Here is a 57,671-nt window from a genome sequence, read left to right as displayed (position 1 = left end):
GTTCGTGCCGTTCCTCGGCGGTGAGGACGTCGATCCGGCTCAGCGGCCGGTCCGGTTCGGCGACCACCGACGCCAGCAGACGCAGCCATCGGGCGACCAGTGCCTCCACCATGGCGGGGTCGAAGAGGTCGGTGCTGTACTCGACCCGCCCGACGATGCCCTCGGCCGGCCCGCCGGTGCCGCCGCGCTCCAGCAGGTGGAAACCGAGGTCGAACATCGCCGTCGGCGTCCGCACCAGGACGATCTCAGCGGCCAGACCGTCCAGCGCGAACTCGGTGCGGGGCACGTTCTGCAGCGCGAGGAGCACCTGGAACAGCGGCTGACGGGCGAGCGACCGGGACGGGTTGAGGGCCTCGACGACGTGCTCGAACGGCAGGTCCTGGTGCGCGTACGCGGCCAGCGCGCCCTCGCGGACCCGGCCGAGGAGCTCGGCGAAGGTCGGGTCGCCACCGGTGTCCGTGCGGAGCACCAGGGTGTTGACGAAGAATCCGACGAGGTCGTCCAGGGCCTCGTCGGTCCGGCCCGCGATCAGGCTGCCGACCGGGATGTCCGTTCCCGCGCCGAGCTTGTCCAGCAGCGATGCCAGGGCGGCCTGCAGCACCATGTACACGCTGGCGCCGTGCTCCCGGCCCAGCCGGATCAGTCCGGCGTGCAGTTCGGCGTCCAGTTCGATCGCGAGGTGGCCGCCGGAGTGGGAGGGGGTCGCGGGGCGAGGGCGGTCTGCGGGGAGCCGGATCTGCTCCGGCAGGTTGGCCAACTGCTCGGTCCAGTAGGCCTGTTGGCGGGCGAACAGGCTGTCCTGGTCGGCCGGGTCGCCGAGCAGCTCCTGCTGCCACAGGGTGTAGTCGGCGTACTGCACCGGCAGCGGTGCCCACCCCGGTTCCTCGCCCTGGCGGCGTGCCGCGTACGCGGTGGCCAGGTCGGCGGCCAGCGGGCCCAGCGACCAGCCGTCACCGGCGATGTGGTGCATCACCAGGAGCAGCACGTGCTCGTCCGCCGAAACCTCGAACACCTCGGCGCGCAGCGGCGGTTCGGCCGCGAGGTCGAATCCGCGCGCCGCGGCCCCCGTCAGCAGTTCCGGCAGGTCCGTCTCGTCGGCCGTGGTGACCGACAGCCTCGGGCACGCCTCCGCGGTGGCCAGCACCTGCTGGTGGGGTACTCCGTCCACGGCCGGGAAGACCGTGCGCAGGGTTTCGTGACGGTCGACGACGTCGCCCAGCGCCGCCTCCAGGGCCGCCAGGTCCAGTGGCCCCGAGAGCCGCCACGCGAGCGGCATGTTGTAGACCGAGTCGGCGCCCTCCAGCTGGCGCAGGAACCACAGCCTCCGCTGAGCGGACGACAGCGGCACCATCCCCCACCCTTCGGCCGGGGGTGCCCCCACGGGCCGCTCCGCCCGCCCCAGGGCGAGCCGGGCCCGGTCCGCGCCGCCCAGCCCGGCGGCCAGCCCGGCCACCGTCGGGGTCTGGAACAGGGTGCGCAGCGCCAGTTCCACGCCCAGGGCCGCACGGACCCGGGCCACCAACCGGGTGGCCAGCAGGGAGTGCCCGCCCAGGTCGAAGAAGTCGTCGTCGACGCCGACTTGAGGCAGACCCAGTACCTCGGCGAACAGCTCGGCCAGTACCTGTTCCTGCGGAGTGTGCGGGGCCCGGCCGACCCGCGACGCCGCGTACTCGGGCTCGGGCAGGGCGCGCCGGTCGAGCTTGCCGTTGGCGTTCAGCGGCAGCACGTCGAGGGAGACGAACGCGGCGGGCACCATGTGGTCGGGCAGCCGCTCGCGCAGGCGCGCCCGCAGGTCTTCCGGCCGAAGCTCCGCCCCGGCGGCGGGCACCAGGTAGGCGACCAGGCGGGTGTCCCCCGCCCGGTCCTGCCGTACGGTCACGGCGGCCTGCGCGACCTGCGGGTGTTCCGCCAGCGCCGCCTCGATCTCGCCGAGCTCGATCCGGAATCCCCGGACCTTGACCTGGTCGTCGGTGCGGCCGAGGAACTCCAGGTTCCCGTCCGGTCCCCACCGCACCAGGTCACCGCTGCGGTACATCCGCGAACCGCCGGGACCGAACGGGTCCGCCACGAACCGTCCCGCGGTCAGGCCCGGCCGGTTCAGGTAGCCGCGCGCCAGCCCCGCACCGGCGATGTACAGCTCACCCGGCACACCCGCGGGAACCGGCTGCAACGCGGCGTCGAGCACGTGCAACCGGACACCGCCGAGCGGGCGGCCGATCACCTGGCGCGGGCTCGACTCCAGCGATGCGACGGTCGAGTCCACCGTGCACTCGGCCGGCCCGTAGTAGTTCAGGGCGAGCACCCCGTCGGCCGCCCGCAACCGTTCCCACAGTTGCTCCGGAACGGTCTCCCCGCCCAGCCCGACCAGCGACGGACGCCACCGCGGGTTGTCCAACAGGCCGTGGTCGACAAGGACTTGCAGGTAGGACGGGGTACCGCCGACCGTGTCCAGCCCGGCCCGCGCCGCGTACTCGAGGTAGGCGTCCGGGTCGGTCCAGGTCGCCTCGTCCAGGACGTGCAGCTCGTGGCCGGCGTACAGGGCGAACATCTGGTCGCAGGAGGCGTCGAACGACACCGACGTGGTCAGCCCCATCCGTACCCGCTCCCCCGTCCGGAAGACCAGCGGACACTGGTTGGCGAACAGGTTGGACAGGCCACCGTGCGTCGCCACCACGCCCTTGGGCCTGCCGGTGGAACCGGAGGTGTAGATGACGTAGGCCGGATAGCAGGGGTCGATGGCGACCGCAGGGTCCGTCGACGGGCACCCCACCACCAGCGCGGTCGTCTCCGGGTCGTCGGCCACCAGCCATCCGGCGGGACCGGTGTCCGGCAGCCGGCCCCGGGTGCGGGTGTCGGTCACCACCAGGACCGGTCGGGTGTCGTCGAGCATGTACGCGATCCGCGCGGCCGGGTACTCCGGATCGACCGGAACGTACGCGGCGCCGGTCTTCAGCACCGCGAGGATCGTCACCACCAGCTGGGCCGAGCGCGGCAGCGCCACCGCCACCAGCCGCTCCGGCCCCGCACCCCGCGCGATCAGGGCGTGCGCCAGCCGGTTCGCCCGCGCGTCCAACTCCGCGTAGGTCAGCGATGCTTCCGGCCCCACCAGCGCGACGGCGTCCGGAATCGCACGCACCTGAGCCCTGAAGAGCTCCGGCAGGCTCTCGGTGAAGGCCTGGGCCGCCGGGCCGGTGCCCAGCGCCGTCAACTCACCGTGCTCCCCGTCGGTGAGCAGGCCGAACCGGCTGAGCCGCCGCTGCGGGTCGGCGACCACGGCGCGGAGCAGCCGCTCCCACCGCTCGATCATCGTCTCGACGGTGGCCGGGTCGTACAGGTCGCCGGTGTACTCGACGGACCCGTCGATCCCCTCCGGGGAGCCGTCCTGCGCGTGTCGCTCGGACATGGTGAAGATCAGGTCGAGTTTGGCGGTGGTCGACGTCGACGGCATGTCGCCGACGCGCAGCCCGGACGGCGCGAAGTCGGCCCTGGGCGCGTTCTGCAGCACCAGCATGACCTGGAACAGCGGGTGGTGCGCCAGCGACCGGACCGGGTTGAGGGCCTCGACCAGGTACTCGAACGGAAGGTCCTGGTGCGCGTACCCGGCCAGCGCGGTCTCCCGGACCCGGCCCAGCAGTTCGGCGAACGTCGGATCGCCCGAGGTGTCGGTACGGAACACCAGGGTGTTGACGAAGTAGCCGACCAGCTCGTCCTGCGCCTGGTCGGTACGGCCCGCGACCGGGCTGCCGACCGGGATGTCGTCGCCCGCGCCGAGCTTGCTCAGCAGCACTGCAAGACCGGCCTGAAGCACCATGAACAGACTGGTGCCGTGGGCACGGGCGAGTTCGCGCAGCCCGCGGTGCAGCTCGGCGTCCAGCCCGGCACGCACGGAACCGCCCCGGTGCGAGGCGACCGCCGGGCGGGGCCGATCGCCGGGCAGCTGGAGCTGCTCGGGCAGATCGGCCAGCTGCCGGGTCCAGTAGGCCGCCTGGCGGGCGAACAGGCTGTCTCCGTCGGCCGCGTCGCCGAGCAGCTCGTGCTGCCACAGGGTGTAGTCGGTGTACTGGACCGGCAGCTCCTCCCACTGCGGCTCCTCGCCGCGGCAGCGCGCCGCGTAGGCGGTGGTCAGGCCCTGCGCGAGCGGGCCCAGCGACCAGCCGTCACCCGCGATGTGGTGGAGGACCACCTGGAACACGTGCTCGTCCGCCGCCAGCTCGAACAGCCCGGCACGCAGCGGCACATCGACCGCCAGGTCGAACCGCCGGGCCTTCGCTTCCGCCATGACGTTCGGCAGCTCGGACTCGGTGGTCCGGCTGACGAGCAGCCGCGGGCGGGATGCCCCGACGTCCAGCACCTGCTGGTACGGCACTCCGTCGACCGCCGGGAAGACGGTGCGCAGGCTCTCGTGCCGCTCGACCACATCCGCCACGGCGGACTCCAGGGCGCGCCGGTCCAGATCCCCGGACAGCCGCCAGGCCAGGGAGATGTGGTAGTTCGCGCCGGCGCCCTCCAGCTGGTGCAGGAACCACAGCCGCCGCTGCGCGAACGACAGCGGGATCGCCTCGGGGCGTTCGCGCCGTGCCAGGGCGGTCTGCGCCGGTCCGGCCGCCACCAGGGCGGCGGCCAGGCCGGCCGGGGTCGGCGCCTCGAACAGGGTGCGCAGCGGCATTTCCACCCCGAGCGTCGCGCGGATCCGGGCGGCCAGGCGGGTGGCCAGCAGCGAGTGGCCGCCCAGGTCGAAGAAGCCGTCCTCGACGCCGGCCGACGCCACGCCCAGGACCTCGGCGAACAGCTCGCAGAGGACCTGCTCCTGCGGGGTGCGCGGCGCGCGGGCGGTTGCCGTCGGGGCGAGGTCGGGGGCGGGCAGGGCCCGGTGGTCCAGCTTGCCGTTGGCGGTCAGCGGCAGCGTGTCCAGCACGACGAACGCCGACGGCACCATGTGTTCCGGCAACCGCTCGCACAGGTGCCCACGCAGGTCGGCCGGACTCGGTACGGCGCCCGCGGCCCGCACCAGGTACGCGACCAGCCGGGTGTCGTCGGCCCGGTCCTGCCGGGCCAGGACGGCGACCTGGGCGACGCCGGGGTGCTCGGCCAGCGCCGCCTCGATCTCGCCGAGCTCGATCCGGAAGCCGCGCACCTTCACCTGCTGGTCGGCCCGGCCGACGTAGTGCAGGCTGTGGTCCGCCGCGCGGCGGACCACGTCGCCGCTGCGGTACATCCGCGATCCCGGCGGTCCGAACGGGTCGGCCACGAAGCGCCCGGCGGTGAGGCCCGGCCGGTTCAGGTAACCGCGCGCCAGCCCTGGACCCGCGACGTACAGCTCGCCGGGCACACCCGGGGCCACCGGCCGCAGGTGGGCGTCCAGCACGTACGTCCGCAGGTCCGGAACGGCCGTGCCGATCCCGCCGACGGCGCCGCCGGACCGGTCGAGCGCCGCGTACGTGACGTGCACCGTGGTCTCCGTGATGCCGTACATGTTGACCAGCAGCGGCGCGTCGTCCGGGTGCCGCTCGTACCAGCTCGCCAGCCGGGCGTGCTCCAGCGCCTCACCGCCGAACACCACCGTGCGCAGCGCGAGCGGGCGGCCGGTCTCCGGGGATTCCGCGTCCGCCTGCATCAGCTGGTAGAACGCGGACGGCGTCTGGTTGAGCACGGTCACCCGCTCGCGGGCGAGGAGCTCCAGGAAGCGGCCGGGCGAGCGGCTGGTCTCGTGGTCCACGACCACCAGACGGCCGCCGTACAGCAGCGGGCCCCACAACTCCCATACCGAGAAGTCGAAGGCGTAGGAGTGGAAGAGCGTCCAGACGTCCTCTGCGGAGAAGCCGAACAGCTTCTCGGTCGTGCCGAACAGCCGCACCACGTTCCGGTGCGTGACCACCACGCCCTTGGGGTTGCCGGTGGACCCGGAGGTGTAGATGACGTAGGCGGGGTGGCCCGGGTCGAAGGAGACCTCCGGGTCGGTGTCCGGCAGCCCGTCCAGGTCGGCGGTGTCCAGCAGCAGCCGGTCCACCGGGTCCGCGCCCGGCAGGTCGCCGGTCCGGCTCGTGGTCACGAGGAGCGCGGGCCGGGCGTCCTGGAGCAGGTAGGCGATCCGGGCGGCCGGGTACTGCGGGTCCACCGGCAGGTAGGCGCCGCCCGCCTTCAGCACGGCGAGCACCGCCACGACCTGCTCCGCCGAGCGCGGCAGGGCCAGCGCCACGCGCTGCTCCGGCCCCACTCCCCGGTCGATCAGGGCGTGCGCGAGCCGGTTCGCGCGGGCGTTCAACTCGCCGTACGTCAGGGTGACTTCGCCGTCGGTGAGGGCGACGGCGGCCGGGTTCGCCCGTACCTGTCGCTCGAACAGCGCGGTCAGGCTGCTCTCCGACGGATCCTCGCTCCGGTCGGTGCGCGCCGGGAACAGCGCGCGGAGCTCGTCGGCGGACAGCACGTCCACCTGGCCGATCCGCCGGCCGGGGTCGGCGACGACGGCACACAGCAGCCGCAGCCACCGCTCGACGAACCCGGTCACGGTGGCCTCGTCGAACAGGTCGGTGCTGTACTCCACCACGCCCGACAGGCCGTCCTCACCCGGCTGTTCGGCCAGGATGAAGGTCAGGTCGCACTTGGCCGTCCCGGTGTGGACCAGGTCGGCCGCCACCCGCAATCCCGGCAGGTCGAACGTGCCGAGCGGCGCGTTCTGCAGGGCGAGCATGGTCTGGAACAGCGGGTGGTGCGCCAGCGTCCGGGTCGGGTTGAGCGCCTCCACCAGGTGCTCGAACGGCACGTCCTGGTGCGCGTACGCGGCCAGCGCGTCGGCCCGCACCCTGCCCAGCAGTTCGGTGAACGACGGGTCGCCGGAGAGGTCGGTGCGCAGCACCAGGGTGTTGACGAAGAAGCCGACCAGGTCGTCCGCGGCCTCGTCAGTGCGTCCGGCGATCGGCGTACCCACGGGTACGTCGGTGCCCGCGCCCAGCTTGCCCAGCAGGGCGGCCAGCCCGGCCTGGAGCACCATGAAGAGGCTGGCCCCGCCGTCCCTGGCGAGCACGCGCAGGCCCTGGTGCAGCTCGGCGTCGATCCGCACCGGCAGGTGGGCGCCCCGGTAGGACATCGCCGCCGGCCGGGGCCGGTCGAACGGCAGCTCGACCTGCTCGGGCAGATCCGCCAACTGATCCCGCCAGTAGGCGAGTTGACTGTTCAGCAGACTGCCCGGGTCCGCGCCGTCGCCCAGCAGTTCCCGCTGCCAGAGGGCGTAATCGGCGTACTGGACCGGCAGCGGCGACCACTCCGGCTTCGCCCCCTCGGCACGGGCCGCGTAGGCGCTCGTCAGATCCCGCAGGAGCGGCCCCGTCGACCAGCCGTCACCGGCGATGTGGTGCACCACCAGCAGCAGCACGTGCTCCTCGGCGCCGAGCCGGAACAGTTCGGCGCGCAGCGGCGACTCCTCGGAGAGCTCGAAGCCGTGCCGGGCCGCCTCCGCCAGCCGCTCCGGCAGGTCACGCTCGCCCAATTCGGTCACCCGCAGCCGCGGCCGTGCCGCGCCCGGGTCCAGCACCCGCTGGCAGGGCACGCCGTCGAGCACCGGGAAGACGGTGCGCAGGCTCTCGTGCCGTTCGACCACGTCCGCCAGGGCGGCTTCCAGGGCCCGCTGGTCCAGGTTCCCGGACAGCCGCAGCGCCAGCGGGATGTTGTACGTGGCGCTCGGGCCCTCCATGCGGTGCAGGAACCACAGCCGGCGCTGCGCGAAGGACAGCGGAACCTCCCCCTGGCCTTCGGCCGGGGGTGCCCCCACGGGCCGCTCGCACCGCCGCAGGGCCGGCCGCGCCCGGCCCGCGACGTCCACCGCCGCCGCCAGTTCCGCGACCGTCGGCGCGTCGAACAGGTCGCCGAGCCGCAGCTCCACGCCGAGGATCGAGCGGGCCCGGGCGACCAGTCGGGTGGCCAGCAGGGAGTGCCCGCCGAGGTCGAAGAAGCTGTCGTCCAGCCCGGGCTCGGACACCCCGAGCACCTCGGCGAACAGCCCGACGAGCAGGTGTTCGGTCGCGGTGCGCGGTGCCCGGCCCGGCGCGGCGGGCGCTCGCTCGGGCGCCGGGAGGGCCCGCCGGTCGAGCTTGCCGCTCGGGGTCAGCGGCAGTGCGTCCAGCAGCACGTACGCGGCCGGCACCAGCTGCCGGGGCAGCCGGTCCCGCAGGTGGTCGCGCAGGGCGGTGTCGGTCACGGTGGCGCCGGGCTCGAGCACCGCGTAGGCGACCAGCCGGGATTCCCCCTCGGTGCGCACCATCACGGCGGCCCGGGCGACCTGCGGGTGCTCGGCGAGGACGGCCTCGATCTCGCCGAGCTCGACCCGGAAGCCGCGGATCTTGACCTGGTCGTCGGTGCGGCCGAGGAACTCCAGGTTCCCGGCCTCGTCCCAGCGCACCAGGTCCCCGGTGCGGTACATCCTCGACCCGCTCGGCCCGAACGGGTCGGCGACGAACCGCCCGGCGGTCAGCCCCGGCCGGTCGAGGTAGCCGCGGGCCAGCCCCGCGCCCGCGATGTACAGCTCACCCGCCGCACCGGTCGGCAGCGGCCGCAGGGCACTGTCGAGCACGTACAGCCGGGCGTTGGTGACGGGCCGCCCGATCACCGGGCGTGCGTTCGAACCCAGCTGTGCGACCACCGAGTTGACCGTGCATTCGGACGGCCCGTAGAGGTTGAGGCAGGATGCCCCCTCCGTCGCCCGCAGCTGCTCCCACAGCCGCTCCGGGACGGCCTCGCCGCCCACCGCGACCAGTGCCGGGCGCCGCTTCGGGTCACTCAACAGCCCGTGGGAGACGAGCACTTGGAGATAGGACGGGGTGGCTTCGATGTAGTCCAGACCGCACCGCGCCGCGTAACCGACGAAGGCGTCGGGGTCGGTCCAGGTCGCGTGCTCCAGGACGTGCAGCTCGTGGCCCCCGAACAGGGCGAGCAACTGGTTCCAGGAGGCGTCGAAGGACACCGAGGTGGTCAGCGCCACCCGCAGCCGCTGCCGTGCCTTCAGCACCGGCGCGAAGTGCACCTGCCGGAGGTCGGCGAGCAGGTCGAGCAGGCCGCCGTGGGTCGGCAGCACGCCCTTGGGCCTGCCGGTGGAACCGGAGGTGTAGATGACGTACGCCGGGTGACCCGGGTCGACGGCCACCATCGGGTCGGCCGCCGGGCAATCCGCCACCAGGGCGGCCGTCTCAGGGGCGTCGAGCACCAGCCGGTCCACAGAACCGCTGTCCGGCAGGCGGTGCCCGCTGCGGGAGTCGGTGACCACCAGCGTCGGCCGCGCGTCGTCGAGCAGGTACGCGATCCGGGCGGCCGGGTACTCGGGGTCGACCGGAACGTACGCCGCGCCGGTCTTCAGCACCGCGAGGATCGCCACCACCAGCTCCGCCGAGCGCGGCAGCGCCACCGCCACCAGCCGCTCCGGCCCCGCACCCCGCGCGATCAGAGCGTGCGCGAGCCGGTTCGCCCGCGCGTCCAACTCCGCGTAGGTCAGCGAGACGTCGCCGCACACCAGCGCGACCAGCTCCGGAGTCACCCGGACGTGCTCCCGGAACAGCTCCGGCAGGCTCGCGGCCGGGGCCGGCGCCACCGGCCCGGCGCCGAGCACCGCCAGCTCGCGGCGCTCCTCGGCGGTGAGCAGTTCGATCCGCCCCACCGGCTCGTCCGGGTCGCAGTCCGCGACGGCGTCGAACAGGGCAAGCAGCCGCTGCTGGTGCGCGGCGAGGTCGTCGTCGCCGTACGCTTCCGGCGAGCCGTGCAGCCGGAGCAGCGGCGGGTTGCCGTCCCGGTAGTCGAAGACCCAGACGGCGAGGTCGGTGGTCGACCCGGACACGAAGTGGTGCACGGAGGCCGGGTGCCCGGCGAAGCTCGGCCTGGAGTTGAAGGCCATGATGTTGACGATCAGCGGGAACGCCGTCCCGATACTGCCGGGGGCGCCGAGGTCCCGCAGCAGGTCCTCGCTGCGGTAGCGCTCGTGCGCGACGGCCGTCTCGACCTCCCGCGCCGCCTGGGCGACGAGTTCGCGCCACGGCATGTCCGGCCGCACCGTCAGCCGCAGCGGCACCACGTTGGACGTCGTGCCCGGCACCGCCGTCAGGTCGCGGTCGGCGCCCCTACGGGCGGTGACGGGCAGGGCGAGCACCACGTCCTGGTTGCCGGTCAGCCGGTGGGCGTAGAGCGCCGTAGCCGCGACCACCAGCCGGGACCACCGGACGCCGGAACGTCCAGCCGCCGCCCGCAGGGCGTCCGGGCGGCGCAGTTCCCGCTCCTCGGCCAGCCGGAGGGCGCGGTGCGGGTCGGTCGCGCGGGCGTCGGTGAGCCGGGTCGGGGCGGGCAGGTCGGCGAAGCGCTCGGTCCAGTAGGCGCGGTCGGCGGCGAAGTCGGTGGAGGCGCGGTAGGCGGCGTCGCTGTCGACCAGGTCCCGCAGCGAGCCGAACGGGCAGGGCGGCACGGCGCCGCCCTCGGCCAGTGCCGAGTACACCTCGCCGACCCGCTGCCGGAGCATGGAGCTGCTGATCGCGTCCAGCACCACGTGGTGGTAGTTCAGGTACCAGAGGTACTCCGTCGGCGACGCCTTGATCAGCGCGTGGCCGAACAGCGGGTCACGGGCGAGGTCCAGCGGGCGCAGCAGGTCCCGCTCCATCCATTCCACGGCCGCCGCCCGGGGGTCGGGCTCCCCGCTGAGGTCGAGGTGGGCCGGAGCCCAGTCCCAGCTCTCCCTGAGGACCTGGCGCGGGCCCTCGCCGCCGTCGACGAAGGTCACGTGCAGGGCGTCGACCTCGCCGACCACCCGGCGCAGCGCGGTCTCGAACAGCTCCCGGTCCACCGGCCCGTGGATCTCCAGGCACTCGCCGACGCGGTAGCCCGGGATCGGCGTCCGGGAACTCTGCTCGGCAAGCCAGATCTCGCGCTGGGCCGCTGTCAGGGGAAGGGAGTCGCCGTCGGGACGGGGCATGGGGGGATACCTCCGGGAGTGGGACAGACGTGGGGGGAGGGTGGGGGGAGGGCGCGCCAGGGAGCACCGGCCGCGGTGACGTCACGTGGCGGGCGGCCGGTGGTACGGCTGGTGGGGTCAGGCGACGAGTTCTCCGGCCTGGAGCTGCCAGAGGGATGCGTAGAGTCCGTGCAGGGCGAGGAGTTCGTCGTGGGTGCCCTGCTCGGCCACGACGCCGCCCGTGTCCATGACGTAGATCCGGTCGGCGTGGCGGACCGTGGAGAGCCGGTGGGCGATGATCACCATCGTCCGGTCGGCCGCGAAGACACGGAGCGTGCGCTGGATGGCGGCCTCGGTCTCGTTGTCCACGGCGGAGGTGGCTTCGTCGAGGATCACCACCGGCGCGTCCTTGAGGATCGCGCGTGCCAGCGCGATCCGCTGCCGCTGGCCGCCGGAGAGGGCTGCGCCGCGTTCGCCGATCACCGTGTCGTAGCCGTCCGGCAGCGTCGCGACGAAGGCGTGGGCCTCGGCCATCCTGGCCGCCTCGGCCACGGCCTCGTCCGAGGCGCCGAAGCTGCCGTAGCGGATGTTGTCGGCGATGGTGCCGTCGAAGAGGAAGGGGTCCTGCGCGACGAACCCGATCGCGTGGCGCAGATCCTGCCTCGGCAGGTCGCGGACATCCCGCCCGTCGAGCAGTACGCTGCCCGACTCCGTTTCCAGGAAGCGCATCAGCAGCTTGGCGACGGTCGTCTTGCCGGAGCCGGTGCAGCCGACGAGGGCGGTGACCCGCCCGGCGGGAATGGCCAGCGAGAGCCCCTCCAGCACCGGCGGCCGGTCGGGATAGGCGAAGGTCACGTCGTCGAGGACGATCTCGCCGCGCACCTTCCGGGCGTCGAGCGCTCCGCCGTCGCCGTCGGCCTCGAGGGGGAGGACTTGCAGCCGCCGGACCCGGTCGTAGGCGACGAGCGTGCGCTGGTACTGGTCGACGATGCCGCCGAGCCGGTTCATCCGCAGCAACACCATCTGGGGCAGCCCGATGAGCGGGCTGAACACCTCGAACGGCAGGCTGCCGTTGAGTACCGACCGGCCGCCGATCAGCAGGGTTCCGGCCATCGAACTGGTCGTGCAGACCCGGACGATCTCGGCGTGGCGGATCGTGCTCCGGTCGGTCCGCCGGCTGCTGTCCTGGACCTCCCCGCTGAGCCGGTCGATGCGCTCGGCCTCGTAGTCCTCGGTGCAGAAGCTCTTGACGGTGGCACCGGCGTCCAGCGTGTTCACCAGCTGGCTGTGCAGCTTGGCCCGGTGCTCGCCGGAGACTGCGTAGTCGGCCGCGACTTTGTCCTGGTAGTGGAACGACAGCCAGGCGATGACCGGGATGGGCAGGAACGCGATCCAGGCGATCTGTGGCGCCAGCAACAGGAACAGTGGCACCAGGAGGGCCAGGCTGGTGCCAAGGTGCAGCAGGTCGCCCGCCGAGGTGGCGAAGAAGGCGCCCAGCTGACGGACGTCGTCGGTGAGCGCGCCGGCGATCCGGGTGGTCCGCTCGCCTTCCAGGTGCCGTAGTTCGAGGTGCTGGACGTGGGCGTACGTCCGGTTGCGCCAGTCGTGTTCGATGTCCTGGCCGAGTCGGCGCCACTGGAGGTTCGAGGCGTACGAGAGGCCCGCCACGGCGGCACAGGCTGCGGCCATCAGCCCAGCCAGACCGAAGAGTTGGGCGGACGCGGTGGTCAGGCCGAGGCGAACCAGTGGAGCTGCCTCACCCTTGATGAGGACCAGTCCGGTCCAGCCGAGGAAGGTACCGAGCGCCATCTCCGAGACCTGGCAGGCGACGGACAGGGTAACGGCCCCGTAGAGACGACGTCGGTGCGGTCCGACGATCTCCAGCAGGGGATGACGTTCGACGCCGGGCCCGGCCGCTTCCTGGGGCGCGTCGATCGTTCCGCGCCAGGCCTTCCGGAGGACGGCCGTGGTCAACGCGGCCACCCCGCCCACTGCCACCAGTTGCCTGCTCAGCGCCGACCCCTTGATCAGCGCGATCCCGGCCGCGACCCCGCCGCCGACGGCGAGCACCGGTCGCACGACCTGGCCGCGGTCCACCTGCGGGGCCGGTGCGGCGACGGGTCGGGCTGGTGTCGGGCGTCCCGCTCCGGTCGGATCCTCCGCGACCAGGGTGACGGCTCTGCGGACGATCCGGCCGACGTCCGTGGCGCGCAGCCGTGCATCGTGCCGGACGAGCACCCCGCCGGTGACCGGGTTGGCCCGGGCCTCGGTGATCCCGGGAATGCGGCGCAGCGCGGCGGCGAGGAACTCGGCCGTCCGTGGCCGTCCGAGCACCAGCTTGACGTCCCAACGCTGACGGCCCGGAGTGACCGAGCGCGGGTTCACGTCCCATTCCGCGGACCGGAATCCGGCTGCGGCACCCAGAAGCGATGACATGCGTACAATCACCTGTTTGCGGAGGTCACGGGTAATCCTTAAACGGGCGCGACGGAATTCGGCGCACGGCGGATTCACTGCGACGGAGCGGAAAGTCCGAGAGAGAGGAAGAGGCGCGGCCGAAAGGCCGACGGCCGACCGCCGCGAGGGCCCGTCTTCCGAGGTCGGCAGGAAGACGCGCCCAGGCGGCGGGCGGGCATCAGGGCGTCACTACGCCTTCGCGGCACCGACGGTCGCGCGGATCTTCGGAGTCCTGGCCTCGTCCTTCTCGGCGTTCGAGGCTGCACCCTCGGTAGGCCGTTGGTCGTCGCCGGAGGCGATCTGCGCCGCCACCATCTCGGCAGCCACCTCGACCGCGAGGTCGTGGATGTTCTCTCCGGCCTCTTGGGCCGCTTTCTTCACCTCCATGACAAGACCGACGGACGTCGTGACGACACCGCGCATCAGTGGCTTGAGGACACGCTTGGCCAGGGGCGCGACGATGAGACCGATCAGGAACGGCGGAACGACGGGCGGCATGATGCTCCAACTTCTCTACGCAGATGTATGACAGGGGACCCAGGGCACTGCGCACTCCGGAGCACGCACAGCGGGGAAGGCGGAAGCACCCATTTCCGGAATTCTCGATATCCCGTGCCGGACTCCCTGCCGGGTTGAATTCCTTGTCGATGAGGTAAACCGTCCGCTTGTCGATCACCGTAGCCAGTCATGACTGTCGAGGCCAAACGGTCTCGGCGGGTTTCACTCATGCGAGTGCCATCCCTGTTCTGACCGCCACGAATTGCAGAGGCGAACTCACCTAGCGAAGTGCTTTTCTAATTTACCTATTACCGGTGATCTGCTTCATGGTGACTTCCGAGTTCGCGCGCCACCCTCCGGCGCCGGGCGGGAAATCACAGCGCGACGCCTCCCGGCACCGCTTCGCGGAAGGCCCGCACGTCCCGGACCCGGCACTCACCGCGGTCCGGCCGCCGCCGTACGCGCTCGGCCTGAACCCGGTCGAGGCTGCCGTCCGGTCACTCGCGCGCAGAGCACTGACCCACACCGCCTCCGACACACCCGACGGCCTCGGCCGCACACTCCGTCGCGCGTTACGCAGGATCCAGCGCCGGCCCCACCTGTCGGCGGTTGCCTCACCGCCATCGCCCTGCCCCTCGGCTCACCTCGCCGAGCCCGCCCTGAAAAGCCCAGCGATCGGAGAGACTTCCCCCGGACGACTTCCCGCGCACGCGTCCTGAGTCACGTCGCAGGTCCGACCGTTCACGGACGAGTGAACTCCCGGCCGGCCACTGGGCTGCCGCGAACGCCAGCATGATCGGCATGGCCACCACGTACCCCCGAGCTGAGCGGGCCGCCCAGGCCCGGGCGGCCGAAGCCCAGCTCGCCGCCGACGGAATCGACGGAGTGGTGTTCGGCTGGGTCGACAACGCCGGGCTGACCCGGGTGAAGTCCGTCCCGCTCGCCCAGCTCGAACACGCCGCCGAGTACGGCGTCGGCGCCGTACCCTGCTTCGACGTCGCCCTGGTCGACGACTCCATCACCACTGCGCCTTCGAGTACCGGCCCGGTGGGCGACCTGCGGCTCGTCCCCGACCTCGACCTGCTCACGCCGCTCGCCGCCCAGCCCGGCTGGGCCTGGGCCCCGGCCGACCGCTACACCCAGGACGGCACTCCGCACCCCGGCTGCCAGCGCCGATTCGCCCGCCAGGTCACCGAGGCCGTCGAGCGGCGCGGGCTGTCGGTGCGAGCCGGGATCGAGGTCGAGTGGGTGGTGGCCGACCCGTCCGAGGCCCCCGCGACGGTCGGGCCTGCGTACGGGATGACCCGTTTCATCGAGCACTCCGACTACCTGCGGGAGGTGCTGCGCGCCCTCACCGCCCAGGGGTTGGCCGTACTCCAGCTCCACCCCGAGTACGCCGCCGGGCAGTTCGAGGTCTCGGTCGCCGCCGAGGGGCCGGTCGAGGCGGCCGACACCACGATGCTGGTGCGCCACACCATCCGGGCCGTCTCGGCCCGGCACGGCCTGCGGGTCTCGTACGCGCCCGTCTTCACCGAGGGCTCGGTCGGCAACGGCGGCCACCTGCATCTCAGCCTCTGGCGAGAGGGCCGGAACCTCGGGCACGGCGGCCCCGGCCGCCACGGGCTGCACCCCGACGCCGAGCAGTTCTTCGCGGGCGTACTGGCCGAGCTGCCCGCCCTGCTCACCCTCGGCGCGCCCAGCGTCGCCTCCTACCTGCGGCTGGTCCCCTCCCGCTTTGCCGGGGCCTACCGCTGCTGGGGTCTGGAGAACCGTGAGGCGGCGCTGCGCCTGATCACCGGCTCCGCCGCCGGGCAGGCCAATGCCGAGTTCAAGTGCTTCGACGCCGCCGCCAACCCGTACCTGGAGATCGGCGGCGTGCTGGCCGCCGGACTCGCCGGCCTGGACGCCGGCCTGCCGCTCCCGCCCGAGACCCCGAGCGACCCCGCCTCCCTCGGCGCGGCCGAGCGCCTCCCGGCGAGCCTGCCGGAGGCGATCGACGCCTACGAGAAGTCCGCACTGCTGCGGCAGGCCCTCGGTCCCGAGTTGTACGAGGCCGTGCTGGCCGTCCGGCGGGCGGAGGCGGAGCTGTTCGCGATGCACATGGATGCGGACGTCATCGAGGCCGTCCGCTGGCGCTACTGACGAGCGCAGGCTCTGCTCCTCCCGCTCCCCGTCCATGAGTTGGTCGAAGGCCTGCTGGTCGCCGTCAAGCTTCACGGAGCTCAGCAGGATGCGGCCCCGGAAGGCGCGGAGCAGATCCTTGACCGCGCCTGTGCCTGTGCCTGTGGCGAAGTGGTCGCAGGCACGGCGTCGTCCGAGGTGAGGGGATCGGCCAGGCGCCGTTGCCTTCGTACGACCCTCGCCGCGTCGCTGCCCGAGGCGACTGCCGGCCACCTCGGTGTGTGGACGCTTGTCGCGCGTGCCGAGAGGCGAGGCCCGCTTGTCGGTGCTCGACAACTCGTGCGTTCGGTGGGACTGCCGGCGTGGGTAGTGGTGCCGGCCCCACCGAGAGGGGAGTCAGCTCCTTCGAGGTACCACGTCTTACCGTCCCGGCAGGGTGGTCGAGCAGGTCCTCGGCGAGGGCGGCCGTGGCCTCGGGTGGAGTGCCGACGGTGGCGAGGGTGCCGGGGATGGTCGCGGTGGCGTCGGCGGTACTGCTGCCGAGACCGGCGATTACCCCGGCATTTTGATCAGCTGTGCTGCTGCGGCCGGCCTGTCCGGGTAGGACGAACGCGTTCGCGACTCGGCAAGTGTCCAAAAACCCAGGTGGCGTACTGGAATCCGAGGACGAAGAGCAGTGCTGTGACTGTCAGTTGAGAGCGGCGGAACTCGTCGGATACGGAGGACATCCGCATCAGCCCGCTTCGGCTCTGGGAGAGGATCCGAGAGTCGAACCGGTAACAGCGGGTGCCAGCGGCTTCGCCATGTAGACCGCCTCGGCACCGTAGCTCGCGGGCAGCCCGATCTCGGGTCGGGCCCGGTAGCCCAGCCGGGACCACAGCACCTCGGAGCCGCGCACGGCGACCAGGGAAAGGGTCCGGTAGCGGGCCGCCCGCCCGGTCTCCTCCAGATGCCGCTGCATCCGGCGGACCAGGCCCCGGCCTCGCGCCCGCTCGACGATCGCCAGGTCGTGGGTGTGCAGGTTGCTTCCCCCGTTGGTCTCCTGTGCCGCGCCTTCCTCGGCCAGGCTCAGGTCCGGGCAGCGGAACAGCGGGTACGGCAATGCGAGCAGATAGCCTCCGAAGGCACCCGCGTGCTCCAGTACGAAGCAGGTCGAGGGCGAGGCGCGGGGCCGGGAGCGGAGCGCCTCCCGCCCTTCGGACAGGCCGCTCGCGGCGTAGGCGCGTTCCTCCAGCGCGACCACCTCGTACCAGTCCTCCTCCCGGAACAGCCGGATCCGGGTGTCGGTCATGCGCCTCCTCCGTCCGGAGCCGGGGCTCCGACGCAGCTGTACGGCAGCGGCGCGAAGCCGTTGAACCCCCGGGTGGCGTAGGCGGCGGCGTACGCGCCGCAGGAGTGGACCCACACCGGGTCGCCGGAGGTGATCGCGCGCGGGACCCGTACCAGGCCGTCCTCCTGGGCGTACGCGTCGTCGCTGTCGCAGGTCGGGCCGGCCACCATGGCGTCGACGAACTGCCCGCCGGAACGGGTGGGGAACTCCAGGCGGTACTGCAACTGGTCCATCTCGTAAAGGCCGTTGAACTTGCCGCAGCTCAGGTAGAGCCAGTCCTCGCGGGTGCCGTCGAGCCGATGCCGGGAAGAGAGCCGGGCGACGTGAGCGCGGATCGCTCCGTGATCGGCGACCAGGTGGCGACCGGGCTCCAGCAGGAAGTCCAGCGGGGCGGCGTTGACGGCACGCAGCCGTTCCACGCCCTCGCGGATCACCACGAACATCTTGTCCGCGGCGGTTCCAACGGCCGGCCGCGCCGGTCGAGGACGCCGAGGGCGGGCAGTCCGCCGCCGAGGTTGATCCGGTCCAGGGTGATGCCGCGCCGGCTGAGCGCCTCCAGGACCATCGCCAGCGAGTCGACCGCCGCAACCCAGGCCTCGGCGGTCATCTGCTGGGAGCCGACGTGCACCGACAGGCCGGAGGGCACCAGCCCGGCGCTCCGGGCGGCGCCGAGCACCCGCAGGGCGTCCTCGGGCGAGCAGCCGAACTTGCGGCTGAGGCCCCACAGCGCGCCCTCGCCGGTGGTCGCCAGTCGGCAGAACACCCGGGAGCCAGGGGCGTGTTCGGCGATCGCGCCGACGTCCTCCAGGCAGTCGGTGGCGTAGTCGCGTACACCCAGCCGGTAGGCCTCGGCGATGTTGCGGTCGGACTTGACGGTGTTGCCGTAGTGGATCAGTCCGGGGGCCACCCCGGTGCGCAGCGCCTGGGCGATCTCCTGCGGGCTCGCCGCGTCGAAGCCGGAGCCGAGCCGGGCGAGGTGGCCGAGCACCTCGTCCAACGGGCAGGCCTTCATCGCGAACCGGACGGCGACGCCGGGCAGTTCGGCGCACAGGGCGGCGTACTGGCGGCCGATGCCGTCCAGGTCGTAGATGATCGTGTCCTCGATGGCGGCGGCGAGCGCGGCACGCAGGGCGGGGCGGTCGTGCTGGTCGGGGAGGGACGCGGTGGATGCGTGGACGGTGGCCGGCATGGTTGGGGCGCGATGGCCGGTTCTGCCATGGTCGGCCGTCCGACGCGGTTCGGCGATCTGGCGCACGTCGGTGGTCTGAGGTTTCACGTGTCAACTCCCGGTCCGACTGGATGAATGATGCCAAGGGCCTGCCGGCCCGTATGAGATGAGGCGAGGGAGTCCAAAGGTCGGCTGTGACGCCTGACCTGGACTCCCTCCACGCCGCACTCTATGCACTTCCGCGGCCTGCACCGGCACCTGCTGTGCACCCTGCGCGGCCCCGCCACCCTCGCGCTGACCAGCGTAAAAGGCCGACGATCGTGAGGTCTTGCCGGCCCGCCACGAACGGGTTTCATCCGGCGGGCGAATCCCTCGAAGGAGAAGCCGATCCGGCGATGCGGCCTCCGCCTGCGAACAGTCTCACCGATTTCTTCTGAACGCCCTTGCCGGTCGAGGACAATGAGCCGCACCGCCCGTCGTCCTGGCAGACGCGGTGCACACCGCGTCATCGGTACAGCGCTCGAACCGGGCGGTGGGGAACGCCCCGGTCAAACCAGGTATCGAACGCGTAGCGCGCGAACATGTCTGCCGGTACCGGCGAGGCAGCGGACCCTTGAGGAGTCCCCCGATCCCGTTCCCGCAAGGTGCCGCCAGGCAGTTTCAGCGCGCTAACCCAACGAGGCCCGGAAAATGCCCCGTTCGGCGACCTTGGCCGACCGGACCGCATCCAGCTTGTCGGTGTCGGGCCGACCGGGGACGTTCTTCACCTCGGGTGCGTGTCCCCGTGGGGTGAGGTTAGCGGGGTCGCCCGTGTCCGGTGTGATGCCCGTCTCGTTGCGATAGCTGGTTGATCAGCTGGCGCGAGAGGTGGGTCCGATGAGCTGTGATGAGGTGCTGCGGCTGCTACGGGAGCGGGAGGCCGCCTGTCACAGCGAAGCGGAACGGCTTGGGGCCGAGGCTGAACGGATCACAGTCCGCCCGGTGATGTGTGAGCAGGAGCCGGCCCGTATCTCAACGGCGCGCGAAGTCGTCGGTGAACTGCCGCGAATCGAGCCGGTGCCGGTATCTCCTACCGGCTCCACCGCCATGGTCCCCCGCCCCGCGCCGGGGTGGACATCCGCCGGACCCCCAGGCTCTGGAACATCTGCTTGCGGTACTGGCCTGGTATGCCGGTCCGGTGTGTTGTCGGCAGGCGGTGGACGGGCTTGGTCCGAAGGTGGTGCCCCGCCGGATGGAAGTGATCCGACACCGTTCGAAGAAGGCCGTTGCGGCGAAGCCGGCGGTGCGGACTCCGGGCGGGTTGTTCACCGTGACGCGTGGCACGGTCGCGGCGAGCGGGTGGGCGAGCGGGTGAACATGCGACAAGAGGACGGCGTTCTCCTCGTCGGTCGGGCTGATCTTCCTGACCACGCAAGAAAGAAGACCTGGTGGCACCTAATGTGTCCGAGCTCCGCCGATGCCTTCACGAGGACTACGTCACGTTCGCGGGGCGGGTGCTGGTGCAGGACCGGCTCGATATCCGTGCCGCCGCCGCGCCGCCGGGATGTGACGGCGCGGGCGCGGGGGCGCGCACGCTCGCGGAGCGTGGGCACGTGCGGCAGTTGGCCACCACCGTCGAACGCGTGGACATCTCTCGGGTCGCGTACCGCTTGCCGGCGCCGAACCTGCACGTACCCGGCAACTCGTAACGACGCCGCCGAGCTGCTGGTGCTCACCTGTGACGCCACGGACGTGAACATGATCCCGTCCGGGGTGAGGGGCACCACCCGCGCCACCGCCGAGACCCACGCGGCGGCCGGCCTTCCCTGAGCGTCTCGATCTCTGTCCATGAAGAGCGTCTTGCGGTGCCTCGGCCCGCAGACGTCTCCGAACGATGTTTCGCCCCGACAGCTGGAAGGTGCCATGAGCGCGCGTCGTCTGCTACCGAACGATGAGTCCCTTGACCTCATCAGGCTGGTCCGGAAGCTGGCGGCCGATGAACTCGCGTCGCGAGCGGATGCCGATGAGGCGAACGAGGCATTCCCTCGTGACGTGTTCAGGCTCCTCGGACGCGTCGGCCTGCTCGGCTTGCCGTACTCCGAGGCGTACGGCGGCAGCGGCCTGTCCTACGAGGTGTACCTGCAGGTTGTCGAAGAGATCGCGTCCGTGTGGGCTTCGGTCGGCGTAGGTGTCTCCGTGCACGTGCTGTCGTGTTTCGGCCTGGCGACGATGGGCACCGAGGAGCAGAAGCAGGAGTGGCTGCCCGCGATGCTCGGTGGCGAGCTGCTGGGTGCCTACTGCCTCTCGGAGCCGCACACCGGCTCGGACCCGGCCGCGCTGCGGACCCGGGCCCGTCTGGACGGCGATCACTACGTCCTGAACGGTGCGAAAGCCTGGACGACCCACGGTGGCCACGCGGACTACTACAAGGTCATGGCCCGCACCTCGGAGGACCGCACGGGTATCTCGTGCTTCATGATCCCCGCTGGCACCGAGGGCCTCACCGCTGATGTACCCGAACGGAAGATGGGCCTGACCGGGTCCACGACGGCGACCATGGTCCTCCAGGACGTCCGTGTCCCGGTCGAGCGGCGTATCGGTGCCGAGGGCGGCGGCCTGCGTATCGCTCTCGCGAGCCTGGATTCCGGCCGTCTCGGTATCGCGGCCGTCGCGGTCGGTCTCGCCCAGGGCGCTCTCGACCACGCGATCACCTATGCACGCGATCGGGAGACGTTCGGATCACGCATCATCGACCACCAGGGAGTCGCGTTCCTGCTCGCCGACATGGAGGCCGCGGTCTTTTCAGCGCGTGCTGCGACCCTCCATGCCGCCCGGTTGAAGGACGCGGGACTGCCGTTCAGCCGTGAGGCTTCGGTCGCGAAGCTCGTCGCGACCGACAACGCGATGCGTGTCACCACTGATGCGGTGCAGGTCCTCGGCGGGGTCGGCTACACGCGCGAGTTCCCGGTCGAACGGTACATGCGTGAGGCCAAGTTGACTCAGATCTTCGAAGGCACGAACCAGATTCAGCGCATGGTCATCGGGCGGTCGCTCGCCAAGTCCAACCATGGTGACCTCACCCTGGCCCCTTGAGACCTGGCTCGGCAGAAAACGGGCGGCTCAGGCGTGAGTGGTGTCCCGACGGCCGGGTGTGAGGAGGTAGGCGATCGCCATGTCGCTCAGTTCGTCCGCGTAGCGGCGTTGGGCCACTTCGCCGGTCGCCGGGTCGGGCCGTACGGAGTTGTGGAAGCAGGCGCCGAGGATGGCGCGGGCGGCAGTGTCGAGCGCCGCCTGCGGGTCGGAGCGGCGGATCTGGTCCGTGTAGGGAGCCGTGCTGTTCTCGGTCGTCGCGGGCGCCGCCGTAGCCGCTGCCCTCCAGTTCGGCACGCATTCGATCGACGGCAACTACGGACTCACCGCCCTGGGCGTCATCCTCGGTATGGCGACCATGTCCACGACCCTGCTCGGCCTCCAGGCCTTCCTCGGCATGGCCGGCTTCGCCCTCGGCGGCGCCCTCATGATGCTGCTCGGCAACCCTCTGTCCGGCCTGACCACCGGCCCCCACTGGCTCCCCGACGGATGGGCCACCATCGGCCAACTGCTCCCGCCGGGCGCCTCCGGCAGCCTGCTGCGCACCAAAGCCTTCTTCGACGGGACGGGCGCAGGCCTCCCCGCCCTGGTCCTCACGGCCAGGGTCGTCATCGGGGTCACCTTCGTGCTCCTCGCCGACCGACAGGGCAGGCGCGCCACGGCGCCCGAGTCCAAAGCCACGACCGGCTCCGAGACAGCCGACATCTCGCACCCCGAATTCGTGACCTCCTGACAATGAGCGGTACCCGGTCCCAGGAGGTCAGCCCTGGGGCACGGCCGGAGAAGAGAGTGGACATGTCTGCAGCACGCGACCGTGAAGCAGTCGAAGGCGGCGCTTCGATCGCCGGTCTCCCGAAGGAAGAGCGCAGGTTCGCGCCGTCCGCCGACCTGGCGGCGAACGCCAATGTCACCGCGGAGGCGTATGAGGAGGCCAAGGCTGACAGGCTCGGCTTCTGGGCCGAGCAGGCCCGCCGGCTGACCTGGGCCACCGAGCCGACCGAGACGCTGGTTCTACCAGGGCGCGTATCGGAAGTGGATCAAGTCGTAGTGGCGAGTTCGACGAGGTGCCGGGCTGTGCCGGCAGGATCGATGATCTGATGGAGGTGTGCGCCGGGCAGGTGTGCCACACGCCAGCCGCGTTCGCGCGCCTCGGCGGAAAGGTCGTCGTACGGAGGGCCGAACAGCAAGTAGGAGCAGGGATGGTCGTCCCAGCCGTCGGGAACCGGGATGTGCTGCTCGTAGTAGGACAGCGGCAGGGTGGGCTGCTCCTCAATGACTGTCTGTCGCACCTTCGGGTCAGAGAACATGGGTGCGACGTCCGCCTCGTCCCACCAATCGGTCCAGCGCGGCAGCCCGCCGTTCACAGCCATCGGGCTGAGGAACTCCAGCAACTCTGGTGAGGCGACAGGGGTCGGTCCGATCCGGGCCGGCAGCGCGGCATCGACGAAGATCGAGCCGGTCACCGGATGGTCGAGGCCCGAGCGGATCGCCGGGAGAAACAAGCCTGCGTTGCTGTGCGCCACCAACGTGACGGGGCTGCCGGCCGAGACCTGCCGGAGGTCGTCGCGGACGGCGTCGACGATGCGGGGCCAGAATGGCGGGGCACCGGCGCCTATCTGCAGCAGGGACGGCACCCGTACCTGGTATCCGGCCGCCGTCAGGTGTTCGGCCACAGGATGCCAGGTCGAGGGGCCTACGGACGGACTGTGCACGAGAACGAAGATCGGCTGCATGTGACGATCCTGTCGCCCATGCCATGAGAGCCGCGACGGTCTTGGCTGACAGCAGAACGCTCGGCTTCGAAGAAGGTCACGCGCCGCCACAACACGCCCTCCACAACCATTCGTTGATGGCGGCGATGAGGACGGGGCTTCGTAGCGGACGGCAAGCTTGTCGTATCGCGTAGCCACGGCCCCGTGGCAACCGCGCCCCGGTCATGGGACAGGTTTGTGAGTTCTGGCTGCATCACCCGGCATACCTGAATCGGGCTGCCGCCGCAGCAGCTCACCGCGAAGGTGCGGAACGGAACGGTTCCCCGCGGGGTGTCCAGGTCTGCCTCGACGCATTGCCTGTCCGGGGAATCTACTCGCGGAAGGTCAGCCGTCGGCAGCCCATGGTCGGGCAGGCCAGCCGCCGTACGCGCAGGTGAACGACGACCTGGCGGCGGTCGACCGGCACGTCCGTCACCGTCCGGCGGTGATACCCATGGGCCTTCGCCGTCGGCGATCCGCACACCGGACACGGCACCGCCACATCCCGAGTGCGGGCCATGACCACTATCGCGTCACCGCCATACGTCACGTCCTCGACGACCAGCGCCGAAAGCCCGGAAACACCGTCCCCACAAGGGAGTTGACATCCATCACAAGATCATGATCATGATCATGGGCGGCTACTCGACGTCACCACCGGCTACGGGCCAGAGCCGTTCTTCTTGCAGTCCCTCGTCCGCTGGACGGACGCCGGTGCGTACGACGTCGCTGACTTCTCGTGGGTCGCTTCCATCAAACCGTGCTGATGTGCACGGCAAGCGTGGAGGGCTACGAGTCGAAGACTGCGGGCCCTTCTCGTGCGTGGTGAAGGGTCAAGAGAGGGACACGGCCGACTACTTGGCCTTCAGGGGCTCCCTGAAGGACTTGCGGAACACCGGGCCGGCCAAGGGGAGTATCGAGGACTTCATCTTGGCTGTGAACGAGCTGGGATGCCGCTGGAGTTTGACGTCGACACGGGTGCCGTCGCCGTGGGGGGTCATCTGGAACACCCAACCGCCAGGTCCGAACGGGGTCGAGTCGCGGGTGGTGACGGTGACCATGTTCTGCGCGGGGTCCCAGTCGTAGCGTGCTCGCTCCCACGACTTGGCGTTTCCTTCAGTGACTTCGGCCCAGGTGTCCCCACGTTCGTGTACCTGGAAGTGTTCCGCGTCGATCGAGGGCCACTCTTCCAGCCGTGAGGGGCTGAAGTCCGTGAGCACCCGCATGACCTCAGGCGGGCTCATCGAGGAATCCACATGGAAATGCAGGCCAGGCATGACCCGCTCCTTCGATTCGGGAGGCACGGTTTTCGGGGCGGCTCCGCCTCGCCGTACCCGCGGGCTCCACGGGCAAGGCCACTCCGCCCCACCTCCCAGCATGCGCCCGCGGTGGGCTGAGGCGCATCCTGGGGCAGAGGCTCAGTAATGCGCTTCCCCTTTCACCCTCACGTCCAGGAGCTCCATCAGCATCGACCATCCGTCGGTCCGGACCCGGCTGCAGGACGGGGTCCTGTTCGCCACCCTGGACGCGGGCATCCTCAACCTTGTCGGTGTCGACCTGGTCCGTGACCTGGTCTCCCTGGTCGACATGCTGTACACCGACCCGGGTGACGTGCGCGTCGTCGTCATCGACAGCGCCTCGCCGGACTATTTCTCCGCGCATGTGGACCTCACGGCCGTCCCGCAGTACACCGCGGAGGCCGAAAAGGCGGGTGGCCCCGGCGATGCTTCACCGGGCATGTTCCTGCACAAGCTGGCGCGGGTTCCGGTGATCACCATCGCCAAGGTCCGCGGGCGGGCCCGCGGTGGCGGCAACGAACTCGCCATGGCGTGCGACATGATCTTCACCTCGCGAGAGATGGCGGTCTTCGGGCAGTTCGAGGCTGGCACCGGTGCCCTGCCCGGCGCGGGTGGTGTCCAGCACCTGGCCCGTCGGCTCGGACGGACCCGCGCCATCGAGGCGATCGTCGGCGCCGACGACTTCGATGCCGACACCGCCGAGCGCTACGGCTGGATCAACCGAGCCCTGCCCGACGCAGAGCTGGACGGCTTCGTCGAACGGCTGACGACACGGATCGCCGGCTTCCCGCCGGAAGGGGTGCAAGCGGCCATGCGTGCCGTCAACGACCTCACGCTGGCATCGGCCGCCCACGTCCGCTCCGACGCCGTGACATTCCAGAGCCCGATCGCCCGGCCCGAAAGCCGTGAGCGCCTGGACTACCTCGCCGGGCAGGGCTTGCAGAGACCTGGTGAGCTCGAACGCGACCTCGGCAAGGCCGTCGCGGACTTCCCCCCTGACAGCTGACTCGTTGGCCTGCTAAAAGCCGAACATCAGCCACGCCTGGTGGCTGACCCAGTCGGGAACCGGTCGGTCATGGCGTCATAGAGCTCTTGGTCGTGTGGGGTGGCCCGCCATTCGTCATGCAAGCCATGCGGACTCCTTGTCACGTGTGCGTGGGGAGGCGTCCGAACCGCCCGCGGCAACGGACGTGCCCGTGGTGCCGGGTGCGGCCGAGTGCCCCAGGTGCCGGTGCACGAAGTGGATGGCCATCGCGCCCTCACCGGCCGCCGAGGCCACCCGCTTCACCGAGCCGCTACGGACGTCCCCCACCGCGAAGACCCCGGGCAGGCTGGTCTCCAGAGTCATGCACGAGCGCCCGCGGCCGTCCCACACCTCGGGGTACGCGCAGGTTTCCTGGGCCTCCGGGCCGGTGCGGACGAAGCCGCGGGAGTCGAGGGCGATGATGCCGGCGAGCCACTCGGTGTGGGGGTCGGCGCCGGTGAAGACGAACAGGCCCTGTACCGCGAGTCGGCGGTGCCCGCCCGTGCGGTTGTCGACCACGTCGAGCTCCTCCAGCACCTCCTGGCCGATGGCCTCGGTGACCTCGGTGTGCAGCATGACCTCCACCCGCGGGTGGCGTTCGACCTGGTCGACCAGGTAGCGGGACATGTTGGCCTCAAGGCTGGGTCCTCGGACCAGCAGGTGCACCTTCGGCGCGTACCCGGCGAGGAACAGCACCGCCTGGCCCGCCGAGTTGCCTCCGCCGATGACGGCCACCGGGTCGGTGCGGCACTGCTGGGCCTCGTAGACGGTCGCCGAGTAGTGGACGCTCGTTCCCTCCAGGCGTTCGATGCCGGGCACCTGGAGCCGGCGGTAGCGGGCACCCGTGGCCAGGACGACGGCGCGGGCGGCGATCTCGCTGCCGTCGGCGAACGCCACCACGTAGTGGTCCTCGTCCTTGGGATGGAGACCGGTCGCCTCCACCGGAATGCTGATCCTGGCGCCGAACTTGTCGGCCTGGAGCACGGCGCGTTCGGTGAGTTCGGCGCCGGAGATGCCGGCGGGGAAGCCGAGCAGATTCTCGATGCGGGACGACGTGCCGGCCTGGCCACCGGTGGCCATCGCCTCCACCACGGTGGTGCTCAGGCCCTCGGAGGCGGCGTACACCGCGGCAGCGAGGCCGGCGGGTCCGGAGCCGACGATGAGGACGTCGCCGTGACGGTTTCCGGCGGGCAGAGACGGCAGGCCGATGAGCCGGGCCAGTTCCGCGTTGCTGGGGTTGCGCAACAGGGCGGTGTCCCGCCAGATGACGAGCGGTGTCTCCTCCGGGCCGACGCCGAAGCGGCGCAGCAGGTCCTCGGCCTCCTCGTCGGTCTCCAGGTCGATCCAGCGGTGCGGCAGCCGGTTGCGGACGGCGAACTCGCGCAGCCGCCTGGTGTCGGGCGAGTAGCGCGAGCCGATGATGCGGAAGCCGACGCCCTGTCCGACGAGCAGCGCGCGACGGCCCAGACACGCGCGCAGCACAACGTCCCCGATGGTGGAGTCCTGGGACACCAGGTGGCGCAACTGGTCCAGGGAGACGACGAGGACCTCGCCCGGCTCCCTGGCGACAGCGGTGTAGAAGGCCACCTGCCCGTGCAGCAGACCGAGTTCACCGATGAAGCGACCGGGGCCGTGCACACGCAGCACGTGCTCCTCGGGGGTGCCGTAGCCCTCGACGACGGCGACGGTACCGCTGAGGACGACGAAGAACGTCTCGCAGCGCTCCCCCTCCTGGATCAGGACGTCGTTCGGAACCATGCTCCGGCGTTGCCCGTGCTCCGCCAGACGTGCTGTCTGGTCCTCCGTAAGGCGCGGATACGCGCCGTGGATGTCCGGGGTCTCCCAGAAGACGGCCCCGTCCGCTTCCTCCGGCACCGGTTCTCCGCCCGGCAGCGGCTGGTCGCCGGACATCAGACGAACGCCTCGTGCACGTAGCACCAGCGCCAGTCCTCGCCGGGCTGGAACGACTGCACGATCGGATGGGCGTCGGCAGCTGCGTGCCTACGCGCGTGCTTGTTCGGCGAGGAGTCACAGCAGCCGACGTGCCCGCAGGTCAGGCAGAGCCTCAGGTGGACCCACGGGGAGCCGAGCAGCAGACACTCCTGACACCCTTCTGGGGTCAGCGGCTGGACCGGCCGGACAAGCGCGAGGTGGGGGTCTGCGTGCAGGGTCATCCGGATCACCCTTCCCGGGCCGTGATCGACTGTTCCACCCACTGGCGCAGAACGGGGGCGGGCGCCGCCCCCGCCTGCCGGGCGACCGTCTCGCCCTGGTCGAGGACGAGCAGGGTCGGTACCGCCTGGACCTCGAAACGCTGCGACAGCCGCGGGTTCTTGTCGATGTCGACCTTGACGAGTTTGATGCGGCCGGCGAGATCGGTGGCGACCTTCTCCAGCGCGGGGCTGACCATGCGGCAGGGGCCGCACCAGGTGGCCCACAGGTCGACCACGACGGGGACGTCGGCCCGCTCGGCGACCTCGGTGAAGTCGTCGTCGCCCGCGTCCACCATCCACGGCAGGGGCTGCTTGCAGTGGCCGCACTTCGGGCGGCCCTCGGCGGCCACGGGCACCCGGTTGGTGCGCCCGCAGTTGGGACAACTGACGGTCGTCGCCTGCATCGTGCTCATGCCGCCCGCGCTCCCTTCACGTCCTCGAGCTGGTCGTAGGTGACCACCAGCTCTCCGTGTTCGGCGTCGACGCGGACCGTCGCGCCGTCCTGGACGTCGCCGCGCAGCAGGGCGCGTCCGACCAGTGTCTCGACCTCGTGGGAGATGTAGCGGCGCAGTGGCCGGGCCCCGTACACCGGGTCGTAGCCCTGGTGGGCGATCACTTCCCGGGCGGCGTCGGTGAGTTCGACGGTGATGCGGCGTTCGGCGAGCCGCTGTCGCAGTTCGTCGAACTGCAGCTCCACGATCCGCTCGATCTGCCGCTCGCCGAGCGGTTTGAACAGCACGATGTCGTCGACGCGGTTGAGGAACTCCGGGCGGAAGTGCCCGCGCAGCTCGCCCATCACCAGGGCGCGGGCGTCGGGCTTGATCTCACCTTCGGCGGTGGCGCCGTCGAGGAGGTGCTCGGAGCCGATGTTGGACGTCATGATGATCACGGTGTTGCGGAAGTCGACGGTGCGGCCCTGCGCGTCGGTGATGCGGCCGTCATCGAGAATCTGCAGCAGGGTGTTGAAGACATCGGTGTGCGCCTTCTCGATCTCGTCGAACAGCACGACCGAGTACGGCTTGCGGCGTACGGCCTCGGTGAGCTGGCCGCCTTCCTCGTAGCCGACGTATCCGGGTGGTGCGCCCATGAGCCGGCTGACGGTGTGCCGCTCCTGGTACTCACTCATGTCGAGGCGGACCATGTTCTCCTCGGAGTCGAACAGAGTCCGGGCGAGCGTCTTGGCCAGCTCGGTCTTCCCGACGCCGGTGGGGCCGAGGAAGATGAACGAGCCGATGGGGCGGCGAGGGTCGCGGATGCCGGAGCGCGCGCGGATGATGGCGTCGGCGACGAGCTTGACGGGTTCGTCCTGGCCGATGACGCGCTCGCGCAGGATCTCGTCGAGGCGCAGCAGTTTCTCGCGTTCGCCCTCCTGGAGGCGGGCGACTGGGATGCCGGTCCAGGCGGCGACGATCTCGGCGATCTCCTCCTCGGTGACGACCTCGCGCAGCAGCCGGTTCTGTCCTTGCTTGGCGGCCAGTTGCTCCTCCTCTGCGGCAAGTCGGCGCTCCAGGTCCTGGAGTCGGCCGTAGCGGAGTTCGGCGGCGCGGTTGAGGTCGTAGGCGCGTTCGGCTTCCTCTGCCTCGTGACGGACCTGCTCCAGTTCCTGGCGCAGTTCCTGCACGCGGCGGATCGCCTGCCGTTCGGCCTCCCACTGGGCGTGTTTGGCGTCGGCCTCGCCGCGCAGGTCGGCCAACTCCCTGCGCAGCTCCTCCAGGCGGGTTTTGCTGGCGGGGTCGGTCTCCTTGGACAGGGCCGCTTCCTCGATCTCCAGGCGGGTGGCGCGGCGGGTGATCTCGTCGAGTTCGGCGGGCATCGAGTCGATCTCGGTACGCAGCCGGGCGCACGCCTCGTCGACGAGGTCGATGGCCTTGTCGGGCAGGAATCGATCGGTGATGTAGCGGTGGCTGAGGGTGGCCGCGGAGACCAGCGCGGTGTCCTGGATCTTCACGCCGTGGAAGACCTCCAGGCGTTCGCGCAGTCCGCGCAGGATGGAGATGGTGTCCTCCACGCTCGGCTCGCCGACCAGGACCTGTTGGAAGCGGCGTTCGAGGGCGGCGTCCTTCTCGATGTGCTTGCGGTACTCGTCGAGGGTGGTGGCGCCGATCATGTGGAGTTCGCCGCGGGCGAGCATCGGCTTGAGCATGTTGCCCGCGTCCATGGCCCCTTCGGCGGCGCCCGCTCCTACGACGGTGTGCAGTTCGTCGACGAAGAGCAGGATGCGCCCCTGGGCGGCCTTCACCTCGGACAGCACGGCCTTGAGGCGTTCCTCGAACTCGCCGCGGTACTTGGCACCGGCGACCAGGGAGCCCATGTCGAGGGCGAACACCGTCTTGTCGCGCAGGCCCTCGGGGACGTCGCCGCGAACGATGCGCTGGGCCAGGCCCTCGACGATGGCGGTCTTGCCGACGCCGGGGTCGCCGATGAGGACGGGGTTGTTCTTGGTCTTGCGGCTGAGGATCTGGGTGACGCGACGGATCTCCGCGTCACGGCCGATGACCGGGTCCAGCCGCCCGGACCGAGCCTCGAGGACCAGGTCGCGGCCGTACTTCTCCAGAGCCTCGTAGGCCACTTCGGGGTTGGCGGAGGTGACGCGCTGGTTGCCGCGGACCTGGGTGAGCGCGCTCAGGAACGAGTCCCTGGTGATGCCGGCCTGTTTGAGCAGTCGCCCGGCGGCGGTCGAAGAGCTCTCCTCGGCCAGGGCGAGCAGGAGGTGCTCCACGGACACGTACTCGTCCTTGAGGCGTTTGGCCTCCCGTTCGGCGGCGTCGAGCAGCCGGGAGAGGCGCTGGGTGACGAAGACCTGGCCGGGAGCCGCGCCGGGGCCGGTGACCTTCGGGCGGCGGGAGAGTTCCTCGCGCACGGCAGCGCGCAGTTCCATCGGCTCGGTGCCGGCCTGTTGCAGCAACCGCGGGATCAGGCCGTCCTCCTGATCGAGAAGCGCGAGCAGCAGGTGTTCCCCGTCGACCTCGGTGTGCCCCATGCCGACGGCCGCGGTCTGGGCCTCCTGGAGGGCTTCCTGGGACTTCTGGGTGAGACGGTTCATGTCCATGGGGGTGTTTCACTCCTCGTGCCGCGGCCGCGCAGGGCGGCTTCGAGCAGGCTGATGCGGTCGAGCAGGTCGAGCACCAGGCCGATGGATGCGTAGTTGAGGCACAGTCCGGTGCGCAGCCGCTGGATGCGGGCAAGGACCGCCGGGGCCGTGGGGGCGAACACCAGGTGCCCCGCGGCGTCGCGTTCGGCGTCGACAAGGCCGAGGGCGACGAACCGGCGGATCAGATCGGGGTGGAGGCCCGAGAGACGGGCCACGGCGTCGAGGGAGAGCCTGGGGGCGGGCACGAGCGCGTACCGGACAGCCGTCGTGGCGGTGATGTCTGCGCCCGTTCGTACCGGCCGGGCGCCCCCGCCGGCCCAGCCGCTGCCTGCCGCTCCCGCGCGTCGGTCGTTCATCGCGTCCTCCTGGGGTCGAACGAGGAAGTGGCGGCGAGCTCCTCGAACAGTTCGCGCTCCCGGTCGCTGAGCGTGGGCGGCACCATGATGCGGAGTTCGGCGTACAGGTCGCCGTTCGCGCCGCGCGGGTTCGGCATGCCCTCGCCACGCAGCCGCAGCCGCCGGCCGCTGGACGAACCCGCGGGCACCGTGACCTTGGCCGTGCTGCCGCCGGGCGTGGGCACCGGCACGGTCGCACCCAGGGCCGCCTCCCAGGGGGCGACCGGGACCTGGATGTGCACGTCGCGGCCGTCCAGCCGGAACCGGGGGTGGGGCTGGATACGCACCCGCAGGTACAGGTCGCCCGCGGCGGCGTCACCACTGCCCCGGCCGCCCTCCCCCGCCAGCCGGATGCGCTGCCCGTCGGTGACGCCCGGCGGCACGTCGACCTCGTACCGCCGCGGCTGCCCGGTGGGACCGGCGAGCGTGACGGTGCGACGGCCGCCTCGGTACGCCTCCTCGACGGTGAGCGGCAGCTCGGCCTCCTGGTCCGCTCCGGGGACGCCGCCCGGGGCGGCGCCGGCTCCGAACATGGAGCCGAGCAGGTCCTCGATGTCGATGCCCTCCGCGCCGAAGTCGTCGCCGAAGCCGGTGGCGTATCGGACACGGGGGCCGCCCGCGCCCGCGGTCCTCCGACCGCGGAAGCCGCCGCCCGCGCCGGCCGCGACCCGTTCGTCGAAGTCCTCGGGGATCTTGCGGAAGTCCTCGCCGAAGCGGTCGTAGCGGGCCCGGGTCTTGGGATCGGACAGGACGCTGTGTGCCTCGTTGAGGTCCTTGAAACGCTCCTCCGCCGCGGGGTCCTTGTTGACGTCGGGGTGGTACCTGCGGGCGAGTTTGCGATACGCCTGCTGGATCTCGTCCTGGCTCGCGCTCCGCGACACGCCGAGCACCTCGTAGTAGTCCCGTGCCATCGCCGGTCACTCCCGCTTCGCGACGGTCACCGCGGCCGGCCTGAGCTGCCTCTCGCCGTCCCCGTAGCCGGGGCGCAGCACCTCGACGACCGTGCCCGGTGGGGCGTCCGGGTCCTGGACGACGCCGACCACCTCGTGCCGGGCCGGGTCGAAGGCGACGCCGGTCTCCGCATGCCGCGGGTAGCCGAGCAGTTCGAGGACGTTCACCGCCTGGTCGCGTACGGCCCGGATGCCCTCCACGATCGCGCCCGGATCGGCGCCGGCATGGGTCAGGGCGAGTTCGAGGTTGTCGAGGACGGGCAGGAAGGCGGCCGCCGTGCGGGACCGCTCGACGGCCCGTTCGCGCTCCAGTTCCCTGGCGTGGCGCTTGCGAAGGTTGTCGAGGTCGGCGAGTGCGCGCCGCCAGCGGTCCTCCAGTTCCCGGATCGCGGTCGTGTACTCGTCCTCGGCAGGCGCGGGGCCGGCGGCGTCGGGCCCCGGTTCGCCGTTCGCCGCTTCCGGCCGGGTCGGCGGGCCCGGTTGCGGCAAATCCCCGCGAGGAGGGCGTACGGCGCCGTCCGGGACCGGTCCGACCGGATCCGAACCGGCCCGGTCGGGTTCCTGGGGGTGGGTGGGCATGGCGCGCCTCAGCCCTTGTCGAACTCGGCGTCGATGACATCGTCGCCACCGGCCTCGCCGCTCGTGGGACCACCGGTGGCGGCATCCTGGCCGGGACCGCCGTCCGCGCTGGCGGCGCCCTGATGGGCCGCCAGCCCGGCGAGCACCTGCTGGAGTTCGGAGGTCAGGGGCCGCACGCGCTCCACGCCCGCCTCTTCCTTGACCGCCGCCCGGGCGTCGGACACGAGCATCTCGGCGCGTGCCTTCTCGTGCGCCGGCGCTGCGTCGCCCAGTTCGGTGAGACGCTTCTCGACCTGGTACGCGATGGCGTCGAGTTCGTTGCGGGCGTCGACGGCCTCGCGGAGTGCATGGTCCTGGCCCTGGTTGCGCTCGGCCTCCTGGAGCATGCGTTCGACCTCACTGCGGTCCAGGTTGGAGCTCTCGCTGATGGTGATGCCCTGTTCCTTGCCGGTGTCCCGGTCGCGGGCCTTGACGTTGAGGATGCCGTTGGCGTCGATGTCGAAGGTGACCTCGATCTGTGGTTCGCCGCGCGGCGCCGGCCGGATGTCGGTGAGCTGGAACCGGCCGAGCACCCGGTTGTCGGCGGCCCGCTCGCGCTCGCCCTGGAGGACCACCACATCGACGGCGGGCTGGTTGTCCTCGGCGGTGGAGAAGGTCTCGCTGCGGCGCACCGGGATGGTGGTGTTCCGCTCGATGATCTTCGTCATCACTCCGCCGCGTGTCTCCAGGCCCAGCGACAAGGGTGTGACGTCGAGCAGCAGGACGTCCTTGACCTCGCCCTTGAGCACCCCGGCCTGGATGGCGGCACCCAGGGCCACGACCTCGTCGGGGTTGACGCTCATGTTGGGTGCCTTGCCGCCGGTCAGCCGGCGGACCAGGGCCTGGACCGCCGGGATACGGGTGGAGCCGCCTACGAGGATGACCTCGTCGATGTCGCTCTCGCCGACCTTGGCGTCGGCCATGGCCTGCTGGACCGGTCCCAGGCAGCGCTCCACCAGGTCGCCGGTGATCTGCTCGAACGTGGACCGCATGATCGAGTCGGTGAGGTGCTTGGGCCCGGAGGCGTCGGCGGTGATGAACGGCAGGCTGACCTGCGTCTGCGTCACCGAACTGAGCTCGGTCTTGGCCTTCTCCGCCGCCTCGAACAGTCGTTGCAGCGCCTGCGGGTCCTTGCGCAGGTCGATGCCGTTCTCCTTCTGGAAGTCGTCCGCGAGGTAATCCACCAGACGCCGGTCGAAGTCGTCGCCGCCCAGGTGGCTGTCACCGGCGGTGGAGCGCACCTCCACCACACCGTCGCCGACGTCGAGGATGCTCACGTCGAAGGTGCCGCCGCCCAGGTCGAAGACGAGGACGGTCTCGTGCTCCTTCTTGTCCATGCCGTACGCGAGGGCCGCCGCGGTCGGCTCGTTGATGATCCGCAGCACCTCCAGTCCCGCGATCCGTCCGGCGTCCTTGGTGGCGGTGCGCTGAGCGTCGTTGAAGTAGGCGGGCACCGTGATGACCGCCTCCGTGACCCGCTCCCCGAGCTGCTTGGAGGCGTCGTCCGCGAGTTTGCGCAGGACCTGTGCGCTGATCTCCTCAGGCGCATAGAGCTTGTCGCGCACCTTGAAGCGGGCCGCCCCGCCGTCGCCTTCGACGACGTCGTACGTCACCGCCCTGGCCTCGTCGGAGATCTCGTCGAAGTGCCGGCCGATGAACCGCTTGGCCGAGTAGATGGTGCCCTTCGGGTTGAGGATCGCCTGGCGCCGGGCCAGCTGGCCCACCAGACGTTCCCCGGTGTCGGTGAAGGCCACCACGGACGGTGTCGTGCGGTTGCCCTCGCTGTTGGGCACGACGGACGGCTCGCCGCCCTCCCACACGGCGATCACCGAGTTGGTGGTGCCCAGGTCGATGCCCACTGCCTTGGCCATGAGGAACTCCTCCCGGTACGGCGCCTGCGTCGACTCTCCGGATCACGTTCGTTCAGGTAGAGGTGGGACGTCCGCCGGTTTCCCACCGGTGCGCACGGAGGGTCTCGAGCACTCCCCAGGGTGACGAACCGGGTGGCTCCACGCCTGCGCCTGGCGAGTCAGGAATGCACAGCTCCGGTCGCCCCACGAGTACGACAGGAAGAATCCGAACATCTCGGACGAGCCGGACGGAAGCGGGTTACCACCGCTCGCCTGTAGGCTCGATGGGAACGGAGTGATCCGATGGCCAGCAGCCGGGCGCACCACCTGTACCGCCGCTGCTCCGACCGGGAGGACAGCCCCCCACGGGGCAGCGTCCGGCAGCCCGCGGCCGCGCGGAGAGTGCCTCGCCCACCCGCTCCAACGCCGGCCGATCATGCCCTCCGCGAACTGACAGTGCTCTCCCGCGCCCTGTTCGACACCCCGGACGAAGGCGAGATCCTGCGCCTGGCCATGGACCACATAGCCGCCGCGGGGCCGTACAGCGCCGAGGCCGGATACCTCAAGGTGGACGGCGACCTGGTCCCCAGCCCCAGGAACGGGCCGACACATGCCTCGGCCGTGGGCCGGAGGGTGCGGGAGCTGGCCGGGCAGGACGGCCCCGTGACCGTACCCGGCAGGCCCTGGGGCCGGGCCCTGGGGCTACGCGGGCTTGAGAGACTCCACGGATACCTCGTGGTGACGTCCCGCTCCCGGCCATCCGAGGCCGAGCGGTCCCTGCTCGACACGCTCGTCCGGCACACCGCTGCCGCACTGTCAGTCGCCTTCGCACACCGCCGCCGACACGAGGACGCGCTGGAGCTTCACCGACTGAGGGACGAACGCACAGCCCTCCAGCGGCGGCTGATCTACGTCGTGGCGGAGCTGGGGTACCAGCGAGCCGTTCACGGGCTCATGGCCGACGTCGCCGCCTCGAGCTGCGGCGAGGAAGCCATCACCCGCGCACTGCACAGGCTCACTGGACTCCCCGCACTGGCCGAGGACCGCTTCGGTCGGCTGAGGTCCTGGACCGGCCCCAGCCGACCCGACCCCTATCCCGAACCGGACCCCGCGCGCCAGGACGAAATGCTGCACGCCGTCGCCCGTCAGGCCGGGCCGGTGCGGATAAGGGACCGGCTGATCACCCTGGTCCGCCCGCACGGCGAGATCCTGGGCGTGCTGGCCCTGGTCGACGCCCGGGACGAGGCCGACGAGCACACCGTACTCGCGCTGGAACACGCCGCCGCGTCGCTCGCCCCGGAGCTGGCGCACCTGCGCAATCTGGCCGAAGTGGAGCTGAGGCTGCACCGCGAGCTGGTCGACGACCTCCTGGCGGGGACGGACGCGGCGAGCGCCTACGCCCGGTCCGAGGCAATCGGACACGACCTGCACCGCAGCCACTACATCGTCGTGGTGCAGTGGCCGAACCGGACTGCGGACGATTCCTTCGCGCAGACCGTGGGACGGGCGGCCTCTGGCGTGGGGATGCGCTCGCTGCTGACCCGACGTTCCGACCACGTGGTCCTGGTCGCCGACGGCAGGCCGCACGCCCGCGCGTTGTACGAGGCGCTCGCCCGGGAGACCGGGACACGGTCCGGGACGATCGGGGTGAGCGCCTCTTGCGACTCCCCGGACGACATACCCCACCACTACGAGGAGGCGCAGCGCGCCATGGAGGTGCGCCGGCACTCCCGCGAGTGCTACGGCACGACGTTCTTCGACGAGCTCGGCCTCTACCGCATCCTGGGACCTGGCAACGATTACCGGGAACTGGAGACGTTCGTCCAGGAGTGGCTCGGGCAGCTCATCGACTACGACTCCCGGCACCACACGGCCATGGTGGAGACCCTGTCCCGGTACTTCGACTGCGGCGGCAACTACGACGAGACCGCGGAATCCCTCGCGATCCACCGCAGCACGCTGCGCTATCGGCTCCAGCGCATCCGCGACATCAGCGGCAACGACCTCGCGAACGTCGAGGACCGGCTGAACCTCCAGGTGGCGACCCGAGTGTGGAAGATCGTGCTGGGCGGCCCCGGCTGATGCCTCGCTGGAACTCTTGCGCGATCGGCGTCAGCAGCGGTAGGGCGAGCTGCCCAAGATGTCGCGGCCGGAGCGAGGCGGGCGCAGGGGCCCGGACAGACACCACCGACGCGAGACGCCCGGGCCGCGGCCCGGGCGTCACAGGGCGATGACGTGGTGGTCGACCAGGTCGAGCAGCGCCCGCAGGGCCGAGCTGGGCCGCCGGGTCGACGACGTGCCGAGATGCATGCTCCAGCGGAGCATGGTGCCGTGGACGTCCAGGACGTGCAGGCCGGGGGTGCGGGCAACGGCGAACGCGGGCAGGAAGGCGATGCCCAGACCGTGCCGGACCAGTGCCGCCCCCATGTCGATGTCGGGCACCTCCAGAGCCACCCGGCGTACGACGCCCGCCACAGCGAACGCCCGGTCGACCACCTCGCGGTTGCCGTAGCCCGGTGGGAAGTCCACGAAGGGTTCCCCCGCGAGGTCCGCAAGTGCCACCTCCCCCCGCTGGGCAAGCGGATGGGCGGCGCTCACCACCAGGACGAGCGGCACGGTGGCCAGCTCCCGTGCGTCGATCCCGGCGGGTTTGTGCTCGGGCAGCGACAGGAAGGCCACGTCCAGGTCCCCGCTGAGCAGCGCGTGCGCCAGTCCCGCCGATCCGGTCGTCGCCAGCCGCAGCCGGACGTCGATCGCCGGATGCCGCGCGTGCAGCTGTCCGAGGAGCGCAGGCAGGTCCACCACCTCGACCGAGGCCATGGCGCCCACGTTCACCGTGCCGCGCAGCGTGTCCTGTGCCTCGCGCACGGCGTCCTGGGCCGCCTGGGCGGCGTGCAGGGTGGCCCGAGCCTCCGGCAGGAGCGCCGCGCCCGCCCCGGTGAGCCCGACCTGCTGCGACGTGCGCTCGAACAGCGCGCAGCCGAGCTCGCGCTCCAGGGAGCGGATCGCGGCGGACACCCCCGACTGCACCACGTGCAGCCGACGGGCGGCACGCGTGAAACTCAGCTCCTCGGCGACCGCGATGAAGTGCTCCAGCTGACGTAGCTCCACACGAGAAGTATCACTTGTATTGCTCGAGCCCAGCAAAAACATTCGTTGGCATTGATCCCCGCTGGTGAGGAGGATGGAAAACGCCATCCACTTCCGCCCGAGGAGGGGTACCCCTGCCTGCCGTACCGACGCCGCTCAGCCGTCCCACAGCCCACGCTCCCGGCGACCCGACCCACCGGATACCAGCACCCGCTCCCGCCGACCTGCCGCCCCGCGCCCCCGCCCGGCGCCGTGCCTCGCACACGACCGGCTTCTGGTTCGTGGCGGTGGCCTTCACCGTGCTGATGGCCTTCGGCACCGCGCCGACCCCGCTGTGGCCGCTGTACGAGGCCCGGGACCACTTCGGCGCGACCACCGTCACGGTGGCGTACGCCTCGATGGTCGTGGGCGCAGCGGCCGCCTTCCTCGGACTGGGACACCTGTCGGACCGGCTCGGCCGGCGGCGCATCATCGTCCCGGCGCTGCTGGTCGGAATCGTCGCGTCGGTCGTACTGATCGCGTGGCGGGACCTGCCGGGGCTGATCGCGGGCAGAATCCTGAACGGCGTCGGACTGGGGCTGATGGCCTCGACCGCGACGACGTACCTGCACGACCTCCACCACGAGGCCCATCCGGAACGGACGGGTTCGGTGCTGCCCGGCATCGTGGCCACCGCCGCCAACCTCGGCGGCCTGGCCTCAGGCCCCCTGATCGCCGGAGCCGCCGCCGAGTGGCTTCCCACGCCCCTGATCACCACCCAGGCGATCTTCACGCTCGCCATGGCAGTGTGCCTGGCGCTGGTGCTGTCCACCCCGGAGACCGTGGACCTGGAGCTGCCCGCGGCCGAACCGCCCAGCAGGTTCGTCCTGCGCCCCGGCGGCCGGCGGACGTTCGGCGCGGCCGGCGCGCTGGGCGCCTTCGCCTTCGCGATCCTCGGCCTGATCTCCTCCCTCGGGGCGAGCGTGCTCCACGGCACCCTGCACACCGACTCGCACCTCGTGGTCGGCCTGGCCGCCTTCCTCATGTTCGGTTCCGCGGCGGCCGCCCAGCTGGTGCTAGGCCGCCTCCCACTGCCCCGGGTCCTGACCGTGGGGGCAGTAGTCTTCCCGGTCGGCCTGGTCCTGTGCGCCGTCGCCCTCTACCACCCGGCGCTCTGGCTCTACCTGGTCGCCGTGTCCCTGTCGGGAGCCGGCTCCGGGCTGCTGTTCAAGGGAGGCGTCGAACGTGCCGTTTCAGTGGCCGAGCCCGCCTCACGCGCGGGGGTCCTCGCCGTGTTCTTCGTCGTCGCCTACCTGGGAATGGGCCTGCCCTCCATCCTGTTCAGCATCGCCCTGAGGCATTTCGCCGTGCAGACCGCGATGATCGGCTTCGCGGCGGTCCTCGCCTGCGGCGCCGTTGTGTCGGTCGCCGTCGCGTTGCGCGACCGCGCACCCGGTCCCGGCACGCTCTCGGCCCGCTCCGCTCGCCCCTCCTGACCTCTCTGCGGCGCATGCGACACCGGTTGTCTGGGAGGCGCGGACCTGGGCACTCGGTGCGGGCGCGCGTGACACGGATCCGCGGCAGACGGGAGGCCCGAGATGTCTGTGGAATCGGCCAGAACGATCGCGCTCCCCTCCGGTGAAGAGATCGCGGCACTTGGGCAGGGCACCTGGTACCTGGGCGAGGAACCGGCCCGGCGTGAACAGGAGATCGCCGCGCTGCGGCTGGGCGTGGACCTGGGCATGACCGTCGTCGACACAGCGGAGATGTACGGCGACGGCACAGCCGAGGAGCTCGTCGGGGAGGCCCTCCGGGGACGCCTGGAGGAGGTCTTCCTCGTCAGCAAGGTGCTGCCCGGCCACGCCGACCGGAAGGGCACCGTCGCCGCCTGCGAGGGCAGCCTGCGGCGGCTCCGTGCGGAACGGCTGGACCTCTACCTGCTGCACTGGCGGGGACGGTGGCCACTTGAGGAGACTCTTGCGGGATTCACCGACCTGATGGACGCGGAGAAGATCCGCTACTGGGGCGTGAGCAATCTGGACATCGCCGACATGGTCGAGCTGACCACCCTCCCCGGTGGCGACGCCGTGGCCGTCGACCAGGTGCTGTACAACCTCTCCCGGCGCGGCATCCAGTGGGATCTGCTCCCCTGGTGCCGCGAGGCCGGCGTGACGGTCATGGCCTACTCCCCGATCGAGCAGGGGCGGCTGCTGAAGGTCGAGGCACTGGATGCCGTGGCCCGGGCCCTCGGAGCCACGCCGGCCCAGGTGGCACTCGCCTGGGTGCTGGAACAGGGGATGGCCGCGATCCCGCGTTCCGCATCACCCGACCACGTTCGGGAGAACCGCGGCGCGGTGGACCTCCACCTTCCCACCGAGGCGGTCGAGGCCCTCGACGAGGCGTTCCCGCCGCCCAGCGGGCCCACGCCCCTGGAGATGCTCTGAAGCTGGAACGCAGCATCGACGCGCGCGACCCTCGCCCCGAACCCGGCCGACCGGTGCTCAGCCCCTCGCCCCGTCGTCATGAGCGCGCGAGCCGGGCCGCGAGATAGGGCGCGGTGGCGCTGCGGCGGGCCCTCGCCACCTTGGCCGGCGGGCCCGCCGCGACCACCCGCCCGCCCGCGTCGCCGCCGCCCGGCCCGAGGTCGATGACCCAGTCGGCGGTGGCGATCGTGTCCAGGTCGTGCTCGACGAGGACGACCGTGTTGCCGGCGTCGACGAGCCGGTGCAGCTGTCGCAGCAGCAGCGCGATGTCCGAGGGGTGCAGCCCCGCCGTCGGCTCGTCGAGCAGGTAGAGCGCGTGACCGCGGCGGGCTCGCTGGAGTTCGGTGGCCAGTTTGATGCGTTGCGCCTCACCACCGCTGAGTTCCGTCGCGGGCTGCCCCAGCCGCAGATACCCCAGTCCCACCTCGCGCAACGTCTCCAGACTGCGGGAGGCGGCCGGGACGGCGGACAGGAACTCGGCGGCGGCGTCGACGGACAGCGCCAGCACTTCCGCGATGTTCTTGTCGCGGTAGGTGACTGCCAGCGTTTCGGCGTTGTACCGGGCGCCATGGCAGGTCGGGCACGGCGCGTAGGTGCCGGGCAGGAACAGCAGTTCCACCGCGACGAATCCTTCGCCCTGGCAGGTCTCGCACCGCCCTTCGGGCACGTTGAAGGAGAACCTTCCGGCCGAGTAGCCCCGCGCCCTGGCCTCGTCCGTCGCCGCGTACAGCTTGCGCACCGCGTCGAACATCCCCGTGTACGTGGCCAGGTTGGACCGGGGAGTTCGGCCGATGGGCCGTTGGTCGACCCGGACCAGCCGGTCGAACGACTCCACCCCCGACGCGTCCTGGACGTCGACCTCCAGCTGCGCCTCGTCGGGCTCCTCGGGTACGAGTCCGAGGTGGCCGCGGACGACCTCGGCGAGCACCTGCGTCACCAGCGTCGACTTTCCGGAACCGGACACGCCCGTCACCGCCGTCAGTACGCAGAGCGGTACGTCGACGGACACGTCGTGCAGATTGTGGCGGGAGACGCCGCTCAGGTGCAGCCAGCCGTGCGGTGTGCGCGGGCGGTGATCGAGCGGCTGGGCGCGCCCGAACAGGTACTGGCTCGTGGCCGACTCCCCGACCCGCTCAAGACCGGCGACCGGGCCGCTGTACAGCACGCGTCCGCCGCCCTCACCCGCGCCGGGGCCGATGTCGACCACCCAGTCCGCCCGCCGTACGACGTCCATGTCGTGCTCCACGACGAACAGCGAGTTGCCCGCCGCCTTGAGGCGGTCCAGCACGTCCAGCAGCGGTTCCGCGTCAGCCGGGTGCAGGCCCGCGGAGGGTTCGTCGAGGACGTAGACGACGCCGAACAGCCCCGAGCGCAGCTGGGTGGCGATCCGCAGACGCTGCGCCTCGCCGGGCGACAGGGTCGTCGAGCGGCGCCCGAGGCTGAGATATCCGAGGCCCAGGTCGAGCAGTACGTCGACCCGCGCGACCAGATCGCCGCAGATCCGGACCGCGACCTCGGTCGTCTCCCCGGATCGGGCGGTCGACGTGGTGGCATCGGCCTCGGACCGCCCCGCGACGGGCCGCAGCAGCGCCACGACCTCGGTGAGCGGCATCGCGTTGATCTGGGCGATGGAACGTCCGGCGAAGGTCACGGCGAGCGCCTCGGGCCGCAGTCCGCTGCCGTGGCACTCGGGGCAGGGCACACTCCTGACGAACCGGAGCGCCCGCTCGCGCATCTTCTCGCTCTTGGAGTCGGCGAGGACGTGGATGACGTGCTTGCGGGCGCTCCAGAACTTGCCCTGGTAGCCGTAGTCGACGCGGTCCTCCTCCGGCTCGATGTACACGGAGGGCTGCTCGTCCGAGTACAGCAGCCAGTCCCGGTCCTTCTTCCTGAGCCTGCGCCACGGTCGGTCGATGTCGATCCCCAGGCCGCTCACGACACTGCGCAGGTTGGCGCCCTGCCAGGCGCCCGGCCAGGCGGCGATCGCCCCCTCGCGGATGCTCAGCGAGGGGTCCGGGACGAGCAGGTCCTCGGTGACGTCATGCACGACGCCCAGTCCGTGGCACTCCGGGCAGGCCCCGGCCGCGGTGTTGGGCGAGAACGACTCGGCCTCCAGCCGTGCGGCCCGGGGCGGATAGGTGCCGGCGCGGGAGTACAGCATGCGCAGCAGATTGGACAGCGTGGTGATGGTGCCGACCGTCGAGCGCGAGCTGGGCGACCCGCGCCGCTGCTGCAGCGCCACGGCCGGTGGCAGTCCGGTGATTTCCTGCACGTGCGGTGCGCCGACCTGCTGCAACAGCCTTCGGGCGTACGGTGCTACGGACTCGAAGTAGCGTCGCTGGGCCTCCGCGTAGAGGGTGCCGAACGCGAGCGAGGACTTGCCCGAACCGGAGACGCCGGTGAAGGCGACCATCGCGTCCCGCGGAACGTCGACATCGATGTTCTTCAGGTTGTTCTCACTGGCGCCCCGGACATGCACGAAGGGGTCGGTCGCGTCCTTGTCCACCGTTCCTGATTACCTGATCGCGCCGGGAACCGCGCGACAGGCGCCGTCACGGGGCCCCGCTCACACGAGCCTCCGGGTGGCCCCTGCGGCCGGTGAGGGTGCCATGGCTATCCGCCTCGTGCACGAGCACCGGGACAGGCGGGCCGTAGAGAGGCACTCGGCATCGTGCTGGTGTCGGACGAGGGGACGCAACGACGGCAGTGTGAGCAGGAACGCCGCAGCGACATGGACGAGCAGGAACAGCGCGGCGTAGAGGAAGTGATGCCCGTGAAGGTGATCACGGTGACGAGGTTGCACAGGAGGCGGCCCTGTTGCCGATCGATCTCGTCGCGGTGCCCGGGGTGGCGCGGAACTGGTGTTCGCGGTGGCGCACGCAACCGTGGCCCGGTGGTGGAGCAGGCCCTGTGCGGGGAGGACGAGGAGACCTGACCGTACCGCCTGCACCTGCTGGCAGGGGCCAGCGTGTCACGCGGCGTGGGCGATACCTCGGGGGCATCCTGTGGGCACGGGCGATCGCGGGGGGCAGCCGACGAGAAGGAGTCATGCGGGTGTCGTCTCAGGGCGCTACGGTCGTGGCTCTCCTGGCGGATCCGGACGCGCCCACGGAGATCGCGCAGCGCATGGCCCGGACACTTCCTGCTCGGCTCGCCGACAGGTCAGGCCAGGGACGACGGTTCGACGTCGAGGTGGTCAGTGAGCCCTTCACCGCAGGGACCGAGGACCCGCCCACCTTGATGCGCCGGATCATGGACCGCGGAAGAGCGGAGAGTTGGGACATCGTCGTGGCCCTCACCGACCTTCCGCTGCACTCACACGGGCGTAAGCTCGTTGTGGATCTGAGTCACGAACACGGCTTGGCCCTGCTGTCTCTTCCTCCGCTGGGGGGCTTGCGTCTGCAGACGAGAGCCCGGCGGGCCGTGGAGGAAGCCGTGCTCAGCTTGGCGGGGCCGCGGGCCACCGGGGCTGAGGGACCTCCGCCGGGTCAGCCGCTGTTGGGGCCCTTCGTCAGTCGCCTCGCGCCTATTCACCCGGGCCAGGTCGGTGTGGAGGAGGCCGCTGATCTTCGGTACGTCGTCAGCGGACCGCGCGGTTACCTGAGGGTGCTCGTCGGTATGGTCCGCGCCAACCGGCCGTGGCGCTTGGTGCCGGGCTTGTCGAAAGCCCTGGCGGCCGCACTCGCCACGGGAGCAGCCGCCACGGTGAACTCCACCATCTGGAACCTGGCCGAGTCCCTGAGCGCGCCACGCCTCGCGATCGCCACGGTCGGGTCCGTCGCGCTCATGATCGGCTGGCTGATCGTGGACGCGCAGCTGTGGCATCGATCAGCGGAGGCCTCGCGGGAGGCGAGGCAGAGGGCGAGGCTCTACAACGCCTCGACGGTCATGACCGTGGGTATCGGGGTGCTCGTCTGCTACGCGGGTTTGATCGTCATCAACTTGGTGTGGGCCCTGTTCATCCTCAACGGCCAGGTGTTCGCCTCCACGACACGAACCCCGCTGCACGCCGCGGAATACTGGACGTTGTCCTGGTTCGTCGCTTCGGTCGCCACGGTGGGCGGCGCACTGGGATCGGGCTTGGAGAGCGACGAGGCGATCCGGGCGGCCGCCTACTCCAAGCGCGAACAGGAGCGCCGCCAAATGCTCCAGGACAACGACGGCGACTAGTAGTAGGACTCCGTTAGGTCTTCCTGTTAGTGCTGATCAAGAGCATGTTGGATGTGTGGATGCACATGAAGTGAACCGTGTCCGGGCGACGTTGGCGTTGTTCATCGCTGATGTGTTCGCCTCGGTGCCGCGCAAGGACCAGCGGGCCAAGGGCGACTGCTACTTGCGGGGGTTGATGCTGGACGGCCGCCGCAAGTCGATCCAGGCGATGGCCTCACGGCTGCCGGACGGCAACGAGCAGAATCTGCAGCAGTTCGTGAACCAGTCCACCTGGGACCCGGTACCGGTGCAGCGGCGGATCAACGAACGCATGTTGCCGCTGATCGACCCGGCAGCCTGGGTGATCGACGATGTGTCGGTGCCCAAAGACGGTCAGATGTCGGTCGGTGTTGCTCCGCAGTACTGCGGAGCCTTGGGTAAACGAGCCAACTGCCAGGTCTCCGTCAGTGTGCACGCCGCGAGTGACACCGCTTCCTGCCCGCTGCAATGGCGGCTGTTCCTGCCCGCGGAATGGGCCTCGGACAGCCACCGTCGGGCCAGGACCGTCATCCCGCCCGAGGCCACGCATCGGGAGAAATGGCGCCTGGCCCTGGACATGCTCGACACGCTCGCCGACTGGGGGATGACGCCGCCGGCCGTGGTCGCCGATGCCGCTTACGGCACCAACGCACACCTGCGGGCCGCGTTGTCCGATCGCCGCATCGCTTACGTCCTGGCCGTCCGCTCGGACGTGACCGCCCACCCGTTCGACGCGAAACCCGTGGCCCCGGACCGCAACGGCGCCATCGGCTGCTGGCCCCAGCCCCGCTACCGGAATCCCGCACCGTCGCTGTCGGCCCTTGCCGCCGGCCTCGACCCAGAGGCCTTCACCACCCTCACCTGGCGGCACGGCTCACGAGGGGAGTTACGATCCCGTTTTGCCGCAGTGCGTGTCCGGCCCGCCGGCAAGGCGGTCGAGCGACCGATCCGGGCCGCGGCATCGGCCGAACAGGGCTGGTGGGACGGGGTCCTTCCGGACTGCTGGCTGCTGGTTGAATGGCCCGAGGACGCCGAGGCCCCCACCGATTACTGGCTGTCCAACCTGCCGGCCGGCACCTCGATCACCGATCTGGTCCGTCTGGCCAAGGTCCGCTGGCGCATCGAGCACGACTACCGCGAGCTCAAACACGGCCTGGGCCTGGGCCACTTCGAAGGCCGTTCCTGGCCCGGCTGGCACCACCACGTCACCCTAGTGACCGCCGCCCATGCCTTCCTCACCGAACAGCGCCTGTCCCCAAAAGTTCCCGGGCCGGTCTCACCCTCTATCAGGTCCTCGACTCCCTCCAGAACACGCTGAGGTGCTGGACAGGCATCTGCACCACCTGCCATCAGCCCCTGACCAGCAGGACCCCGGGATCGAGACAGACCTAACGGAGTCCTAGTAGTGCTGTGACCGAGAAGGTTCACCAGGTTGGGCCGCGCTGATGGCTCCCTCCGACTCAGATGGGATCCGGGGGCGCAGCCCGCGATGGCGATTCTTGGAAAACGACCGACGTTGCCCCTCGCCTCACTTGATCTAGTTATCAACGGCTCGGGACGATTGGGGTGCGTGATACTGCCGGCGATTCGGTGTTTCCTGGTCGATCAGGTATGAGGTGCGTCCGGCACTGCGCGCGGCTGTTCGGCGCTGGCTTGGCCCAGCCTTACACCTCCGCGGGGGTGGTCGGTCGTGTCGCGTATCGGTGGCGCATGGCGTCGCTGGCCGCAGGACCTGCGGTGAAGACGTAGGTGTCGCTGTCGTCGAGTCGGCGGCCGGTCTTGGCGTCAACGACGACGGGCTCGACTTCCTCGCCGCTGTGCGCGTCGATGAGGATCATGCTGCGTTCGGCCGGTGTGAGGCGGGAGTTGCCCCACGCGGCCAGGGCGACGACCACCGGTCGGAGGGAGCTCCCGAGTTCGGTGAGGACGTACTCGTGGCGTACGGGGTTGGTCTGGTAGGGCCGGCGCTCCAGCAGTCCGTCGGCGACGAGGGTTTTCAGCCGGGTGGTGAGCATGCTGGAGGAGATACCCAGACTCTCCTGGAATTGGTCGAAGCGCGTGTAGCCGTCGAAAGCGTCGTGGAGGATCAGCAGCGTCCACCACTCGCCTACGTGTTCCACCGTTGTGGACAGCGGGCACTCCCGGTCCTCCAGCCTGATGCGGCTTGCCATCGCGACCATCCCCTCGGTTACTGCTAAAGTCGAAGTTAGTGGCTTCTATTTTAGCAGTAATGACGGGAGCGGTGCCTTCTTCGCCCGCACCCGGGAACGGAGCACACCGTGACCACATCCATCAGCGAATCCCTCGAAGACCGACGCGCTCTGGTCACCGGCGGTACCAAGGGCACCGGAGCCGCCATCGCCCGACGTCTCACCCAGGCCGGCGCGACCGTGCTGGTCACGGCCCGCAGCCGCCCCGCCGACGTCGAGGAGAAGGCGTTCATCAAAGCCGACCTGTCCACCGCCCAGGGCGCAGCCCACGTTGCCGCCGAGGTGGACGCCCGCGTGGGAGGCGTCGACGTCCTGGTCAACACCCTCGGCGGGTCCGAGGCGCCGGCCGGAGGGTTCGCAGCGCTCGGCGAGGACGACTGGGCCAGGGAGCTGAACACAAACCTGCTGGCCGCCGTCCGCCTGGACCGCGCACTCCTGCCGCACATGATCGCCACAGGCAAGGGCGTGATCGTGCACGTCACCTCTATCCAGCGCCGCATGCCGCTGTGGAACGGAACCCTGGCCTACGCATCCGCCAAGGCCGCCCTGACCACCTACAGCAAGGGCCTGGCCAACGAGGTCGCCCCGCACGGCGTCCGCGTCAACACCGTCTCGCCCGGTTTTGTGCAGACCTCGGCCGCCGACAACCTCGTCGCCCGGATCGCCCACGACGCAGACATCACGCAAGAAGCGGCGTTGGGCCGGCTCATGGACTCCCTGGGCGGCATCCCGCTGGGCCGTCCCAACCGGCCCGAGGAAGTCGCCGAGCTCGTCGCCTTCCTCGTCTCCGACCGCGCCTCGGCCATCGTCGGCGCCGAACACGTCATCGACGGCGGCACCACCCCCACCGTCTGAACCCGCCACCACCCCAAGGAGCGTCATGCACGACAACCAGCCCCGAACCAGCACCCCGGACACCCTGCCCGAGGTGATCACCCGCTACCTGACAGCGCACCGCGCCCGCGACACCGCAACCGCAATCACGGCGTTCACCCGCGAAGCCACAGTGACCGACGACGGCAACACCTACGAGGGCATCGAGGCGATCGGAAAGTGGCTCAACCGATCGGCCACCGAATTCACGTACAGCATCCACCTCACCGGCACCCAGCAGACCGACGCAACCCGCTACATCGCCACCCACCACCTCGAGGGCAACTTCCCTGGCGGGACCATCGATCTGCGTTACCAGTTCACACTCCGCGACGGCCTCATCGAACGCCTCGTCATCGAACCCTGAGGCCCTGCCGGCGCCACCCGTTGCGGCCTCAGGCGAGAAGCCCCGCTCGCCCCGCAATCTCGGTGACTCACCTTCCTGCCAGGTCAGGCCGCCAATTGCCGTGGCCGTCCGCCCCAGCGGATGCCTTTCTCGCAGGGGATGCGGGCGCGTTCCTTGCGTTCGGCGGCCAACACATCGCGGTGGCGAGCGTTGGCGTTGCGCCACCGGAGGCAGGCGTGCAGGGCCCGGGTCTGCACGGTGTGGTTCGGGTGATTGGAGTTGGCGATGGTGAACTGCCGCAGTGGTCCGAAGGCTCCTTCCACGTCTTGGTCCGCTGGAAGGTAACGCCGCGGCGGGCGAGCAGGCCACGTAAGTTTTCGCGGCCGATGAGGATCACACGGCGCCTGGGCTTTCCGCAGGTAGGCGACGAGTTTGCGCAGTGACCAGCGGGTGAAGGGCTGACCGAGCTTGGTCGGGCGGGTGGTGGCCGTCGCAATGACGAAGTTCTCGTCGTCAGGGCTGAGCCGGCGGGGACGGCCTCCCGCCCACTTAGGGTCCAGGCAGGCCAGGCCGATCTCGTTGAACCGGTGGATCACATCCCGGACGGTGCCGTCGTCTGCCTGCACCAACTGGGCAATCACCGGCACGCGGTTCCCGCCGGCCGACGCCAGCAGCATCATCGCGCGCCGGTAGCGCACCGCGTGGGTGCTGCCACGCCGCACAATCTGCTGCAGCTTCTGCCCTTCCTGGTCGGTCAGTCTGCGCATACGGACACGCTCGGCCACTGCGCCTCCAGCGGTCGGATCGAACGTCACCGCACATCCAACCGTCACGATCACCAAACCGGCGAACCTATGCGGTCACAGCACCAGCTGGTGACCCGAGTCGGAGATTCGTTGGGGGGCTGGTGGTTGGTGGTCGTCGATGGCTGGCGGTCGTCCGCGTACGAAGATTCCGCTGATCGATCGGTGCGAGTCTGTTTCGCGTCAAGGGCCTACGGGGACTCGGAAGGCACGCTGCCGGAGGGCCGACGCTCCGCCGGACAGGCCCACGGCGGCACCGCCGTTCCACCTGGACCGGGTGAACGGCCCACAGAGGCATGCCGGAGCCATTGACCCCGTCGCACCAACTCCCGGGAGTCAGGCTCGGTAGGCCGTCCCCATCGCACCCGTGCTGCGGTCATGCCGCGGCACCGAAGGAAGCGATCATGAAAGCAGCGGTATATGAAGGTCCGCGAACCGTCACGGTGAAGGACGTACCGGACGCGAAGATCGAACACCCCTGCGACATCATCGTCAAGATCACCACTACCAACATCTGCGGTTCGGACCTGCACATGTACGAGGGCCGCACCTCGTTCGAGTCCGGCCGCACCCTGGGACACGAGAACATGGGTCAGGTCGTGGAGGTCGGCCCGGCCGTCCGCAAGGTCCAGGTCGGCGAGTATGTGGTCCTGCCCTTCAACATCGCCTGCGGCTTCTGCAAGCAGTGCGAGCAGGGCCTGACCAGCTACTGCCTGACCATGCAGCCGGAACCGGCCCTCGCCGGAGCCGCCTACGGGTTCGCCGAAATGGGCCCCTACCAGGGCGGCCAGGCGGAACTGCTGCGCGTGCCCTACGGCGACTTCAACGCGCTGCGTCTGGGGGAGGACGCCGCCGACCGGCAGACCGACTACGTGATGCTCGCCGACATCTTCCCCACCGGGTATCACGCCACCGAGATGGCCCACGTCAAACCTGGCGACCAGACGATCGTCCTCGGGGCCGGTCCCGTCGGGCTGATGGCGGCCTACTCCGCCCTCCTCAAGGGCGCCGGCCGCGTGTGGGTGGCCGACCACCAGCCCGACCGGCTGCGCAAGGCGGAGGAGATCGGGGCCATCCCGATCAACACCGCCGAGCAGAATCCGGCGGAGGTCGTCAAGGAGGCCACCCTCGGTCTGGGCGCCGACAACGGCTGTGAGTGCGTCGGCTACCAGGCACACGACCCCGAGGGACATGAGGACGCCAGCCTCACGCTCAACGCACTGATCGACTCGGTCAGGTTCACGGGCGACATCGGCGTGGTGGGCGTGTTCCTGCCCGAGGACCCCGGCGGCGCGGAGGCCCAGGGGGAGCTGGAGGCGCGGGGCAAGGTCCCGATCGACTTCGGCATGATGTGGTTCAAGGGCCAGCGCATGGGCACCGGGCAGGCGCCGGTGAAGAGGTACAACCGGGCGCTGCGGGATCTGATCGCCGGCGGGAAGGCAACGCCGAGCTTCGTCGTCTCCCACGAACTCAGTCTGGACGAGGCCCCCACCGCCTACGAGCACTTCGACGCCCGTGACGAGGGCTGGATCAAGGTGGTCCTGCACCCGAACGGACACGGGAACGGCCACAAGCGATAAGGAATCCGAAGGGCCACCGTCCCGCCCGTCCTCCGGCCGGGGCTGGGGGCAATCGCCCGTGCTCCGGTCGGACCTGAACCTACGGCGATTGCCCGCGCTCCGGCCCGGCAGGACGGACGGCGGACGCTCAGCAGTGTCCGCAGTGGCTGCACCCCGTCCAGCGGCTGCGGCCGCCGGCCTGTTCGCCGGGCGGGTGGGAGGCTTCCCTGCCCGACGGCTGCCGCACCTCAACCAGGCCGATGCGACCCGGCAAGGTGTTCCGGCTAGGCTCACACCCGTGAGGTGGCTGCGGGCCTTCGGAGAGGTCGTGCGATCCGGGCTCACGATCGAGGAGACGCGGCTGGAGCCCCTGCTCGCGCTGCGCACGGCCGCTGGGGTGGCGATCGTGGTCGGGCCGGCGCTGTGGCTCGTCTCCCCTGCGTATGCCGCGTCCGCCGCCCTCGGTGCCTACTCCGCGGGTGGGGCCACCTTCCAGCGCACCTGGCGTCCACGCAAGGTGATCGCGCTCGGCGCGGGCGCGGGTCTGGCGCTCAGCACCTTCGTGGGCTACCTGGCGGCGGGACGACTCGTGACGTTCCTCCCACTGCTGGCCCTATGGGCCTTCGCCGCGGGGATGGCGTGGGCCGTCGGATCGACCGCTGGGATCGTCGCAGCGACGACGGTCGGCAGCATGCTGGTGACCATCACCCTGCCCACGAGCGTCGGGCGAGCCCTGGAGCACGCCGGGGTCATCGCGCTCGGGGGCGTGGTGCAAGCCGTGCTGATCTTACTGTTCCCGATCCGCCGTTGGGGGGCGCATCGCGACGCGCTCGCCGACGCCCTGGCCGCCGTGGCGGACTACGCCCGCCGACTGCGGCACGACCCGACCGCCCCGTTCGACCCGGAGCCGTTGATGACGGCCCGGGACGCGGCCGCCGTGACGCCGTCACAGGCCCGCACCCGTCCCCCCGCCCTGCACGGCCCCCGGGGACTCGCCGAGCGTATTCGGCCGGTCGTCGCCGCGCTCGCCGACCCGGACGTCGGCGCCCCGGCGGAGGGACCCGGGAGGGACCGCGCGCGGGAGTTGCTCGACGCGGCCGCCGACGTCCTGGATGCGGCCGCCCGTTCGATCCGCCGCGGCAGTCCCGCCGAGGTGCGGCCCGGGAGCACGGACGTCCTGCGTGTCGACGAGGAGCACGAGGTGCTGGAGGGCCCCGCGCGGCAGGCCGCCGAGCGGCTCGTGGAACTGCTCGGCGAGGCGTTGGAGATCGCCGGGAGCGGCGGCGCACGCGGATGGACGCCTACGCCGCCCGGCCCCGCCGGCGCCGAGTTCCTGGTGCGCCCGACAATGCTCCGGCTGGTCCCGGTCGTCGTCCGGGCGGTCCGCCGTGAGCTCCGCCGGGACTCGCCCGTGTTCCGACACGCCGTCCGCCTGGCGGCGGTGGCCACGCTCGGCTATCTGATCGCCGCCCGGCTGCCCCTGGGCCACAGCTACTGGGCGCCCATCGCCTCGGTGATGGTGATGCGGCCGGACTTCCACCGGACGTACGCGCGCGCGGTGGCCCGTTTCGCCGGGACCCTGGCAGGGGTCGCGCTCGCCACCGGGATGGTGCGGGCCCTGGGCCCGGACGCCGACGTGTTCGGCGCGCTGGCGGTGATCTCGGCAGGCCTGTCGTACACGCTGATCCGTACGGGCTACGCCTACTCCCAGTGCTTCACTGCCGCGTACGTCGTCTTCCTGCTCGGCATGGGCGGCCAGACGTGGGAGCAGACGGTCCCGGAGCGGGTGGTGCTCACCCTGCTCGGCGGGGCCCTGGCAATGCTGGCCTACGTGGTGTTCCCCGCGTGGGAGACGCCCCGGCTGCCGGGCCGGCTTGCGGACTGGCTCGCCGCCAACGGCCGCTACGCGGCCGCGGTGCTCCGCAGCTACGCCGAACCGACCCGGGAGCATCACGCCGACATGCGCAGGGCACTGCTGGCGAGCAGGGATGCACGTGCCGCCTGGCAGGAGACATACGACCGGGCAAGGCAGGAACCGGTCCGCCCCAGGGGTCTGACGTCGCGTGAGGCGGAGGAGGCGCAAGAGGCACTGAAGGGGTTCGGCCGGGCGGTGATGCTCATGGAGAGCCACGTCCCGCGGGCCGACAGCCGTTTCGTCCCCGAGGCGGAGCGGTTCGCCGAGGCCCTGGAGACGGACACCGCGAAGGCAGCAGTCGACGTGCGCGACCACAGGAATCCAGACTGGGGGCGTGTGGAGGAGGCGCTCCACGCGTGGGAGGACGCTGCCGCCGGCAACCGGAGCCCGGTCGTGCGGCGCGAGGCGGAACTGCAGAAGCGGGCCTTGGAAGACCTCGCGACGGCCGTGAGTCGCACACCCCTGGAACGGGACGTCGGCTCTGCTCGCGAGGAGCAGCGGGGGCGGGCTGCCGTGGCAGCGGAAGGTGACCGATCAGGCACCGCGCACCGGGGTGGGTGACGAAGTCGGCCATGGGGAAGTCCGCGCCTCGATTGCGCGCCGGATCCCGCTCGTGTGATCCGGGTGCCAACCGTTCACGCCGCCTCTGCTGTCGATGTCACTGGTTCATGACCTGCTGGGCGGCTTCCGTCTCGGTGGTGGCATCGGCTGTGGTGAGCGTGCCGCCTGCGGTCTCCAGATGCGCCCGGACGAACCACTGGAACTGCTCCAGGTCGCGCAGTTGCTCGATCAGCAGGTCCTCGGTGGCCGGGTCGATCTCCCCCACTGTCTTCACCGCGGCGCGCAGGTCCTCGATCAGTCCGGTGTACACGAGGTCGAGCGCGCCGAGGTGGGCGATGGCGTCGGCGCGGCCGACGCTGTAGTCCTTCCAGGTTCGCTCTTCGACCAGCACACCCGGGGTGCCGTGGGCAATGCCTCCCAGGGCGGCGAGGCGCTCGGCGACGTCGTCTGCCATGGCGCGAACGCGGTCGACCTGCGGGTCGAGCATCTCGTGCACGGCGATGAAATGCGGGCCCACCACGTTCCAGTGGACGTGCTTGAGGGTGAGGTGGAGATCGTTGAGGGTATGCAGGCGCTGCTGGAGCACCTCGATGAGCGAGCCGGCGTCCTGCACGGTGAGGCCCGGGACGGTGTAGCGGGGGGTGACCTCGGAAGGCATGGCCAGGTCTCCTGTTCTCGTGCGGTTTGCCCCCTCCCGGTACCCGTGATCGAAGGACACAACCACCGCAGCCTCCTCCGGACCGGACAGCCCTCCCGCCTCCCCGGACTGCGCGTCAAACTGGGTACCTGATGTCAGACCGGCTTCGCCGGGCCCAGCGGGAACCGCGGTGAAGAACGGAATCGGGGCTATGCGGTGCGGGATGCAGGGAGGCGAGGAGATCCGCCAGGCCGCCGGGAGCCCGTCCGCGCAGGCGGGCCGCGGTGCGCACGGCATGCTGGTCGGTACGGGCAATCTGGTAGCCGGCCGCGAACAGCCGGGCCGCGAGGTCGCGGTCTTCGCCGGTAGGCAGGGGTGCGAAGCCGCCCACCCGCAGGTAAGCGGCGGCGGACACGCCCAGGTTGGCTCCGTGGACGTGCGGATGCTCCCATATCGGCTCCGTCTCCTCGAGCGGACGGGTGCCGAAGTACTCGGCGTCGTGACGGGCCACACGAAAGGCACCGGCCGTGATGGGGGCGAGGCGGATGGTGCCCAGAACGGCGTCGTAGCCCCGCCGCACCCAGGCGACCTGGTGAGTGAGCCACAGGCCGGCACCGTGGTGTCGGCGTCCGTCATGGCCAGCCATACCTCCGGGCCGGCATCTGCCAGCAGCTTCAGGGCGTGGTCGATGCCGACCGCCCGTGCGGCTCCGACATTGCGGCTCGGGGTATTGACGACGTGGGCTCCGGCGCGGGCGGCCAGAGTCGCTGTGGCGTCCGTGCAGGCATCCGCCGCCACCACGATCACGACGGGCATCGGCGCCACGTGCTCTACGGCCGCGTGCACGCTGCGCATACAGGCATGTATGCGGTGTTCCTCGTTGTGTGCCGGGATGACGACAGCGAGGGCTGCGGGGGTCACGCCAGACCCTCCGCGCGGGCCGGGGACAGCACCGGGCCCGAGCCTGGGCGGTGTTCGTGGACGGTGAGGGTGAAGTCCGGATCGTCGTAGCGGGCGAGGCGGCTCAGGCCTGTCAGGGTGTCCAGGCGGTCGGCGACGTCGCGGCCTGTGCAGGTGTGCTCGGCCACCGGGTGGTTCCAGTGCACCGTGACCAGGTGACCGCCCTCCCCCAGGCTCTCCGCACTTCGCTCGAGCAGCCGTGTACGGGTGCTGGGATCGAAGTAGTAGAGGAGTTCCGACAGCACGATCAGATCGAAGGAATCCTGGGGCCACTGCTCTGGCACGATCATCCGTTTCACGGTGACGTGCTCCGAAGCGGAGGTGCGTCGAGTCGCGGCTTCGACGGCCGCGGCGACGCGGTCGGTGGAGAGCAGCTGATCGCATCGGGCAGCCAGGAGTTCGCTCAGTACGCCCACCGAGCAGCCCGGCTCGAAGGCCCGCAAGTAGCGGGGGCGGGGCAGGGCCGCCACGGTGAGGTTGTACTTGCGGCGGTCGTACCACCGTTCCCCGAGATGCCAGGGGTCGACGGCGCGGGCGTACTGCTCGTCGAAGTAGCCGGCGGGGGTGTTCAACGCAGCACCGTCTCGAAGGTGCGGGTGTGGTGGGCGATCTCCTGCGCCGGCAATACCGGCCCGACGCCGCAGCCGCGGGGCTCCAGTTGGCTGGTGAACCGTGACAGCGCTGCCTTCTTACGGTCGACCGCCCTCTGGGCCAGAGGAAGAACACAGGCCCGGTTCCACGGCACACGGGGGTCGCAGGGACGAGCCCAGTGCCACATCCACACGGGGTAGAACCACACCGGCGTGGAGCGGTCGCGGCCGACACGTTCGGCGGCTCGGCCGGCGGCCTCGTGGTCACTGTGGAGGTCGCCCACCCACGGCGCCACACACACCGCAGCCCCGACGGCGTCCAGCACTTCGCCGATCACGGCTTGCGCCCGGGTCTCGTGCTCGTGGAGGCCCGTGTCGGGCAGAGCGGCATGCACCGGGGCGGGCAGGTCCCCGAGTTCGCCCAGCGCTGCGGCCAGTTCGCCACGGCGGCGGGCGGCCAACTGTTTCCGGGCCGACGGCGACGCAGGGCCGTGGGATGCCTCCCCGTCGCTCAGGCACACCGTGTGGACCGCCACAGCGGCGTCGAGAAGGGTGGCCATGGCACCGCCGAATCCCAGAACCTCGTCGTCCGGGTGAGCCGCCACGACGACCACGGGGCCTGTCGGAAGCATCAGGTGGGGCAGATGGTCCGGCAGTCGCGCCGCCTGCCACTCCGCCTCGTCGGTGCCCGGCGAGTCGATCGCCGCGGCGGCGGCCAGTCTCGCGGCGTCAGCGGTCTCCAACGAGCTCATCGGGTCGCCTCCGCCGGGTCTGCCGTCACCAGGCGGCCGAGTTCGGCCAGGTCCGCCTCCGCGTGGTGCTGGCGCAGGTAGACCGTCAGGTCCGCAACCGCGCGAGCGTGCCGTTCGTCGTGGCACAAAGGCCCGGCACCCGTGGCACGCCCCACGTGGTCGAGTACCTCGGTGCACACCTTTTCGGCGAGGGCCCGCACGCGCAGGCTGCGCACCCGCGCTTCGTCGTGTGCGTCGAGAGGATCGGCGTCGATGTCCTCACCCGCTTGCCGCAGCATCGCGCCGGCCGTGTGCAGCAGCGCATCCACCGCTCCGAGGTGGGCGGCCGCGTGCGCGTTCAAGCGTCCAGCCGCGCCTCGCTCGTACAACGGCGCGGCGACGGCGTGGGCACCGCCCAGCCAGCAGGCCGCGACACCGATTCCACCGTGCTGGAAACCGGGCCGCTCCAGATAGCCCTCCACCCCGCCGACGGCCTTCGCGGGTACATCCGTGAAGGACATCTCCAGGCTGTCGCTCCCGGCCATACCGATCGCCGGCCACGTCCCTTCCACCGGCTGCGCGCCCGGGTGGTCCAGCGCGACGGCGAACAGCCGGTAGCCGTCCTCGGCGTCCGCGCTCAGCAGAGCGTGGGTGCAGGCGTGGGCACCGGAGCAGTAGGGCTTCACGCCACTGAGCTTCCACCCCCGATCGGTGCGTGTCGCGTGCGTGCCGGGACCCGGTGGGCGCGCGGCCCACACTGCCCACCGCTCCCCTTGGGCGGGCAGGCGGTGGTGGTCCAGCTCGTGCAGGATCGCCGCAGCGTCCAGGTGCCCCTCGGCGAGCCGTGCAAGCGACAGGTCCCGCCGCCCCAGGGCCATGAGGACGGCGAAGCGGCGGGCCGTCGAGCGGCCTGGCAGCGGCACGCTCGGGGCCTCGCGCTCGACGAAGTCGGCGAACAGATCCGCCGTGCGCAGTTGCGGGGTGCGGAGGTGATCAGGCGACTCGGGGGGCGTGACAATCACGCGGACCTCCTGCATGCATCGTCGAAGAGCGTCAGCTGGCGTCTGGGTATCCGTAAGTTTCTGCTCAAAACACGCAACACAGCCGGTCCAGGAGCTGACGGCATACGGTTCGGCCTGGCTGCGCAGGGGTGCCCGGAGCGCGGCGCACCGTTGCCGCTCGAAGCGGATTACCTCACTACAGGACTCACCGAAATCTATGTTGGTCGGAGTAGACATTGGGAGATCGCCTGGATATGGTTTCTCTCGTAGCCAGGAAGATCGCAGGGCCGGGCAGAGATGAACTGCCTGGAAGCAGGACGTAGTTGCAGTGCGCATCGCGGTGCGGTGGTGGAGTTGCGAAGCCAGGGTTGTTGCAGGACGGCGACGGGACTGACGACCGGACCGGGCGGCCCGCAGTGATCAGGGGCCGCCGTGAGCAGGACCGCAGTGGCAGTACCCGCAGTGAGAGTCAGTAGTTCCCCGGTAAATGGCGTCGGCTGCGGGCGCGCGTGCCGGGAAGTTCGGCAGTGGGGTTCCAAGCCAGAGCAGATGCACGACGGGCGACGGGGCTGGCTGCCGAAGCGTGGCGCTCCCCCAGGCCACCAGCAGTACGCGTCACCCGCAGTACAGAGCAGTGCGCAGTCCCCATGAGTAAGTGTTGATCAGAGGGAAGAACGGAGGAATCTCGCGCCATCAGGATCGCCCGGGCGGAATGGCTGAGCCCGGGTACCGCAGGACATCGATAGTGAGGTGGTCTCCGGTCAAGCAACCGCGATCCCCGCGCACCCGACAGCATCACGGTCGGATCCGCGGAAACAGAAGGTCGGCCAAGTTCTAGGGCCGGCAGATGGTGTGCAGTTCCTTCGGGGCCCTGGTGCCGGTACGGCACCAGGGCCCCTTGTCAACGGCCACTGAGATGCCCAGGTGGGTGGCCGTTGGATGACCAGGCTGGTGGCCATCAGAAACCCAGGTGTGTGGCCAGTGGTGTTCCTGG

37 protein-coding genes and 5 pseudogenes (1 of these 42 running past the window's edge) are annotated in these 57,671 nt (G+C 70.8%); 15 read left to right on the top strand and 27 right to left on the bottom strand.

The annotated features are described in order from the left end of the window. The 3 genes from ACFYR3_RS29740 to ACFYR3_RS29730 all read right to left on the bottom strand — a co-directional run. Positions 1 to 10,939, bottom strand: partial view of a non-ribosomal peptide synthase/polyketide synthase gene (locus ACFYR3_RS29740; RefSeq protein WP_389285157.1) — the beginning only. Its footprint begins 13,160 nt before the window's first position; only the first 10,939 of its 24,099 coding nucleotides appear in the window; it begins with the start codon at positions 10,937 to 10,939; the stop codon falls past the left edge of the window. 117 nt (positions 10,940 to 11,056) lie between these two features. After that, entirely contained in the window at positions 11,057 to 13,354 is a 2,298-nt protein-coding gene (locus ACFYR3_RS29735) for an ATP-binding cassette domain-containing protein (RefSeq protein ID WP_355848005.1), read from the bottom strand. Positions 13,355 to 13,564: 210 nt separating this feature from the next. Continuing rightward, on the bottom strand, positions 13,565 to 13,873 hold the full coding sequence (locus ACFYR3_RS29730; protein WP_355848008.1) for a DUF5132 domain-containing protein: 309 nt from the start codon (positions 13,871 to 13,873) through the stop codon (positions 13,565 to 13,567). An 801-nt stretch (positions 13,874 to 14,674) separates the two neighbouring features. Between ACFYR3_RS29730 and ACFYR3_RS29725 the strand changes: the two genes are divergently transcribed. Then, positions 14,675 to 16,015 carry a glutamine synthetase gene (locus tag ACFYR3_RS29725; RefSeq protein ID WP_389285156.1) on the top strand — a complete coding sequence of 447 codons (1,341 nt, stop codon included), beginning with the start codon at positions 14,675 to 14,677 and terminating at the stop codon, positions 16,013 to 16,015. 712 nt (positions 16,016 to 16,727) lie between these two features. Here ACFYR3_RS29725 and ACFYR3_RS29720 read toward each other — a convergent pair. Together ACFYR3_RS29720 and ACFYR3_RS29715 are read right to left on the bottom strand one after the other, a co-directional pair. After that, positions 16,728 to 17,285, bottom strand: a complete 558-nt coding sequence (locus ACFYR3_RS29720; RefSeq protein WP_389285155.1) for a GNAT family N-acetyltransferase — start codon at positions 17,283 to 17,285, stop codon at positions 16,728 to 16,730. Further along, positions 17,282 to 18,513, bottom strand: a pseudogene (locus tag ACFYR3_RS29715) (type III PLP-dependent enzyme). The gene ACFYR3_RS29720 and the pseudogene ACFYR3_RS29715 overlap by 4 nt, the downstream one beginning before the upstream one ends. 1,406 nt (positions 18,514 to 19,919) lie before the next feature. Between ACFYR3_RS29715 and ACFYR3_RS29710 the strand changes: the two are divergent. Together ACFYR3_RS29710 and ACFYR3_RS29705 are read left to right on the top strand one after the other, a co-directional pair. Beyond that, positions 19,920 to 20,180 (top strand): hypothetical protein, encoded by a 261-nt coding sequence (locus ACFYR3_RS29710; protein WP_355848017.1) that lies wholly within the window; start codon positions 19,920 to 19,922, stop codon positions 20,178 to 20,180. A gap of 214 nt (positions 20,181 to 20,394) precedes the next feature. Next, positions 20,395 to 21,564, top strand: a complete 1,170-nt coding sequence (locus ACFYR3_RS29705) for an acyl-CoA dehydrogenase family protein (RefSeq protein ID WP_355848019.1) — start codon at positions 20,395 to 20,397, stop codon at positions 21,562 to 21,564. Between the two features lie 27 nt (positions 21,565 to 21,591). Here the strand turns inward: ACFYR3_RS29705 and ACFYR3_RS29700 are convergent, their stop codons facing one another. Next, positions 21,592 to 21,858 carry a hypothetical protein gene (locus tag ACFYR3_RS29700; RefSeq protein ID WP_355848022.1) on the bottom strand — a complete coding sequence of 89 codons (267 nt, stop codon included), beginning with the start codon at positions 21,856 to 21,858 and terminating at the stop codon, positions 21,592 to 21,594. Between the two features lie 52 nt (positions 21,859 to 21,910). Between ACFYR3_RS29700 and ACFYR3_RS29695 the strand changes: the two genes are divergently transcribed. Then, positions 21,911 to 22,294, top strand: coding sequence for a hypothetical protein (locus ACFYR3_RS29695; protein ID WP_389285154.1), 384 nt, complete (start codon positions 21,911 to 21,913; stop codon positions 22,292 to 22,294). Between the two features lie 62 nt (positions 22,295 to 22,356). Beyond that, positions 22,357 to 22,569, top strand: a pseudogene (locus ACFYR3_RS29690) (acetyl-coenzyme A synthetase N-terminal domain-containing protein); the annotation flags it as partial. Positions 22,570 to 22,598: 29 nt separating this feature from the next. Here ACFYR3_RS29690 and ACFYR3_RS29685 read toward each other — a convergent pair. The 3 genes and pseudogenes from ACFYR3_RS29685 to ACFYR3_RS29675 form a co-directional block, all read right to left on the bottom strand. Beyond that, a complete protein-coding gene (locus ACFYR3_RS29685) occupies positions 22,599 to 23,294 on the bottom strand; it encodes an alpha/beta hydrolase (protein WP_389285153.1) in 696 nt (231 codons plus the stop codon). Positions 23,295 to 23,646: 352 nt separating this feature from the next. Then, positions 23,647 to 23,877 (bottom strand): annotated as a pseudogene (locus tag ACFYR3_RS29680) (transposase family protein); the annotation flags it as partial. A gap of 289 nt (positions 23,878 to 24,166) precedes the next feature. Continuing rightward, positions 24,167 to 24,589, bottom strand: coding sequence for a hypothetical protein (locus tag ACFYR3_RS29675; RefSeq protein ID WP_355848031.1), 423 nt, complete (start codon positions 24,587 to 24,589; stop codon positions 24,167 to 24,169). A gap of 184 nt (positions 24,590 to 24,773) precedes the next feature. Here ACFYR3_RS29675 and ACFYR3_RS29670 point away from each other — a divergent pair, with 184 nt between their 5' ends. Then, complete coding sequence (locus ACFYR3_RS29670) at positions 24,774 to 25,616, top strand: enoyl-CoA hydratase/isomerase family protein (protein WP_389285215.1); 843 nt, start codon at positions 24,774 to 24,776, stop codon at positions 25,614 to 25,616. Between the two features lie 114 nt (positions 25,617 to 25,730). Here ACFYR3_RS29670 and ACFYR3_RS29665 read toward each other — a convergent pair whose 3' ends face one another. The 8 genes from ACFYR3_RS29665 to dnaK are packed head-to-tail and all read right to left on the bottom strand — an operon-like array spanning position 25,731 to position 34,772. Further along, positions 25,731 to 27,545, bottom strand: coding sequence for an FAD-dependent oxidoreductase (locus tag ACFYR3_RS29665; RefSeq protein WP_389285152.1), 1,815 nt, complete (start codon positions 27,543 to 27,545; stop codon positions 25,731 to 25,733). Beyond that, positions 27,545 to 27,808, bottom strand: coding sequence for a UBP-type zinc finger domain-containing protein (locus tag ACFYR3_RS29660; RefSeq protein WP_097227389.1), 264 nt, complete (start codon positions 27,806 to 27,808; stop codon positions 27,545 to 27,547). Before ACFYR3_RS29660 ends, ACFYR3_RS29665 begins: the two co-directional genes overlap by 1 nt. 5 nt (positions 27,809 to 27,813) lie before the next feature. After that, positions 27,814 to 28,260 carry a thioredoxin gene (trxA, locus tag ACFYR3_RS29655; protein WP_355848036.1) on the bottom strand — a complete coding sequence of 149 codons (447 nt, stop codon included), beginning with the start codon at positions 28,258 to 28,260 and terminating at the stop codon, positions 27,814 to 27,816. Next, entirely contained in the window at positions 28,257 to 30,896 is a 2,640-nt protein-coding gene (gene clpB / locus ACFYR3_RS29650) for an ATP-dependent chaperone ClpB (RefSeq protein WP_389285151.1), read from the bottom strand. Before clpB ends, trxA begins: the two co-directional genes overlap by 4 nt. Then, a complete protein-coding gene (locus tag ACFYR3_RS29645; protein ID WP_356784059.1) occupies positions 30,887 to 31,294 on the bottom strand; it encodes a chaperone modulator CbpM in 408 nt (135 codons plus the stop codon). The genes clpB and ACFYR3_RS29645 overlap by 10 nt, the downstream gene beginning before the upstream one ends. Beyond that, positions 31,291 to 32,244: a DnaJ C-terminal domain-containing protein gene (locus ACFYR3_RS29640; protein WP_389285150.1), complete on the bottom strand. Its 954-nt coding sequence runs from the start codon at positions 32,242 to 32,244 to the stop codon at positions 31,291 to 31,293. The genes ACFYR3_RS29645 and ACFYR3_RS29640 overlap by 4 nt, the downstream gene beginning before the upstream one ends. A gap of 6 nt (positions 32,245 to 32,250) precedes the next feature. Further along, positions 32,251 to 32,862 (bottom strand): nucleotide exchange factor GrpE, encoded by a 612-nt coding sequence (gene grpE / locus ACFYR3_RS29635; RefSeq protein ID WP_356784062.1) that lies wholly within the window; start codon positions 32,860 to 32,862, stop codon positions 32,251 to 32,253. A gap of 8 nt (positions 32,863 to 32,870) precedes the next feature. Continuing rightward, a complete protein-coding gene (dnaK, locus tag ACFYR3_RS29630; RefSeq protein ID WP_355848050.1) occupies positions 32,871 to 34,772 on the bottom strand; it encodes a molecular chaperone DnaK in 1,902 nt (633 codons plus the stop codon). Between the two features lie 282 nt (positions 34,773 to 35,054). Here dnaK and ACFYR3_RS29625 point away from each other — a divergent pair, with 282 nt between their 5' ends. Continuing rightward, positions 35,055 to 36,833 (top strand): helix-turn-helix domain-containing protein, encoded by a 1,779-nt coding sequence (locus ACFYR3_RS29625; protein WP_355848053.1) that lies wholly within the window; start codon positions 35,055 to 35,057, stop codon positions 36,831 to 36,833. Positions 36,834 to 36,971: 138 nt separating this feature from the next. Here the strand turns inward: ACFYR3_RS29625 and ACFYR3_RS29620 are convergent, their stop codons facing one another. Then, on the bottom strand, positions 36,972 to 37,862 hold the full coding sequence (locus ACFYR3_RS29620; protein WP_355848055.1) for a LysR family transcriptional regulator: 891 nt from the start codon (positions 37,860 to 37,862) through the stop codon (positions 36,972 to 36,974). A gap of 266 nt (positions 37,863 to 38,128) precedes the next feature. Here ACFYR3_RS29620 and ACFYR3_RS29615 point away from each other — a divergent pair, with 266 nt between their 5' ends. Further along, positions 38,129 to 39,316 carry an MFS transporter gene (locus ACFYR3_RS29615; RefSeq protein WP_355848058.1) on the top strand — a complete coding sequence of 396 codons (1,188 nt, stop codon included), beginning with the start codon at positions 38,129 to 38,131 and terminating at the stop codon, positions 39,314 to 39,316. 102 nt (positions 39,317 to 39,418) lie between these two features. Beyond that, a complete protein-coding gene (locus tag ACFYR3_RS29610; RefSeq protein WP_355848061.1) occupies positions 39,419 to 40,264 on the top strand; it encodes an aldo/keto reductase in 846 nt (281 codons plus the stop codon). A 76-nt stretch (positions 40,265 to 40,340) separates the two neighbouring features. Here the strand turns inward: ACFYR3_RS29610 and uvrA are convergent, their stop codons facing one another. Beyond that, complete coding sequence (gene uvrA / locus ACFYR3_RS29605) at positions 40,341 to 42,809, bottom strand: excinuclease ABC subunit UvrA (RefSeq protein ID WP_389285149.1); 2,469 nt, start codon at positions 42,807 to 42,809, stop codon at positions 40,341 to 40,343. Positions 42,810 to 43,351: 542 nt separating this feature from the next. On the opposite strand from uvrA, the gene ACFYR3_RS29600 reads away from it, so the two are divergent. Both ACFYR3_RS29600 and ACFYR3_RS29595 read left to right on the top strand, forming a co-directional pair. Next, positions 43,352 to 44,473, top strand: coding sequence for a hypothetical protein (locus ACFYR3_RS29600; RefSeq protein ID WP_389285148.1), 1,122 nt, complete (start codon positions 43,352 to 43,354; stop codon positions 44,471 to 44,473). Between the two features lie 55 nt (positions 44,474 to 44,528). Next, on the top strand, positions 44,529 to 45,809 hold the full coding sequence (locus ACFYR3_RS29595) for an IS701 family transposase (protein ID WP_389285147.1): 1,281 nt from the start codon (positions 44,529 to 44,531) through the stop codon (positions 45,807 to 45,809). Positions 45,810 to 46,155: 346 nt separating this feature from the next. On the opposite strand, the gene ACFYR3_RS29590 is transcribed toward ACFYR3_RS29595, so the two are convergent. After that, a complete protein-coding gene (locus tag ACFYR3_RS29590) occupies positions 46,156 to 46,662 on the bottom strand; it encodes a winged helix-turn-helix transcriptional regulator (RefSeq protein WP_389285146.1) in 507 nt (168 codons plus the stop codon). Positions 46,663 to 46,770: 108 nt separating this feature from the next. Here ACFYR3_RS29590 and ACFYR3_RS29585 point away from each other — a divergent pair, with 108 nt between their 5' ends. Continuing rightward, positions 46,771 to 47,556 carry an SDR family oxidoreductase gene (locus tag ACFYR3_RS29585; RefSeq protein WP_355848078.1) on the top strand — a complete coding sequence of 262 codons (786 nt, stop codon included), beginning with the start codon at positions 46,771 to 46,773 and terminating at the stop codon, positions 47,554 to 47,556. A gap of 25 nt (positions 47,557 to 47,581) precedes the next feature. Beyond that, positions 47,582 to 47,941: a nuclear transport factor 2 family protein gene (locus ACFYR3_RS29580; protein ID WP_355848081.1), complete on the top strand. Its 360-nt coding sequence runs from the start codon at positions 47,582 to 47,584 to the stop codon at positions 47,939 to 47,941. 83 nt (positions 47,942 to 48,024) lie between these two features. On the opposite strand, the pseudogene ACFYR3_RS29575 reads toward ACFYR3_RS29580, so the two are convergent. Beyond that, positions 48,025 to 48,705: pseudogene (locus ACFYR3_RS29575) on the bottom strand (transposase). 422 nt (positions 48,706 to 49,127) lie between these two features. On the opposite strand from ACFYR3_RS29575, the gene ACFYR3_RS29570 reads away from it, so the two are divergent. Both ACFYR3_RS29570 and ACFYR3_RS29565 read left to right on the top strand, forming a co-directional pair. Beyond that, positions 49,128 to 50,303: a glutathione-independent formaldehyde dehydrogenase gene (locus ACFYR3_RS29570; protein ID WP_355857756.1), complete on the top strand. Its 1,176-nt coding sequence runs from the start codon at positions 49,128 to 49,130 to the stop codon at positions 50,301 to 50,303. 277 nt (positions 50,304 to 50,580) lie between these two features. Beyond that, entirely contained in the window at positions 50,581 to 52,758 is a 2,178-nt protein-coding gene (locus ACFYR3_RS29565; protein ID WP_355857759.1) for an FUSC family protein, read from the top strand. Positions 52,759 to 52,855: 97 nt separating this feature from the next. Here ACFYR3_RS29565 and ACFYR3_RS29560 read toward each other — a convergent pair whose 3' ends face one another. From ACFYR3_RS29560 to ACFYR3_RS29535, 6 genes and pseudogenes are all read right to left on the bottom strand, one after another. Beyond that, the gene (locus ACFYR3_RS29560; RefSeq protein ID WP_355857762.1) at positions 52,856 to 53,416 is read right to left on the bottom strand and encodes a DNA starvation/stationary phase protection protein; all 561 of its coding nucleotides are present in this window, start codon (positions 53,414 to 53,416) and stop codon (positions 52,856 to 52,858) included. Between the two features lie 115 nt (positions 53,417 to 53,531). Further along, a complete protein-coding gene (locus ACFYR3_RS29555; protein WP_389285217.1) occupies positions 53,532 to 54,041 on the bottom strand; it encodes a hypothetical protein in 510 nt (169 codons plus the stop codon). Between the two features lie 23 nt (positions 54,042 to 54,064). Continuing rightward, positions 54,065 to 54,250, bottom strand: a pseudogene (locus tag ACFYR3_RS29550) (glycosyltransferase family 2 protein); the annotation flags it as partial. 62 nt (positions 54,251 to 54,312) lie between these two features. Then, on the bottom strand, positions 54,313 to 54,927 hold the full coding sequence (locus ACFYR3_RS29545) for an SAM-dependent methyltransferase (protein ID WP_355857768.1): 615 nt from the start codon (positions 54,925 to 54,927) through the stop codon (positions 54,313 to 54,315). Further along, entirely contained in the window at positions 54,924 to 55,697 is a 774-nt protein-coding gene (locus ACFYR3_RS29540) for a PIG-L family deacetylase (RefSeq protein ID WP_355857771.1), read from the bottom strand. The genes ACFYR3_RS29545 and ACFYR3_RS29540 overlap by 4 nt, the downstream gene beginning before the upstream one ends. After that, positions 55,694 to 56,698, bottom strand: a complete 1,005-nt coding sequence (locus tag ACFYR3_RS29535; RefSeq protein ID WP_389285145.1) for an acyl-CoA dehydrogenase — start codon at positions 56,696 to 56,698, stop codon at positions 55,694 to 55,696. The genes ACFYR3_RS29540 and ACFYR3_RS29535 overlap by 4 nt, the downstream gene beginning before the upstream one ends. Positions 56,699 to 57,671 lie beyond the last annotated feature (973 nt).

Origin of the sequence: Streptomyces sp. NPDC005784 (assembly GCF_042871525.1) — a bacterium.
Classification (GTDB): Bacteria; Actinomycetota; Actinomycetes; order Streptomycetales; family Streptomycetaceae; genus Streptomyces.
The sequence above is the reverse complement of the archived record's forward strand: the minus strand, read 5'-3'. Positions and strand labels throughout refer to the sequence as shown.

What these genes read in the sequence shown, in the direction of transcription:
- grpE (WP_356784062.1), bottom strand. Translation starts at nt 32,862, where the DNA reads ATGCCCACCCACCCCCAGGAACCCGACCGGGCCGGTTCGGATCCGGTC.
- ACFYR3_RS29735 (WP_355848005.1), bottom strand. Translation starts at nt 13,354, where the DNA reads ATGTCATCGCTTCTGGGTGCCGCAGCCGGATTCCGGTCCGCGGAATGG.
- ACFYR3_RS29580 (WP_355848081.1), top strand. Translation starts at nt 47,582, where the DNA reads ATGCACGACAACCAGCCCCGAACCAGCACCCCGGACACCCTGCCCGAG.
- ACFYR3_RS29625 (WP_355848053.1), top strand. Translation starts at nt 35,055, where the DNA reads ATGGCCAGCAGCCGGGCGCACCACCTGTACCGCCGCTGCTCCGACCGG.
- ACFYR3_RS29665 (WP_389285152.1), bottom strand. Translation starts at nt 27,545, where the DNA reads ATGTCCGGCGACCAGCCGCTGCCGGGCGGAGAACCGGTGCCGGAGGAA.
- clpB (WP_389285151.1), bottom strand. Translation starts at nt 30,896, where the DNA reads ATGGACATGAACCGTCTCACCCAGAAGTCCCAGGAAGCCCTCCAGGAG.
- ACFYR3_RS29600 (WP_389285148.1), top strand. Translation starts at nt 43,352, where the DNA reads ATGCGGGTGTCGTCTCAGGGCGCTACGGTCGTGGCTCTCCTGGCGGAT.
- dnaK (WP_355848050.1), bottom strand. Translation starts at nt 34,772, where the DNA reads ATGGCCAAGGCAGTGGGCATCGACCTGGGCACCACCAACTCGGTGATC.
- ACFYR3_RS29705 (WP_355848019.1), top strand. Translation starts at nt 20,395, where the DNA reads ATGAGCGCGCGTCGTCTGCTACCGAACGATGAGTCCCTTGACCTCATC.
- ACFYR3_RS29555 (WP_389285217.1), bottom strand. Translation starts at nt 54,041, where the DNA reads ATGGCTGGCCATGACGGACGCCGACACCACGGTGCCGGCCTGTGGCTC.
- ACFYR3_RS29685 (WP_389285153.1), bottom strand. Translation starts at nt 23,294, where the DNA reads ATGCAGCCGATCTTCGTTCTCGTGCACAGTCCGTCCGTAGGCCCCTCG.
- ACFYR3_RS29695 (WP_389285154.1), top strand. Translation starts at nt 21,911, where the DNA reads ATGGCGACCATGTCCACGACCCTGCTCGGCCTCCAGGCCTTCCTCGGC.
- ACFYR3_RS29540 (WP_355857771.1), bottom strand. Translation starts at nt 55,697, where the DNA reads ATGAGCTCGTTGGAGACCGCTGACGCCGCGAGACTGGCCGCCGCCGCG.
- ACFYR3_RS29640 (WP_389285150.1), bottom strand. Translation starts at nt 32,244, where the DNA reads ATGGCACGGGACTACTACGAGGTGCTCGGCGTGTCGCGGAGCGCGAGC.
- ACFYR3_RS29560 (WP_355857762.1), bottom strand. Translation starts at nt 53,416, where the DNA reads ATGCCTTCCGAGGTCACCCCCCGCTACACCGTCCCGGGCCTCACCGTG.
- ACFYR3_RS29570 (WP_355857756.1), top strand. Translation starts at nt 49,128, where the DNA reads ATGAAAGCAGCGGTATATGAAGGTCCGCGAACCGTCACGGTGAAGGAC.
- ACFYR3_RS29725 (WP_389285156.1), top strand. Translation starts at nt 14,675, where the DNA reads ATGGCCACCACGTACCCCCGAGCTGAGCGGGCCGCCCAGGCCCGGGCG.
- ACFYR3_RS29590 (WP_389285146.1), bottom strand. Translation starts at nt 46,662, where the DNA reads ATGGCAAGCCGCATCAGGCTGGAGGACCGGGAGTGCCCGCTGTCCACA.
- ACFYR3_RS29660 (WP_097227389.1), bottom strand. Translation starts at nt 27,808, where the DNA reads ATGACCCTGCACGCAGACCCCCACCTCGCGCTTGTCCGGCCGGTCCAG.
- ACFYR3_RS29675 (WP_355848031.1), bottom strand. Translation starts at nt 24,589, where the DNA reads ATGCCTGGCCTGCATTTCCATGTGGATTCCTCGATGAGCCCGCCTGAG.
- ACFYR3_RS29610 (WP_355848061.1), top strand. Translation starts at nt 39,419, where the DNA reads ATGTCTGTGGAATCGGCCAGAACGATCGCGCTCCCCTCCGGTGAAGAG.
- trxA (WP_355848036.1), bottom strand. Translation starts at nt 28,260, where the DNA reads ATGAGCACGATGCAGGCGACGACCGTCAGTTGTCCCAACTGCGGGCGC.
- ACFYR3_RS29645 (WP_356784059.1), bottom strand. Translation starts at nt 31,294, where the DNA reads ATGAACGACCGACGCGCGGGAGCGGCAGGCAGCGGCTGGGCCGGCGGG.
- ACFYR3_RS29730 (WP_355848008.1), bottom strand. Translation starts at nt 13,873, where the DNA reads ATGCCGCCCGTCGTTCCGCCGTTCCTGATCGGTCTCATCGTCGCGCCC.
- ACFYR3_RS29720 (WP_389285155.1), bottom strand. Translation starts at nt 17,285, where the DNA reads ATGACCGACACCCGGATCCGGCTGTTCCGGGAGGAGGACTGGTACGAG.